The following is a 53,916-nucleotide window of genomic DNA, read 5'->3' on the forward strand; positions in this document are numbered from 1 at the left end:
GCCATGGCCTGCCGCCATGTTGGTCTTTAGCAGGATGGGCGCTTCCCCTATCGTCTTTTCGCGCAGCTTCGCTACCCATTTGGTCGGTTCCCAATAGGTCACGCGCGGATCGGTGAGACCGGAAAGCGCGAGAATTGGCGGGTAGGGCTTAGCACCCACATTGTCATAGGGGCTGTAGGCGGCGATCCAGCCATATTCCTCCGCCGATTCCAGTGGGTTGCCCCATTCCGGCCATTCCGGCGGTGTCAGCGGCAAAGTGTCATCGAGCATGGTGGTCAGCACGTCCACGAAGGGAACGGCGGCGATGATGCCGGCGAATTTTTCCGGCGCCATATTGGCGACCGCCCCCATCAGCATGCCGCCGGCCGAACCGCCTTCAGCGACGATGCCCTGATAGGAGGTGAAACCTTCCTGAACGAGATGATCGGCAGCGGCGATGAAATCCTTGAAGGTGTTCTGTTTGGCTTCCATCTTGCCGGTTTCGTACCATTCGAAACCCTTGTCCTTGCCGCCGCGAATATGGGCGATGGCATAGATGAAACCACGGTCGGCGAGCGACAGCGTCGTGGTGGAGAAGGAGGCGGGGATGGTGATGCCGTAAGCGCCATATCCGTAGAGCAGGCAGGGGGCGGAACCGTTAAGCGCCACATCCTTGCGATAGAGCAGGGACACCGGCACCAGTTCGCCGTCATGGGCAGGCGCCATGATACGGCGGGTGATGTAATCGTCCGGATTGTGGCCGGAAGGCACTTCCTGCGTCTTCAGCAGCGTGCGCTCGCGGGTCACCATGTCGTAGTCGAACAGCTGGCTCGGCGTTGTCATCGAGGAATAGGAGAAGCGGATGACATCGGTGTCATATTCCGCCGCGCCATGCAGGCCAAGCGAATAGGCTTCCTCGGCAAAGGCGATGGAATGTTCCTCGCCCGTGCGGCGATCGCGGATGACGATGCGCGGCAGGCCGTCGCGGCGTTCCAACCAGATCAGGTGGCGGGCATAGGCGTCGACGGAGAGGATGAGGCGGCCCGGCTCGTGGGGCACGACTTCTTTCCAGTTTTCCTTGCCGGGTGCGGTGACGGGCGCTTCCACGATGCGGAAATCCTTGGCGTCGCCGTCATTGGTGAGGATGAAGAACACATCGCCGCCTTCGCACATCGAATATTCGACGCCCTCTTCGCGCTCCGCCACGACAGCAGGCTCGGCGGTCAGGTCTTTCGTGGAGAGAATGCGATATTCGCTGGTCTCATGGTCGTGAATGTCGATGAAGATGAAATCGTCGAGCACGGATGCGCCGACACCCATGAAGAAGCCGGGATCCTTTTCCTCATAGACCAGCCGGTCGGCCGATTGCGGCTCGCCGATGATATGGTGGAAGACTTTCGACGGACGGTGGTTCTCGTCCTGCAGCGTATAAAAGAAGCTCTTGCCGTCGGGCGCCCATGCCCCGCCGCCGCCGGTATTTTCGACGACGTCGGCAAGGTCCTCGCCGGTCTCGAGGTTGCGGATGCGCAGGGTGAAATATTCCGAGCCCCTGTCATCGTAACCCCAGATGCCGTGGCTATGATCGGAAGACTGGTCGAGACCGGCAAGACGGAAATAATCCTTGCCCTCCGCTTCCTTGTCGCCGTTCAGCAGCACATGTTTTTCGCCGCCGCCGCGCGGGGTGCGGAAATAATGTGGCTGCTCGCCGCCGGTCACGAACAGGGTGCCATAGGCGTAAGGACCGTCATTGACCGGAACGGAGGAATCGTCCTGCTTGATACGGCCTTTCATTTCCTCGAACAGCTTTTCCTGAAGCGCCTTGGTGTCGCCCATCGCTGCTTCCATATAGGCGTTTTCCGCTTCCAGATGGGCGCGGATGGCGGGGTCGAGCAGGGCAGGGTCCTTGAACATGGCCTGCCAGTTATCGGCCCGGAACCAGGCGTAATCGTCGGTGCGGGTAATGCCGTGATGCGTATCCTGAACGGGCCTTTTTTCGGCGGTCGGGGCGGCGGGCAGGTTCTTGAAAATCGGCAAGGGAAACTCGCTTTCCTGTAAAAAATCTTGGGCGGCACCAAGATGTAGAGCGGGCCTTGCGGCCGATCAAGTTTCAAATCTCCACAGGCGGAATGCGGCTCGGGCACAATTTCGTCAGCTTTCGATCACATTTTGGCAATATCCGGCAAATCAGCGATGATGGATGCAGGCTGCCCGGCCTGCCGCCCACCACAAGAACAAACGAAAAAACTGACAGGACCCCATGCGAAAGCTTCTTCCCGCTGCCCTTTCTGCCTTTTTCCTTGGCTTGCAGACCTTCACCCCCGCTTTTGCGATCGATGCCAGCGTCATGCGGCAGTTGAACGCGCTGGCCCCCGAGGAGCGGCTGGAACAGCGCTGCGATATCGAGGCGATGGAGCGCATCGCAACGGAGCAGAAGGGCATGAAACCCGACAAGGTCATCGCCTATACTTTCGGCGATCCGGAAGTGGGCAAGAACTCCATCAAGGCGCCCGGCGCAGTCTTCAGGAGTGCGGGCGAATGGTATAAGCTGAAATATAAGTGCCAGCTCAAGAGCGACAGTCTCAGCATCCAGTCCTTCGACTACCGTGTGGGCGACAAAATTCCCGAACAGCAGTGGAAGAAGTTGTATCTTTATGACTGAGCACGGAATTTTTCGATTTCAGGTCAGCCTTTAACCGCCGCTTTTGTTGCGGCCGTGCGGCCGGCTCTGTAACCCTGACTTCCGATCGAAGTGAGGGACATAGACATGGCGAGACGATTCAAGGGGCTTTCTGCTTTTCCGATCACGCCCGCCGATGAGGCCGGGCGGGTCGATGTCGAGGCCTTCTGCGCCCTGATCGAGCGGCTGGATGCGGCGGCGGTCGATTCCGTCGGTATTCTCGGCAGCACCGGCATCTATATGTATCTCACGCGTGAGGAGAGGCGCCGTGCCATCGAAGCGGCCGCCGGCATCCTCAAGGGCAAGCGCATATTGATGGCAGGCGTCGGCGCCTTGCGCACCGATGACGCCGTGGCGCTGGCAAAGGATGCGGAAGCCGCCGGCGCCGATGCGTTGCTGCTGGCGCCCGTGTCCTACACGCCGCTGACGCAGGAAGAGGCCTATCACCATTTCGCCGCCGTGGCGGGTGCGACGGCGCTGCCGCTCGCCATCTACAACAATCCGACGACCACGCGCTTCACCTTCAGCGACGAGCTTCTGGTGCGGCTTGCCTATATCCCCAATATCCGCGCCATCAAGATGCCGCTGCCGGCCGATTCCGATTATGCTGGCGAGCTTGCGCGGCTGCGCCCGAAGCTGGGGCAAGATTTCGCCATCGGTTACAGCGGCGACTGGGGCTGCGCTGACGCCACGCTTGCCGGCGGCGACGCCTGGTACAGCGTGGTCGCCGGCCTGCTGCCGGTTCCAGCCCTGCGGCTGATGCGGGCGGCTCAGGCCGGCAATGCGGAAGAGGTCAAGCGGATCGAAGTGGCCTTCCAGCCGCTCTGGACGCTGTTTAAGGAATTCGGCAGCATTCGCGTGGTTTACGCCGCCGCCAACATGCTGACGCTGACGGTGAGCGAACCGCCCCGGCCGATCCTGCCGCTCACCAGCGCCGAACGCCAGCGGGTGGAAGAGGCGCTGGAGGCGCTGTCTGCGCTGGAAACCGCGCCTTAATTCGGGCGCTTTGCGGGCGGATTGCCAGCTCTTCACACTCCGGAACACAAAATGCTGCGTCGCCTCTTCATCGCCACCCTGTTTTTCTCCGCCTCATCCGTCGCCTTTGCGGGAACCGGCCTTGTCGAGCCGTCGCTGAAAATGTCGCCGCAGCATGACGGTAAGGTGCGGGTGGCGATGACGCTGGACGCCTGCATGGGCAAGACCGACCACCGCATCCTCGATACGCTGGTGAGGGAGCGCATTCCCGCGACGATCTTCGTCACCGCCCGCTGGCTGAAGCATAATGGCGAGGCGCTGGCCGTGCTCATGGCGCATCCGGATTTGTTCGAGATTGAAAATCACGGCGAGAATCATGTGCCGGCAGTGGACAAGCCGGTCTCCATCTACGGCATCGCCGCCGCCGGCTCCGAAGCGGCGGTCGAGCAGGAGGTGGAGGGCGGCCGTCAGGCCATCGTCGCCGCCACCGGCCTCCAGCCGCAATGGTTCCGCGGTGCGACGGCCAAATATACCAACTCCTCCATGGCCACCATCAACCGGCTGGGCATGCGGGTGGCCGGTTATTCCATCAATGGCGATGGCGGCTCGCTGCTGGGTGCGGCCATGACGGCGAAACACATCGCTTCGGCAAAAGATGGCGATGTCATCATCTCCCACATCAACCAGCCCACCCATGAGGCGGGCGAGGGCGTGGTGAAAGGGCTTCTGGCGCTGAAGGCGCGCGGCGTGATTTTTTCACGGCTGGACGACCCGTCCTTCGCGCCGCCGGTGAATTGATCCGCAAGGTCGCCGCCCGTTTCTTCTCCCCGCCGGGGAGAAGATGCCCGAAGGGCAGATGAGGGGGCAAGCTCCCCGCATTTTTCCACCGTCGCCCCCTCATCCGGCGCTGCGCGCCACCTTCTCCCCGGCGGGGAGAAGAAATATGCCGCACCGGCTCACCTCACTGAAAGCAGCCGTCGTCAGGGCTGAAGGATGAAGATACATCCTTCCACATCCATGCCCGTTTTTCGGCGGCGCGGGTCAAAAATTTGCGCTAGCATCCTCCCCATGATGCTGTTCAAACGCCCCGATACCGAAACGCTCTATTCCGCCCTTGTGAACAAGGACCCCGCCTATGAGGGCGTGGCCTATGTGTGTGTGACGTCGACGAAGATTTTCTGCCGCTTCACCTGCACGGCGCGAAAGCCGAAGATCGAAAACTGCCGGTTCCGCGAGACCATCGCCGAATGTCTGGAGGCGGGTTTCCGTCCCTGCAAGCGCTGCAAGCCGATGCTGTCCTATGGCTCCGCCGACGAGACCGTGACGTCGCTGCTGACGGCGCTGGAAAGCGACCCGGCGCGGCGCTGGCGCGAGGAGGATGTGGTGGCGCTCGGCCATGATCCTTCCACCGTGCGCCGCACCTTCAAGCGCCGTTTCGGCATGAGCTTTCTGGAAATCGCCAGATTGCGGCGGGTGGGCGGTGCGGCGGAGAGCCTCGCTTCCGGCGAAGCGGTGATAGGCGCCCAGATCGACGCCGGTTATGAATCCGGCAGCGGCTTCCGCGCCGCCATCAACCAGTTCTTCGGCTCTTCGCCCGTCGCGATGAAAGGCAAGGGGTTCTTGAAGGGCGACTGGATCGATACGCCGATCGGCCCGATGCTCGCCGTCGCTGACGATCACGCCCTGCATCTCCTCGAATTTGCCGACCGGCCGGCGCTCGCCGCCGAATTGAAGCGGCTGAAGACGCGCACCGGCGCGGATATGGTGCTTGGCCGAACGGCCGTGACCGGCCAGATCGAAGCGGAACTCAAGGCCTATTTCGCCGGTCATTCGGCGGCCTTCAAAACGCGTCTTGCCGGCCATGGCACACCCTTCGAGCGCGATGTCTGGCGCAACCTGCGGGAAATCCCGGCGGGCGAGATCGTCAGCTATTCCTCGCTCGCAACCGCCATGGACAGGTCATCCGCCGTACGTGCGGTCGCGCGTGCCAATGGCGCGAACCAGATCGCCATTGTTGTGCCGTGCCACCGTGTGCTGGGCGCCGATGGCAGCCTGACTGGCTATGGCGGCGGGCTGTGGCGCAAGAAATGGCTGATCGAGCACGAGCGCCGCATGGCGCAGACGCTCCGCGGCGTGCAAAAAGTTCCGCTCGCCTCCTGATGGCGCCGAAGAAGAGGCTAGTCGGGCAGGTTCGGCACCACCCGGCGGGTGGGGAAGAGTTCGCGTGTCACCGTCATGGCGATCAACGATAGCGGCAGGGCGAGCATCGCGCCGGCCGCCCCCCACATCCACGTCCAGAAGATGATCATCACGAAAACGAGGAAGGGATTGATTTCCATGTTACGGCCGACGACAGCCGGGAAGGCGAGGTTCTCCATCAACAGGTGAATGGTGAAGAAGGCGCCCGCCGGCAGCAGCGCGAGGACCATGTTGTCATGGGTGATGATGCCGGCGACGGTGAGCGATATGGTCATGAGGGTAATGCCGAGAAACGGCACGAAGCTCGAAAGGAAGGCAAAAAGACCCCACAATAGCGGCATGGAGAGACCTCCGAGATAAGCGATCACGATCATGGTGACGCCAAGCGCGGCGTAGATCAGGCTCGCCGTGGCAAAATAGGTGCCGAGCACTTTTTCCACCGAGCCGATGATGCGGATGGTTCTAAGTCGCTGATGGCGCGCCGGGAAGGCCATGATGAGGGCCTTGCGCAGCCGCAGGCGGCTGTAGAGAAACATCAGGAGCGCCGCAAGGAAGATCAGCCCCTGCACGATCGCGGGCGTCACGTTCGCGCCAAGCAACGAGATGATTTCGCCGCTACGCGACAGCAGCGATTCCATGGACATGGAGCCCATGCTGAAGGTGGCCGCAGAAATATTCAGCCACCTCATATTTTCGAAATAGGGCAAGAAGCGATCAATGGTCCGCTCGATCAGGGCTGGGCCCTCCGATGCCAGCTGCGAGACCGGGTCCACCAGCGAATTGACCACGAAGAAAATGACGGCGGCGACGAGTGTGGACAGGATGATGGCGACGCCTGCGCCCGGTATGCCGTAGGAGGCCAGTTTCTCGGCCGAGACGCCGAGGATCATACCGACGACAACCGCCATCACAACGGGCATCAGGATCATCGACAATTCATGGATGACCGCCATGGACACGATCAGGAAAATGCCGATGATCGACCAGGCAACGAAGACATCAAGCGCCTCTCGTCCGAGCGGTTGCTGGCTGCGCGCGTCATCGCGCTGCGAAACCGAAGCCGGTGTCGCAAGTGGATCGGCCTTGTCCAGCAGCAAGGCCGCAGTGTCGGCGAGATCCGGCTTGGCGTTCTCATTCATCGAACTATCCCCCAATAAGGTGGCTAACGTCCGACAAATCCGGCGGTTCCGGGGCGGCACAAATTTCTGCCGCCCCTGTTGTGTTTATGCGGAAAGCTTCAGCCCGATGCCCCACGGATCCTTCAGCGCAATGCCGTCGCTTTGCCGCTCTGTGGCGATTTCCAGCCGGTCGAGCGCGGCAATCGCCGTCTCAAGCGCAGCCGGCTCGTTAAAGGTCAGCGAATAGCCGGAAAGACCGGTCATATTGTCCTTGCGGGCGGCCGCACCCCGGCTGTTCCAGATATTGGCGGCGACGTGGTGGTGATAGGCGCCCGACCCGAAGAAGCTCGCGCCGGGATAACGCGCCATGATCTTCAGCCCCAGCACATCCTGATAAAATTCATCCGCCTGCGGAATATTCCCCACCTGCAGATGGATATGGCCGATGGCTGTTCCTGCCGCCGCACCGGTAAAGGCCGTCTTCGGCGCGCTGTCGTAAAGCGCCTGAAGGTTGAGGCCGAGGGTGGCCATTTCCACCGTGCCGTCCTGCTGGTAGGTCCATTCGTCCGGCGAACGGTCGCGGTAGACTTCTATGCCGTTGCCTTCCGGGTCGGCAAGATAGATCGCCTCGCTGACCAGATGGTCGGACGCGCCCTGAAACTGGACATTGTTGTGGGCGGCATGCGCCAGCCAATGGGCCAGATCGTTCCGGCTCGGCATCAGGAAGGCGGTGTGGAACAGGCCCGCGGCGTTGCGCGGCGCGCGTTGCGCCGTGCCGGAGGTGGAAAGTGTGAGAAGCGGCTGGCCGCCGACACCCAGCACTTCGCCGCTCGGGTTGTTTTCAAGAACGGAAAGACCGATGATCTTCCGGTAAAAATCCGAAACGCGCGGCAGATCGTGAACGACGAGATGCGCCTGGCCGACATAGGCCGGCCGCGTCAGGGCGAATTGTTTGATTTCACTCATCATGATCTCCATATTGAATCCGAAGCGCCCTGGGGCGGATCGGTCGCCGAAATTATCGGCCGACGCCGCTTTGCGGCGTTTGTCGAAGGCAAATATGGGCTGGTTTCGTCGTTCAGCAAAGATCGTCGTCTGACGATTGACCGTCCACTATTCGTTGACAATGCCCCGTTCCGGCCCGGCTCCGGCTTTGACTTCGATCAAGGTGAAGGCCGTGCCAACGGGGAATATAAGCCTAGTCCGACACGCCAAACGGCGGATCAAGCCAAAGGAGACAGCCATGTACAAGAAGATCATCGTACCGGTAGACCTCAGCGCCACCGACAAGGGCGAAAAGATTCTCGAAAAGGCCAAGGCGCTTCTGGATCCCGATGGCGAGATCGTTCTCATCAACGTTGTCGAGGAGCTGCCGGGCTATATGGCGATCGACCTGCCGGTCGACCTGATCGAAAACGCCATCAAGGACGCCAAGACCAGGCTTTCGGATATCAAGACCAGGGCCGGTTTCAAGGGCAGCCAGGAAATCCGAAGCGGCGCGCCCGCGCGCGAAATCATCGCCGCCGCCGAGGAACACAAGGCCGACCTCATCATCATCGCGTCGCACACGCCGGATTTCAGCAATTATTTCATCGGCGCCACCGCCGACCGCGTGGTGCGCCACGCCAAATGCTCGGTGCTGGTCGACCGATAAAAGCCTGACATTTCAGGGTTGCGGGCGGCTTTTCCGTCTGGAAATGCGACGATGCAAGAAGATCGGCTGGAGGAAAAAACATGAATGTCGAAACTTACGAGAAAATCCTGCGAGACCGCCAGCGCGAGCTTTATCGCCGCCTGCACAAAATCGAGGCCGATTTCGAAGAGCCTCGCAATCCCGACGACGAGGATCGCGCCACCGAACGCAGCAATGACGAGGTGCTGGACGAACTGGGGCAGGTGGGTCAGGACGAGCTGCGCGCCATCGACGCAGCCCTCGACCGTATCGCCAGCGGCACCTTCGGCACCTGCGTCAAATGCGGCAAGAAGATTTCGGAGGATCGGCTGAAGGCAGTGCCTTACACGCCGTTCTGCCAGGAATGCGCTGCGGCTTTGTGATTGCGGCTAAAAATAAGCGAGGTTGTCGCGACGTCTTTCTTCTCCCCGCCGGGGAGAAGGTGGCCCGAAGGGTCGGATGAGGGGGCAAGCTCTCCGGATATCTCTACCCTCGCCCCCTCATCCCGCTGCCGCGACCTTCTCCCCGGCGGGGAGAAGAAACAAGCGGCGGTCGCTCGCTACACCGGTACAGGCCGAAACAAGACCTCTCCTTTCGCAACAACCTCGAACGCAATTTGATCGCCGTTAACCGGCCGCTGTCTTGTTCCTGTCTAATATTGTCTCCATGCTTTGATGAAAGCACGCAGACGGGATTGGACGAATGAGCGAGATGTGGCGGTTCGGGCGCCAGTATGATTTTCACGAGATCGTCGCCGATGGCATCGTCCACGGTGTCGGTATCGTATTTGCGTTGGTGGGTGCCACGGCGCTGATTTTCTACGCGACCGCCTGGGGGACGCTCAGCGCGATCGCCGCCGCGTGGATTTACGGTCTCGGACTTGTCGCCTGCCTCTCCGTGTCCTTCACCTATAATATCTGGCCGCACTCAAGGGTAAAATGGTTCCTGCGCCGGCTGGATCACTCGGCAATCTTCATCCTCATAGCCGCCACCTACACGCCATTCCTGATGCGCGGCATTCACGATCCGCTGATCGCCGTGATGCTGGGGCTGATCTGGCTTGCCGCCATCTGCGGCATCCTCCTCAAATGCCTGTTTCCCGGCCGCTACGACCGGGTCGCCATTGGTCTCTATCTTGCCATGGGCTGGAGCGGCATCATGGTGGTGGAACCTTTGTCGTCGCACCTCGCCCCCGTCACGCTCTGGCTCATCGTCGCCGGCGGCGTCATCTATTCGCTCGGCGTGATTTTCCATGTCTGGGAAAAGCTGCGCTTCCAGAATGCCATCTGGCACGGTTTCGTCGTCTCGGCAGCCGCTGTCCATTATTTCGCCGTTGTCACCGCATTCAGCCTCGTCCCGATGGCGTCCTGACGCCCTTTTTTTGACGGGGTAAGCAACGCGCTGGACATTGCGCGGCGTCATCCCTTAAGGCTCGTCAGAGGAGCAGCTGTCTTTTGCAGCCGCTCATCTAGAAATATGAGGGCGAAGCAATAATGAGCGTGGAACTGCGCGACGCGACCGTGGACGATCTCTCCGGCATCATGGCGATTTATAACGATGCGGTGGTGAACACGACCGCGATCTGGAACGAGGTCGTGGTCGATCTGGAGAACCGCAAGGAATGGTTCGCAGCCCGCACATCGCGCGGTTTTCCGGTCATCGTCGCCATCCTCGACGGCAAGGTCGCAGGCTACGCTTCTTATGGCGACTGGCGCGCTTTTGACGGTTATCGCCACACCCGCGAACATTCGGTTTATGTGCATAAGGATGCCCGCGGCCACGGCATCGGCAAGCGGCTGATGCAGGCGTTGATCGATCATGCGAGCGGCAACGACGTGCATGTGCTGATCGCCGCCATCGAGGCGGAAAACATGGCCTCCATCCGCCTGCATGAAAGCCTCGGCTTCCGGGTCGTCGGCCGGTTCTCGGAAGTCGGCACCAAGTTCGGACGCTGGCTGGATTTGACGTGTATGGAACTGAAGCTGGGCTGAAAGCTGAAGGCCAGCCATGGATCGGGCGAGTGCCGCGTTTTTCTTCCCCGCGCCGGGGAGAAGTCCGCGGCAGCGGGATGAGGGGGCGAGCTCCCCGAAATACGGCAACGTTACCCCCTCATCTGACCCTTCGGGCCATCTTCTCCCCGGCGGGGAGAAGAAACTCGCGGCACGGTCTTGCCGCTCAAACCGGCTCGAACACCATCGAATGGCCGTTGATGCAATAACGCAGGCCGGTGGGCTTCGGGCCGTCCGGGAAGACGTGGCCGAGATGGCCGCCGCAATTGGCGCAACGGATTTCCGTGCGCACCATGCCGTGGCTGGCGTCGCGATGTTCCGTCACCGCGCCCGGTTTTACCGGCTCGAAATAGCTCGGCCAGCCGCAGCCGGCATCGAATTTCGTATCGGAGAGGAACAGCGGCTCGTCGCAGGCCGCGCAGCGATAGAGGCCCTTCTGGAATGTATCCCAATAGGGCCCGGTGAAGGCGCGCTCGGTGCCGTGTTCGCGCAGGATGCGATATTGTTCCGGCGTCAGCTGCTCACGCCATTCGGCATCGGTCTTTTTGATCTTGGGGGATGTCAGATCGCTCATGGAATGATCCTTTCTTTGCGTCTCAGATAGTCATCGCCGCCGCCGATTGAAAGGGGAACGACGTCATAACGCGTTCGTTATGGGACGGGAGTACCGATTTGGGTTGAGAAGGGCGTGTCTATGCCTTAACTGGAAAATCGATTTGAAAGAAGAACGCCATTTATTGGCGCGCAGGGATGGGGTATATCCCGGGAGACGTGAATGACATCCGATGTCACGCCGCTGACATTCCTATCGCTTTTTCTGCCGTTTCTGGCAGCGCTCGCTGCGCCGGCCCTGGTGAAACGGTTTGGCCACAACGCGGCATGGGTTCTGGCGATTGCGCCTGCTCTCGCCTTCGCGCATTTCGCGCTGATGCTGCCGCAGATCGCGGCAGGCGGGGTGGTGACAGGCGGTTATGCCTGGGTGCCGAGCTTCAATCTCAGTTTTTCCTGGTTCATCGACGGCCTGTCGCTGACTTTCGCGTTGCTGATCACCGGCATCGGCCTGCTGATCGTGCTCTATGCTGGTGGTTATATGAAGGGCCATCCGCAGCAGGGCCGGTTCCTGTCCTTCCTGCTGCTCTTCATGGGCGCGATGCTGGGCGTCGTCGTTTCCGACAGCCTGCTGATGCTGTTCGTCTTCTGGGAACTCACCTCCATCACCTCCTTCCTGCTGATCGGCTTCGATCATGAGCGCGCCGCCTCGCGCCGCGCCGCGTTGCAGGCGCTGGTGGTGACGGGCGGCGGCGGTCTCCTGCTGCTCGCAGGGCTGATCTTCATCTGGGACATCAGCGGCATGACGCAATTGTCGATGCTGGTGCGCGGCGGCGATGTCTTGCGCGACAGCCCGTTTTATCTGGCCGCGCTGCTTCTGGTTCTCGGCGGGGCCTTCACCAAATCGGCGCAGTTTCCCTTCCATTTCTGGCTGCCCAACGCCATGGAAGCGCCCACTCCGGTTTCGGCCTATCTGCACTCGGCGACCATGGTGAAGGCGGGCGTCTATCTCTTGATGCGGCTCAACCCGGTGCTCGGCGATACCGCCGCCTGGCAGATCCTGCTGCCTTTCTTCGGCGGGCTGACCATGCTTATCGGCGCGCTGCTGGCCGTGCGCCAGACCGATCTCAAGCTGATGCTCGCCTATACCACGGTGTCGTCGCTCGGCCTTTTGGTCATGCTGACGGGCTTTGGTTCCGCCCATGCCATCGAGGCGGCGGTGCTTTATCTGGTGGCGCATTCGCTGTTCAAGGGCGCGCTGTTCATGGTCGCCGGCATCATCGACCATGAGACCGGCACCCGCGACGTCACGAAGCTCGGCGGCCTGCGAAAAGCCATGCCGATCACCTTTACAGCGGCGCTGGCGGCTGCGATTTCCATGGCCGGCCTGCCGCCCTTTTTCGGGTTTCTCGCCAAGGAAGAGATCTATTACGCGCTGGCGCATGGCAATCCGCGGGCCGTGCTGTTCACCGGCATCGCCATCCTCGGCAACGCGCTGATGTTCGCCGTCGCCTTCGCTGTGGCGCTGAAACCCTTTCTCGGCAAGCCGGTGAAGACCCCGAAACACGCGCATGAAGGCTCGCTGTTGCTCTGGCTCGGACCGGCGCTTCTGGCGCTGAAGGGGCTGACGATCGCGCTCTTTTCCGGCGTCGCGCACTTCTATGTCTCCACGCCGATGGCGAGCGCCATCGCCGGTGAAGCGCGCCCGGTGGAAATCTCGCTCATCCCGCATATTGGCGTGCCGCTCGGCCTGTCGCTGCTGACGATCGCGCTCGGCATTGCTCTCTATGCGCAGCTTTCCACCGCCCGTGGGCTGATCGACCGCACCTTCAAGGCGTTGGGGGCGGGGCCGGACAGGGGCTTTGACGTTTTCATCGACATGCTGGTGAAAGTCTCGTTCCACATCACCCGGCTCATTCAGCCGGGTAGGCTGGAGTTTTACGTTACCGCCACTTTCGCCGTCATCGCCGCCGTGCTGCTTGTGCCGCTGTTCCTTTATGGGGAGCTGCCATCCATGCCGTCATGGCCGCACGATATGCAGGTCCATGAACTCACCTTCATCGTCATTGCCGTGGCGGGCCTCATCGCGGTGCCGACGGCGTCGAGCCGGCTCACCGCCATCATCGCGCTCGGCATTCAGGGCTTTGCGGTGGCGGTCATTTTTCTGCTGTTCGGCGCGCCTGATCTCTCCTTCACGCAATTCATGGTCGAGACGCTTTCGGTGGTCATTCTGACGCTTGTCATGACGCGGCTTCGCCTGTCGCCGTCAGACCATCGCGGCCTTGGCCAGAAGCTGATGGACGGCACCATCGCCATCGCCTGCGGAACCGGCTTCGCTTTGTTCCTGATGCGCGCGACGCAGGCGAGCTTCGACAACCGCCTGACGGACTTCTACAACACCTATTCCAAGACCATCGCCCACGGCGCCAATGTGGTCAACGTCATCATCGTCGACTTCCGCGGCACGGATACGCTCGGTGAAATCGCCGTCGTGATGATAACGGGCCTTGCCATCCTTGCGCTGATCCGCATCCGCCCGGCCGCCGCCGTCAAGGGAGCCGCCGTCAAGGGACCGGCCAGAACCGCGAAGAAGAAAGGAGCGCGGGTATGAACACGCTCATTCTGCGCACCGTCACTCCCGTTGTCACCAGCCTCATGGTGCTGTTTTCCATCTTCGTGCTGTTGCGCGGCCATAATGAGCCGGGCGGCGGTTTCATCGGCGGCCTGATTGCGGTCTCGGCGCTGGCGATCTACGGCATCGCCTATGGCGTGACCGCGGTTCGGCGCGCCATCGTGTTTCATCCGCTCGCCATCGCCGGGGCGGGGCTGCTTTTGTCCATGCTGTCCGGCCTCGTTTCCATGGCCGCCGGCGTGCCCTTCATGACCGGGCTCTGGGTCTATCCGAGCCTGTTCGGTGTCGAAATTCCGCTCTCCACCGTCATGTCCTTCGATATCGGTGTCTACCTTGTCGTGGTCGGCGCCATCACCTCCATCGCACTGGCGCTGGAAGAAAGGGAAAGCGACTGATGGAAGCGGTCTTCTCCATTCTCGTCGGCATCTTCTTTTCGGTGGCGATCTACCTCATGCTGTCGCGTCACAGCATCCGCATGCTGCTCGGCGTCGCCATTCTCGGCAATGCAGTGAACCTCCTGCTGTTCACTGCGGGCAGGCTGACGCGCGAAGTGCCGCCGATCATTCCGCCCGGCATGGACACGCTGCCCCCGGGTGCGGCCAATCCGCTGCCGCAGGCGCTCATCCTCACGGCAATCGTCATTTCCTTTTCTTTCTTCTGTTTCCTTCTGGTGCTGACCTGGCGTGCGTTTCAGGAATTGCAGACCGACGACACGGACGAAATGCGCACCGCAGAACCCGCAGGCGAGCCGATGCCGCCGCTCGGTTATTGAGCGGCGAGGCTGAGACATCATGGCATCTTCCACCTCTTCCGCAGTCACCGATCTTTCCGCAGCGCTCGTCACGACGCCCGTGCCGCTCACCGACTGGCTGATCATTCTTCCCATCGCGCTCTGCATTGGCGCAGGCGCGGTGCTGATGATGATGCGCCACGCCATCCGCCACCACGCGACCGTCGCCATAGCGGCGCTGTTCCTGCTGGTGCTGCTCGACGCCGCGCTTTTGTGGAAGGTCGCCGCTGAAGGCCCGTTCACCATGGTGATGGGCCGCTGGCTGCCGCCCTTCGGCATTGCCTTTACCGCCGACCTGACGGGCGCGCTGCTGTCGCTTGCGGCCGCCATCGTGGCGCTTGCGGGCGCCATCCATGCTGGCGCGGATATCGATGCCAGCGGCAGGCGATACGGTTTTTATCCCTTCCTGATGCTTTTGATGGCCGGTGTCACCGGCGCGTTCCTGACCGGCGACATCTTCAATCTTTATGTCTGGTTCGAGGTGCTGCTGATCTCGTCCTTCGGTCTCATCGTGCTCGGCTCGACGCGCGAGCAGATCGACGGCGCGCTGAAATACGCCATTCTGAACCTCATCGGCACGACGCTGTTCCTGATCACGGTCGGTTATCTCTACGCCATCTTCGGCACGCTCAACATGGCCGATATAGCCCGGAAGGCGACGACGCTGCGCGACGCAGCGCCGCTGATGACGCTTGCGAGCCTGTTCGCGCTCGCCTTCGCCATGAAAGCCGCGGCCTTTCCGGTGAATTTCTGGCTGCCGGCCTCCTATCACACGCCGCGCATCGTCGTGTCCGCCCTGTTCGGCGGCCTGCTCACCAAGGTCGGCATCTATTCGCTGCTGCGCGTCATGGTCATGCTGTTTCCGGTCGAGCGGGAAGAACTCAGCATCGTCATCGCCATCTCGGCGGCGTTGACCATGGTGCTCGGGGCCATGGGCGCGCTCGCTCAGAACGATATCCGCCGCATGCTCGGCTATATCGTCATCTCGGGCATCGGTTACATGATGGCCGGTATCGCCATCGGCACGCCCTCCGGTGTGTCCGGCGCAATTTTTTACGCGCTGCACTCCATGGTGCTGATGACGGCGCTCTATCTTGCCGCCGGCCACGCCGCCCGCCTTGGCGGAGGTTTCAGCCTCACCTCACTCAGGGGCCTTTACCAGCAGGCTCCGTGGTTTTCGGCGCTGGCGCTGGCGCTGTTCTTTGCCGGTTCCGGCCTGCCGCCCTTTTCCGGCTTCTGGCCGAAGGCGGTGCTGGTCAAATCGGCGATCGATATCGGCGCGTGGTGGCTCGCCGGCTCCATCCTCGCCTCCGGCTTCATCGCCACCATCGCTTTCGGGCGAATCTTCCTTTTGTGTTTCTGGCGTCCGGTGGCGGCATCCTCAGGTCAGTCGTCCCTGCCGCAGGCGCCACCCTCGGCAGCGCCGTCTTTTACGCCGCTGGTGGGTCTGACGTTGCTGGTGGTATTCTTCGGCCTGTTTCCGGAAAGCCTGCTCAATCTCAGCCAGCAGGCGGCCGCAGGCCTCGGTGACCCGCGGGCCTATATCAACTCGGTCTTTTCCGAAGGGGGCAAACCATGAGCCTCTATGTCGTACAACTGCTTTTCGTCGCCGTATGGCTCGCTGTCACGGGCAGCGTCAGTCTGGCGAACATCCTGTTCGCCCTCGTCGTTTCGACGCTCGCGCTTGGCATCATCCGCCACCAGCTCCCCGCCGGACGTAACCACTGGCTCAGGTTCGCCCGTATGCTGTCGCTGGTGCTGCTGTTCTTCAAGGAGCTGGCGCTCTCCGCATGGAAGGTCGCCATGCTGGTGACGCGGCCGAAGCTCGACGTGCAGCCCGGCATTTTCGCCTATCCGCTGACGGTGACGACGGATTTCCAGATCACGCTGCTCGCCAACCTCATCACGCTCACGCCGGGCACGCTTTCGGTCGATGTTTCGGCGGACAGAAAAACGCTTTACGTGCACGCGATCGACTGCAGCGATGTCGAGGCCACGAAAAACGACATCCGCAACGGCTTTGAAAAAAAAATCATGGAGGCGTTTCAAATATGACGCCAGAACAGACAGTTTCATTTGCAACTATACTTGCATCGGTTGTTCTGTCGGCGGCCTTTTTGCTGACAGTATATCGGGTCGTCGTCGGCCCCACCTTGCCGGACCGTATCGTTGCGCTCGACATGCTGGTGGGCATCGCCATCGGCTTCATCGCGGTCATCGCCATCCGCACCGGCTTCAATCTTTATGTCGACATCGCCATCGCGCTCGGGCTGGTCGGTTTTCTGGCAACGGTGGCCTTCGCCCGCTTCGTATTGTCCCGGGGCCTGGACGAGCGGCGCGGGCCGACGACGGTTCTCGACGGTGAAAGGGCATCTGAAATCGTTGAAAAAACGATGAAAAAAGGTGTTGTAGGCGGAAAGGGAAAGGGCCGGCGATGATGAATTGGGTTGTGACTATTTTCGTTTCAGTGCTGCTGCTCTCGGGCGCCATTTTCTCGCTGATCGCGGCAATCGGGCTCAATCGGCTGCCGGATGTCTATACCCGCATGCATGCGGCTTCCAAGGCGGGAACGGTGGGTTCCGGCCTGCTGCTTCTGGCGGTCGGCATTCATTCCATGGAAATATCGACGCTGGCGCGGGCGCTTGCCGGTTTCTTCTTCTTTGTCCTTACAGCGCCGGTCTCGGCGCATCTTCTTGCCATGGCCGCTCATAAGGCAGGTTATCCGCTTGCCGCTAAATCGGTAGTTGATGACATGAAGAAAATTTCAAGTTGAAAATACCCCCAATAATTGGGGGTATTCATTTTCAATTGCTACTTGGTCTAGTATTTTATTACCCGTAATTTTTTGTATTCCAATTAGACTGTTTTGAACTGAAAAATCCGCAATAGGAATTTGACTTTTGCTGTTTTGCTGTTATCCAAATTAAGTGTAAAATTGCTAGTCGCAATTTGCATCTAGCCTCTTCATAGTCGGCATAGGCATTTTATTAATGTCTAATCTATGGCCCGCCGGGCCATTGCTGCCCATGTCGCGGGCCATACGTTGAATCTCGGACCAATTCGTTTCCGGTTTTCGCTCGAAATCTAGGGGTAGGTTTCATGTTGGTTTCAACAAGGCGAAGGTGGGGCACCGGGTAACTTCACATCGCTCGATGCGGCGTTTGCCCGCGTCAGGGGATCAATAAACAGGAGATACTTAAATGACGGAAACTGCATACGGTAACGCCCAGGATCTGCTGGTCGAACTGACGGCGGATATTGTGGCTGCCTATGTTAGCAACCACGTCGTTCCGGTAACTGACCTTCCCGGTCTTATTTCGGATGTTCACACGGCGCTCAGCGGAACATCGGCGCCGGCGTCGGTGGCGGTCAATGTCGAAAAGCAGAAGCCTGCCGTCTCCGTCCGCAAGTCGGTTCAGGATGACCACATCGTCTGTTTGGAATGCGGCGGCTCGTTCAAGTCGCTCAAGCGGCATCTGACGACGCATCACAGCATGACGCCGGAAGAATATCGCGAAAAGTGGGACCTGCCGGTCGACTATCCGATGGTTGCGCCCGCCTATGCCGAAGCCCGCTCGCGGCTCGCCAAGGAAATGGGTCTCGGTCAGCGCCGCAAGGCCAGCCGTTGATTTTAACGCGGGTCTGCGGGGGGTGTTTCTTCTCCCCGTCAGGGAGAAGGTGGCCCAAAGGGTCGGATGAGGGGGCAAGTTCTCCGCATATCTGTACCCTTACCCCCTCAACCTGCTGCCGTGACCTTCTCCCCGGCGGGGAGAAGGCGGCAGTGGGCATTCGCCCGCTCCCCATGTTTCCTTAGAAACTGTCTTTACATCACATGAATATCCAGCCGGTCCGTAGACCGGCTTTTTTATTGCCGCTTCGAATCTTGGTGAGGAAAAAAATCCTTTATAGAAGGCCTCATTTCTAAAAAATATAGAACTATATCAGAGGCATGTTCTTCCTCTGCAAATTCACGCTTCCCCACGTACTTCCTCAGGTGTATGAATTAATTCCTATTCGTAGAGGAGTTGCATATGCCGTCGGATACTGTGTTTCTGCCTGCCGCCGCGCGGCCTTGCGTGCGGGTCGGTGATCGTCCTTTTCGTCATTGGCCGTCTGCGGTGGGGCGGGAGGAGATTTCCCGTCTCTGCCGTCTGGTACGGCAGCTCACCGGCGAGATGGTGCAATTGACCGGCGACCGAACGCTGGTGCGCCGCGACAGCCGGCGCACGGAATGCCACATCCGCCAGATTGCCATGTATGTGTGCCATGTGCAGCTGGGCATTCCCATGTCGGATATCGGACCCTGTTTCGGCCGGGACAGGACGACGGTGGGCCATGCCTGCCAGGTGGTGGAGGACCGGCGTGACGAACCGGCATTCGATGAGTTCGTCGCCGCGCTGGAGCGGCTTACCAGCAATATCTTCAATGCGATGAAAGGCGCCCGGGATGAGTGAGGAAAAAAGCGCCCCGATCTCCCCCCAGAACCCACATCTCCTGCGGCTGCTGCGTTGCATCGCCGCGGGCGCGGTGGAGATGTCGCAGGAGGGTGGCGACATCGTCCTGCGCCGGGCGCAGGCAGGCCATCCTGTGCTGCGGTTTTCGGCCGCGACGGTGCGGTTTGCCATTTCTTCCGGGCTGGTCGAGCAGCGGGAAAACACCCTTTCCGCCGCGCCGCCGCTCGCTTCCTGGCTGAAACGTGCAATGGCGAAAGACCGGGATGAGGTTTTTCAGGACCAGCACCGGCATATGCAGACGGTTATTGTGGATGTCGGCGAAGGAAAGCAGCCGGCCCGGCGCAATCTCAACAGCTCTCCCCTGACCAGCCTTGCAAGGCTGAAGGAACGGGACGGTGCGGCGTTTTTCCCGGCGGATGCTCTGGGGGCGGGTGAACGCCTTGCCGCCGATTTTCATCGCGGCCATCTCAATCCGAAGGTAACAGCGACATGGGAGCCGAGAATAGCGAACCGCACCAAAGGTGAGGCGGGAGGGGCGCTCGATCTCACCGAGGCGGCAATGGCCGCAAGAACGCGGTTTTCCCGCGCGGCCGATGCGATGGGGCCTGAACTGGCGGGCGTCGCCATCGATATCTGCTGCTTCGAAAAGGGGCTGGAGACGGTGGAGCGCGAAAGGCAATGGCCGGCGCGGTCGGCAAAACTGCTGCTGCGCGCAGCACTGCTGGCGCTTGCCCGCCATTATGCGCCGCCTGCGGCCCGCGCGGGCAGGAAGGAACACCATTGGGGCGATGCGGATTATCGCCCGTCGATGACGAGGTGAAAGTCAGGCCACCAGCAGCCGGGCTTCCTCGCGGATGCGCTTGATCATGGAGCGCAGGCCGTTGGCGCGCTGCGACGACAGATGTTCCACCAGCCCGATCCTGTCGAACACCTCAATCGCGTCGAGATCGGCGATTTCGGAGGCTCTCTTGCCGGAATAGACGGCGAGCACGATGGCGACGAGGCCGCGCACGATATGCGCATCCGAATCGCCTTCGAAGGTCAGGAGAGGGTCTTCGGCGCCATCGCTATGGCTGACGAGCCAGACCTGGCTTGCGCAGCCATGCACCTTGTTCTCGGGCGCGCGCTTGTCTTCCGGCAGATCGGGAAGCGCCTTGCCGAGTTCGATGACATAGCGATAGCGATCCTCCCAGTCGTCGAGGAAGGCGAAGTCGTCAAGGATCGTTTCGAGAGAGGCCATTTGCGCGCCGTATCATCCATCATTGCAAGGTGTTTGCTAGGATATAGGGGAAGTGCGGCCGGTTTTGAACCATGGACCATGAAAAAGCCCACGGAAAACAGGTTTCCGTGGGCAAGTCAGGCAGGCAATCGGCAGCCGGATATTTTCGGCTGCAAAAAAGGGGTTGTGGCGCGCTGGCCGGCAGGGATCAGGGCGACAGCATCAGGGCGCAGGGCGCTTCTGCGGCAGAGGAATGACGGTGCCGGTCTTCAGCATGTCGGTATCCTTCGGAAATTCGACGCTGACGACCGGGGCTTCGGCCAGTTTTTCGGTCTCGGCCGCGAGTTCAGCGGCGGGAGCGGGCTTGTCACCGGAAGCAAGCTGCTTGTCCAGCAATTCATAGGCCACCTTTGCGCCTTCCTTTGCCCGCTCACCGAGCGCGTGGAAGGTTTCGGCGCCCTTGACGCAGACATCGGGCTTTTCGATGCAGATGGCGCTGACATAACGATAGGCTTCACCGGCGGCTGAAACGGCGCTGGGAATATCGAAGGCCGAAGGTTCCTTGGCCGGATCGTTGCTGCTGCCGAAATAGGACAGCGCCACTAGCACCAGCGAAAACCAGAATGTTCCCTTGATCAGAAACCACATTGTCAGACACCCTGCCAGATGATCTTTGTTTTCTAAAGCCCCGCCCGGTTTCGGGTCATCGGCCTTTGTCCCGTTTTTCGGGCTTGTGAAGAAGCTACAGGCGACCGGCGAACAGCCGATTGCAAAAAGCGACGCAATTTAATTCAAATTGTACCTATTCTCCTCGTATCGGGACGCCTGCCGAGAATTCATTCGAATTTTAACAGTCGATGTTAAGCATAATTGCGACAGAGGCCGCGCGTTCCGGGCGAAAGCGGCGCACGGCTTTGCCACAAAAGTTAACATGATGGCAAAAATGAAGCGAAATCCGTCGCTTACCCGTCATTAACCATGATTGGGAAAGCTTCGAAGAAATGCCCCGTAATGGGACTGCGCAGCATTTGACGGGCCTTTGAGGCCATTCTTTTTATCCATTCCTTAAGCCGCCGCCTTCTATTGTCGGAGCCGTTAGAACCGCCTCAGGGATTCGGTGTTGGTATTGCGTAATATGAGAGAAAAAGCGGTCGCATTGGTCGACCATGCTGCAGGCAGATGGCTTGCGCGCATGGAAGAGGACACCGAAAGGCGCGCCGGAACCGTTGCGCGCCTGCGCTGGCTGATCGCCTTCAGCGCCGTCGGTCTTGTGGTGACGCCGGCCCTTTTCAGCCTTGTCGTCAGCCCCGCCATCGCACTGCCCATTGGCGCTGCTCTGGTGCTGGCGCTGTTTCTGGCTGCCGCCGCACTTCTGATCGCCTTTTCCCACTCCGCACGCGGCGCATCTTCTCATTCGGTCTCGCCGGTGCACGACGACCTTATCATGGCATCGCAGGTGCCGGGCCTTGTGTTGATGATCGGTGAGACCGGTTTCGTCGAGCACGTCTCCGGTCGAGATCTCGCGGCGTTCCCGAACGACCTCCAGGCCAGCAAGGGCCATGTCCTCGTTGAGTACGTCCATGTTTCCGACCGCATCGAACTGATGCAGGCTTTCGACATGTTGCGGCAGGGGGAGGACAGGGCGACGGTGGAACTTCGCTTCGAGACCGGCGCGAAGTCGCGTCAGGCGCAATTCATGCACGGCCGCATCGAAATGACGGCCATTCGCGGTTCAACGGGCCGCCTGCGCCGTATCGTCGCCCAATTGACCGATGTTACCGACATGGTACGCCTGCGCCGCGATGTCGCCCGCAAGGCGGCCGAGGCGGAGTCGGCCAATGATGCGAAATCGCGCTTTCTCGCCGCCGTCAGCCACGAGCTGCGCACGCCGCTCAACGCCGTCCTCGGTTTTTCCGATATTCTGGCCGGCGAATATTTCGGCCGGCTGGAGAACGACCGCCAGCGGGAATATGTCGGTCTCATCCGCCAGTCGGGTGCGCATCTTCTCTCTGTCGTCAACACCATGCTCGATATGAGCAAGCTGGAAGCCGGCCGTTACGAACTGATGATGGAAAGCTTCCCGATTGCCGAGACCATCTCGTCCTGCGAGGCGATGCTCAGCCTGCAGGCGAAGGAAAAGGGTCTGACTTTGACCAGCCGCATCCAGCGCGGTGTCGGCGAAATCTCGGCCGATCAGCGCGCCATCCGGCAGGTTCTGATCAATCTTGCCGGCAACGCCATAAAATTCACCGATGCGGGTGGTGTGGTGTCGATCGACGCCGCGCGTGAGGGCGCGATGTTGAAGCTGACGGTGAGCGACACCGGCATCGGCATCGCTTCCGACAAGATCGAATTGCTGGGCCAGCCCTTCATGCAGGTTCAGAATGAATATACCCGTCGCTATGAGGGCACGGGTCTGGGATTGTCCCTGGTCAAGGGGCTTGTGGCACTGCATGGCGGCACTTTCGCCATCGCCAGCAAGCCCGGCGAGGGAACGGTCGTAACGATCACCCTGCCTGCCGACGGTTCGGGCATGGCGGGTGGCGGCGAAAGCGCCGAAGCCGAAAGCATGGTGGAATTTCCGCCCCGCATCCGGCAGCTCGGCGATATGGCCGCAATGATGAAAAAGGATGGTGACAATGGCCCCGCGAAAGCGAAAACCGCCTAAGAAAACAACGGCCCAGATTGGCGCCGGGCTTGTTTCCTTGGTGGTTTCTGCCATCGGGCGAGAAATCCTGCGCCGTCCGAAACTGGTGGGCGGCTCAGGCGCCTTTGCGGTCGTCTTCGGTTTTGTCGCCGCCAATGCGCTCTGGTATCAGCCGGGCGTGCACCCATCGCCTTTCCTGCGCACGCGCGACGCGGAAAACCCAAATGGCATTGCCGGTTATCGCCCGGCCGAGCATCTCGGCGTGCAGGGCAATGTCACCACCTTCCGCATAGAACGACCGGCGGAGACGCTAAACGCGCAGCAAGCGAGGGCCGAAACGCCGGCGCAATCCGTCGCAGAAAGCCAGAAGCCGCAGCAGATCGTTGCCGATATTCAGACAGAACTGAAGAAACGCGGGCTTTACGAAGGCGAGGCGGATGGCCGCATGGGCCCACGCACCGCCGCCGCCATCATGTTCTTCGAGGAAACGCTCGGCATGGAACAGACCGGCGAGCCGACGACCCGGGTGCTCGCGGCGCTGCGGATAGACGGCGCAACGGTTGCCGCGATACCCAGGGACCGGCCTGCCGATACCAGCGGCGGTGGAGTGGAAATCGACCCGGTCGCGGCCGCCATCCGCAAGGCGGAGAAGCCGCAGGTAAAGGCCGAACCCGTTTCCCTTAATAGCACGTCCAAGCCTGCCAGCCGGGATCTCATAGCCAGGATACAGCAGGGGCTGATCAACATCGCTTATGCCGATGTGAAAGTGGACGGTGTGGCCGGCCAGCAGACCCGTAATGCTATCAGGGCGTTTGAAAAACATTATCGCCTGCCGGAAACCGGCGAGCCGAGTGAGGTCGTGCTGAAGAAGCTGAAGTCGATCGGGGCGCTTTAGATTTGAGCTTCCGGAGGGTTGACGACGGACCGAAGGTGCTTGGGGCTTTACCCCCCTCTGCCCTGCCGGGCATCTCCCCCTCAAGGGGGGAGATCGATATGCGGCAAGGTCTCGCCCATCCCGACGCTTGAGAATGGAGCAGTGAAAGAGCCTCCTGCCGATCTCCCCCCTTGAGGGGGAGATGCCCGGCAGGGCAGAGGGGGGTGAAGCCCCGCGCACCATCGCCCCTTAAATTCAACAGTGAGAGCACGCCCACCGTTTCCATCGAAAGCAACCCCATGCGCCTCAAATCCGAAATGTTCGTCTCAGCCCTCATCCGCCGCGTCTTCGCCGCCGGCGGATTTGCAGCTGTCGAAAAGAAGGGGGCGGAGGAGGCGGGGGCGATCTTTATCCGCCAGCGCCTGCGTGATGGCCGCGAGAACCTCTATGGGCCCGCGCCGCAAAGTTTCGCCGATGATGAGGATATCCCCGAACGCCGTTTCGAAACGCGTCTTGCGGGTGCGGATGGCGAGGAAAGTGCCGCTCTTCTTGAGAGGGAACGACGCTTCGACAGCGACCTGTGGGTGGTGGAGATCGAAACCGATGAGATCGGGAGCCTGCTGACGCTGGTTGATGGGCCGAAGGCCTAGAATTGGCCGGCGATGGCCCGCCTCTTCAATCCGTGAAGGCGCAAGGCCAGACCTGATTATCCTTGCGTCCCGGTTCTTTGCGCAGACGGTGTGTTGTGGCCCGGTCGTTCGCGGCCATGCGTATAGCTGTCGGCCCGCCGCCAGCTTTCCAGCCGCTCTTCGCATTCCACGATGTCGAGACGGTCGAGCAGGGCTTCGGCACGGTTCATATCGCCTGCGGCGGCGGAAAGATGCGGATAGAAACATTGCAGCACGAAAGCCGCCTCGGAGAATTCCATGCCAAGGCCGGTCAGCGTCGTTGCCAGCTGCGCGCCTGATATATCGAGCATGATGCGCTCCGACAGCCAGTAGCTGGAGGAGAGAGAATCCGCCAGCGTCACCGCGAATTGCCGGGCGTTGCGCTCGCGGGCGAAACGCACCAGCAGCGCTTCCTGCACCTCGCTCAGCCGGCGAAGGCCGAGAACGTCGCTTTCCGGGCGGTTGAGGTGATGCGCCATCTGCTTGATCCGCTGGCGCATTTCCTCTTCGAGCGCGGAGGCGGCGGCGATGTTGTCCGTCTTTTCTTCCGCTTTCGGCTCTTCAGGGCTTTCCGCCGCCTGCGGTTCGGCAGCCGTCGTCTGTTCATCCGGCCGCTTCAGATCTTCGGCGTGACGCAGCCCGACAAGTGCGTCGATGACGGTGGGGGAAAGGTCCTCGCGGCGCACGATGGCGCGCGCATGCGCCGCCCCTTGCGTGCGGGCAATGGTGATCAGCGTGTCGTCATCGAGGCATTTGGAGGAAATGAGGAATGGCGCTGCAAGCGAAATCGGCTGGCAGGCGATGAAGAAGGCGACAGCCGAAGGCACGCTCGGATGCTGCGAGAGCGCGGCGATCGCCTCCCGCTTGGCTTCATCGGTGGAGGCGTTGAAAAGCGGCATGAAAAGTTCGGCGAACTGCCGAAGGTCCGTTTTTGACGGATGCGAAACATTCTCGAAATTCGTCACGGTGGCCATCAGCACCACATCTTTCTTCCTCACGGCTCTTGGCCTCTCAAGTTCTCGAAACCGGTCGGTCAACGCACTACCCAACAAACGCAAACACAATATCGGCTCAAATTAGAGCAAATGCGTTGACGCCCTGTTAACTATGGGGGGTGGCAAGAGAGAATCCGCATCTTTCAACAAGGAAATTTTAAAACCTTGATGACGGACGCAGGACCGTGGAACTTTACCGCATCGCCTTTGTTTTCAAGGCGGGCAGCTCCGGCCGGAATAAGTTGGGGTCCGGCAATTAAGGTTAACGGATCATTAACCTCTGTCTGTTTGTAATTTCATGGGCAGTATTAGGATTCCATGTTATTCTTATCGACGGAATAAATGAGAAAATGGCATGTGAAGCCTGAATCTGCGCACGGTCCGCTTATAAGAATCGCCTTGGATTTTTGGATCGTGCGAAAACCAGTCTGTGGACTGGCCTATGCGCAATGTGATGGTGATGAAATTCCCGACGCAAGACGAGGCTTGCGCGGTTCCCATGGGCAACATTGACAATCATGTCCCGAAGAGGAGATGAGCATGGCAGAGATTATTCCAATCGGCGACGCCCGACGAAACCTGCGCCCCGCCGGCGCGGTGGCAACCGTGATCGGCCCGGCGAAAGTCGTGCTGTTTACCGGCGTGCGCTATGAAAAACGCGATACCGAGCCGACCGGAAAAGTCGCGCGCAAGGGCAAATCCGCAGCGGAAACTGCCCTCAAATCCTGACGGCGCACGACAACCGACGTTATTTCCACGCCGTCGGCTGGCATTTCGCCTCGTTCAGGAACCGTTCCGCCTCTTCCCCGAAACTCGGCTGCGGGACCATGGTCCGCAACACCACATATCCTTTCGTCTGATCCGATTCCGCCAGAATGGCCTGCGAAAGCGCGGGTGGTTGCGCCTTGCGGATGGCGGCGATCTGCACCGCATCCGCCACCAGAATATCCATCACCCCGCCGGCGGACGTGCGGTCATTCATGCTGAAAACCTCATTCGAGGCCTTGTCGTAAACCGCGACCGACCAGAAGGGCACGGCCCCGATGGCAGTCAGCCTGACCGGCTTGTCCTCGATATCGAAGGTGCAGACCGCGACCCGCATGAAGGGATCGCCGCTGCCAAGCGTCTTTTTCTCCGCCGTCTCTTCGAGCAGATGAAACTGATGCGGTTTTCCTTCCGCCACCGCGCGCGTATAGGCGTCGCGATTGCTGAAATGCGGTATCGCCAGAAGAATGATGACATGCAGCACGGCTGCGCCGACGAGACCGGTGAGGATGGCGAGCAGAACCCTAAGCATTGCCACACCCCAGCTTGCGGATTTGCGGCATGGAGATGTCGATCAGGCCGGAACTGCCCGCGACGGGCGTGTCGAGCAGGGTCATGACCAGCCTGAAGGTCTGGCCCTGCGGCACCGACAGCCAGTTATAGGTCTGGGCGTCAGCGGCGATGGTGATGTCGACGCCGCCATCGGCGCTGCGCAAAAGCGTGCGGGAATTCAGCGCGAAGGGCCGCCCCGCATCTTCCGCCAGCACATTGCCCTGCTGATCGGCGGTGTAAATCGTCCAGAACCGTGCGGGCGGCACGGCGCCCGCCAGCCGGTAGCGGCACTCGCCGCTCAAGCGTTGCCCATCGCTGTCGACGGAGGCGGTGAAGGCCAGCCCTTCCGCGGTTCCGTAAAGCAGCTTGCCGGCGTCGGCGCGGTGCGATTTGGCGTAAGGATCGGCCTCGATCGTCTGCGCCACGGGAAAGGCGTCCCAGGAGCCGACGCGGATCGATCCAAAGCCGGATGTCGCCTCAAGGGCTGCCAGCGTTGCGGCAATACCGCCGCCAAAGGCGATCAGAAGGGCGATGCCGACAAGGAATGGAACTCGGAACACGCTGTTTTCCCGTTTTTGAACAGGTCGAGGACTATCACTGATTCCCTGTTTGGAAAATGGCGCGGCTTGTTTAGTCTTCGTGAAAATGATCACAACCGGGGATATTCCATCATGTCGCGACAATCCGCAATCGACCGTGCCGCCGCCTGTTTTGACGATGGCGGCTTCGAGCGGGATTTGTCGCGACGCGTTTTGCGACGGACCGAAAGCCAGAATGAGGAGCAGGGCGAGGAACTGACGCTTTATCTGGAACAGGAAATGCTGCCCGCATTCGCCGCCATGGGTTTTTCCTGCACCATCCTGCGCGACCCGGCGGCGGATTTGCCGTTTCTGATCGCCGAGCGTTTCGAGGGCGACACGCTACCGACCGTGCTGGGATACGGCCACGGGGATGTGGTGCGCGGTCAGGACGAGGGCTGGGCCGAGGGCCTTTCGCCCTTTGTGATGTCTGAACGCGATGGCAGGTGGTATGGGCGCGGCACGGCCGACAACAAGGGGCAGCATTCCGTCAATATGGCGGCGTTGAAGGCCGTGCTCGAGACACGCGGCAGGCTTGGTTTCAACGCCAAATATCTGATCGAGATGGGCGAGGAGAGGGGATCCCCCGGCCTGAGGGAGATTTGCCGGAACCATGGCGAGCGGCTGAAAGCCGATCTTCTGATCGCCTCCGACGGCCCGCGCCTGAATGCGGAACGGCCGACGGTTTTTCTCGGCGCGCGCGGCGGCATCACCTTCGATCTGGTGATCGAGGCGCGTGAGGGCGGCCATCATTCCGGCAATTGGGGCGGGGCGCTCTCCAATCCCGGCGTGCAGCTGGCCCATGCCGTCGCAAGTCTCGTCGGCCCGACCGGCCAGATCCGCGTGCCGGAACTGGTGCCGGAGGAATTGCCGAAAGCGGTGCGTGAGGCTCTTGCCGATTGTGAAATCGATGGCGGGCCGGACGGCCCGAAGATCGATCCGGACTGGGGCGAGCCCGGCCTTTCCACCGCCGAGCGGGTGTTCGGCTGGTGCGCGCTGGAAGTGCTGGCTTTCGAGACCGGCAATCCGCGTGCGCCGGTCAACGCCATTCCGCCTCGGGCGTGGGCGCGGCTGCAATTGCGCTTCGTTGTCGGTATCGATCCGGAGGCGGTTCTGGCCGCCGTGCGGCGTCATCTCGACCGGCAGGGTTTTGCCATGGTGGAAATCGCGCCTGCCGGCGACGAGATTTTCCGCGCGACCCGGCTCGATCCGCAGGATCCATGGGTGGATTTCACGCTGCGCTCCATTGCCCGTACCACGGGCAGAAAACCGGCGCTTCTGCCCAATCTCGGCGGTTCGCTGCCCAACGATATCTTCGCCGATATCCTCAAACTGCGCACCATCTGGGTGCCACATTCCTATCCCGGCTGCTCGCAGCATGCGCCGAACGAACATTTGCCGAAGGAGATCGTACGCGAGGCGCTTACCCTTATGGCCGGGCTCTATTGGGATATCGGAGCAGGCGACACGCCGCCGCTTTAGGCCCCCATGACAAGCTTGAAGGCGATGGCCCACATGGTGACGGCGATGACGCCTTCAAGAATGCGCCAGGCAGAGGGTTTTTCAAAGATTGGCCGCAGCCAGCGCGCGCCGTAACCAAGTGAAAAGAAGAACGCCAGCGAACCGGTGGCCGCGCCCGCCGCGAAGGTTTTTTCGAAGCCGGGAAACTGCGTTGAAATGGTGCCGAGCAGCACGACGGTATCAAGATAGACATGCGGATTGAGAAAGGTCAGCGCGAGACAAATGGCCAAAGTCTGCCAGAGGCTCGCCTCCTGCCGCTCCGACACCGAAAGCGCCGCGGAAGAGCGCAGCGCCGAATGCAGGCTTTTGGCGCCATACCAGACGAGGAAAGCGGCCCCCGCATAACGCATGATGGGATCGAGCGCCGGCATGATGGCGCTGATCCGCTGAAAGCCGAACACGCCCACCGTAATCAACAGCGCATCGGCAAGGGCGCAGGTGGTGCAGACGGCAAACACATGCGAACGCGCCAGCCCTTGTTTCAGCACAAACGCATTCTGCGCGCCGATGGCGACGATGAGGCTGAGGCCCATCGTCAGGCCGGTGAAGAAAATCTGGATGTCCATGCGCGTCGCGGCCCCTGCCTCTGTCCATTGTGGAATGGCCGGGGGCGTTGCTCCCGACCGAGTGCTTGGATATTTCCGCCAGATGGTTTAATCCAGTTAAATAAACTCAATCCAGATAAGCTGAGCTAATGGCGCACTTCTCTTTTCAACGTCTCGATTTTCCGCCACGTTGCCATCTCTCCACCGTCATTCCTGTTCCCCGGAACAAGAATGAGGGAAGGAGAGGCCGTCGCCTATGGCTTCCAAGGCCATCACGCCACCTCCAAACCCCGCATGAGGTGCCGTAATGCTCGACTATCCCTCCATGCGGGCCGTGTCGCTCGTGGCCCAGACCGGCAGCTTCGAAAAGGCGGCGCAGGTGCTGTGCGTCACGCCATCGGCCGTCTCCCAGCGCATCAAGCAACTGGAGGAGCGGCTGGGTGTGGTGCTGATCGTGCGCGGCAACCCCTGCGTGGCGACGGAAAAGGGCGAATGGCTCTGCCGTCACATCGATCATGTCGGCATGCTGGAAAGCGAATTGTTCCGACAGCTTCCGGTGCTGGCGGAAGCCGGCGCAGCGCAGGAGCGCGTGACGCTCAACATCGCCACAAACGCTGACAGCCTCGGCACATGGTTTCTGGATGCGGTTTCGAAATTCACCGGCGGCAGCGATTATCTCGTCAATATCGCGGTGGACGATCAGGACCACACGGTGGAATGGCTGCGCGGCGGCAGGGTGCTCGCCGCTGTCACGGCCCATGCCAAGCCTGTGCAGGGTTGCCGGGTAACGCCGCTCGGCGTGTTGCGCTATCATGCCACCGCCAGCCCGGATTTCATGGCCCGCCATTTCGCCGGAGGTGTCACGCCCGCCGCCCTTGCCCGGGCGCCCGGGCTCACCTTCAACCAGAAGGACAGGCTGCAGGCGAGTTGGGTCAGGAAGGTGCTGGGCGAGGATATCGCTTATCCCACCCACTGGCTGCCTTCGACGGACGGTTTCGTGAAGGCGAGCCTTTCCGGCATGGGCTGGGGGCTCAATCCGGTGCAGCTTGTGGGGGATCACCTCAAGACGGGCAGGCTGGTGGAGGTCGTTCCCGGCACGCCGCTCGATATTCCGCTTTACTGGCAGGTCAACCGGCTCGCGGCGGAGCGGCTGGGGGTGTTGACGTCGCATGTGGTGGAGACGGCGAGGGGAGTGTTGTTGCGATAAGTTTCGGTTTGGAGAAGCGGTGGCGATGGAGTGCATGGCTTTACCCCCCTCTGCCCTGCCGGGCATCTCCCCCTCAAGGGGGGAGATCGACGCGCGGATAGGACTCGACCATCTCAACGTTTACGAATGAAGTGGCGGTAGCGCCTCCTGCCGATCTCCCCCCTTGAGGGGGAGATGCCCGGCAGGGCAGAGGGGGGTGAACCTCACCGCCGTGCCGCATCCTCCTTGCCCTCGCGCAAAGACGCATCCGCCACCTTCTGCGTCGTCACACTCAGGGCCGAAGCGTCCTTCATCTTCCTGGCGATGGAACGAATCACACGCGTTGCCTCGGCCGAGAGCGAGCGTGGGCGGGTGAGGGCGGGCAAAGCGGGGGTGCTGGCGGCTGCGGCCGCCACTTGCGCCGAAGGTTGCGGGCGCGCACCTGTCGGCAACGGGTTCTGGATGCCGGGAATGGGGCGCAGCTCCATGCCCTGATGGGCATAGTCCATCAGCCGCTTGAAAGTCATGGCCGGAAGCGCGCCTCCCGTCATATTGTTCATCGGCGTGAAATCGTCGTTCCCGAACCAGACGGCCGTGGTGTAATTGCCGGTGAAACCCACATACCAGGCATCGCGATAGGCCTGCGAGGTGCCGGTCTTGCCGCCGGAAACGATGCCGTTATCCAGCGCGCCGCGCCGGGCCGTGCCCATGACCGGAATGGTCACCAGCATCTGGTTCATCTTCGAATTGGCGTCTTCGGAAAGCACCCGTTTGGCGGGCGCTTCGTTGTGGCTGAAATCGTAGAGGACATTGCCCTCGTAATCCAGCACCTGCTCGATGCCGTGGCGGCGCGACTGCATGCCGTCGGCAGGGAAAACGGCATAGGCGGTGGCCTGATCGAGCACCGTGACTTCCGATGTCCCGAGCGGAATCGTCTTGTCGCTGCGCAGCGGCGTGGCGACACCCATGGCTTTGGCGGTATCGACGATGACCTGCGTGCCGAGCACGTCCTTGGCAAGACGCACGGGCACGGTGTTGTAGGATTTGGCGAGCGCCATCTGCAGCGTCACCTTGCCGGCATAGGAGCGGCCGTAATTCTGCGGCGACCAGCCGCGCCAGGTCACCGGCGCGTCGGAGATCAGCGTCTCCGGCTTCATGCCCTTTTCCATGGCGGCCGAGTAGGTGTAGACCTTGAAGGAGGAGCCCGGCTGGCGCAGCGCCGCCGTGGCGCGGTTGAACTGGCTTTCGCCATAGTCGCGCCCGCCGACCATGGCGCGCACGCCGCCGCCGTTCTCGATCATCACCATCGCGCCCTGCTTGACGCGGTAACCTTCGCCGAATTCGCGCAGGCCCATTTCCATCGCCTGCTCGGCCGCCTGCTGCAGGCCGGTATCGATTGTGGTGCGCACGACCACGGTGTGGTCCCTGAACTTGCCTTCGGCGGCCAGCCGCTGCACCTCGTCAAAGGCCCAGTCGAGGAAATAATCAGGCGCCTTCACATCGGCGCGGTCGATGACGGTGGCCGGGTTGCGCCGCGCGCCGATCACCTGCCCCTCGGTCATCAACCCGCTCTGCACCAGGTTGGACAGCACGGTGTTGGCGCGGGCACGCGCGGCGGGCAGGTTGACATGCGGCGCATATTTGGCCGGGGCCTTGAACAGGCCGGCCAGAATAGCGGATTCGGCGAGCGTCACGTCGGTGAGATTCTTGCCGAAATAAAACTGCGCCGCTGCCGCAGCACCAAAGGTGCCGCCGCCCATATAGGCGCGGTCGAGATAAAGGCTGAGGATTTCCTTCTTCGACATGTTGGTCTCGAGCCACAGCGCGAGGAAGGCTTCCTTGATCTTGCGCTCCAGCGAGCGCTCATTGGTGAGAAACAGGTTCTTGGCAAGCTGCTGCGTCAGCGTCGAGCCGCCCTGCACCACGCCGCCGGCGCGGGCGTTTTCGCTCATGGCGCGGGCAAGGCCGATGAAATCGATGCCGAAATGGTCGAAGAAACGCCGGTCCTCGGTCGCCAGAACCGCCTTGATGAAATGATCCGGCATCTGGTCGATCGGAACGGAATCCTCGTGGATGATGCCGCGGTGGCCGATGGTGTTGCCGTAACGGTCGAGGAAGGTGACGGCGAAGTCGCCGCGATACCGCCAGTCCTTCTTGGTTTCCTCGAAGGCCGGCATGGCGAGCGCCAGAAGCACGACGGACCCCGCCGTTCCGAACGTCAGTGCGTCGCAGGTCAGGTTGACGAGAAGCTTCTTCCAGCCCCGCACATGCAGCTTGCGCGAGGCGATGGTGACGTCTTCCCAGAAATCCACCAGCCTTGCCGCAGCCGTCCACAGGCCGGAGTCGATGAAGCTATCGATCCGGAGCAGGATGTGCCGTTTTTTACGGCCTTTTTTTTCGTTTTTTTCTTCCTGCACCTGGCGATGTTTTCCTGTTCAACGCAACGCGATCATCGATATTCTGCGCTTCAACCCATTCCCGACGCAAAACCGTGGCATGGTTGTGTCGGAAGTGCTTGACGCGGCGGCCTTTCGCGGGCCAATGACCCCCAGCCGCCTGCCAATATGCTAAAATATCGTACAAACCAGCCCTTGGCGATACGATATAAAGGATTAGGGACCGGTTAAACACTCCCGTCCAAGAGATCAAAATGAAACGGAAATGTTAACGATGAATGACGCGCCGTTCTGGAAAACCAAATCACTCACGGAGATGACCGGCGAGGAATGGGAAAGCCTGTGCGACGGCTGCGGCCTGTGCTGTCTGAACAAGCTGGAAGACTGGGACACCGGCGAAGTCGTGTTCACCTCGGTCCGCTGCGTGCTGCTCGACGGCGAGAGCTGTCGATGCTCCGATTACGAAAACCGCCGCGCCACGGTGCCGGACTGTATTCAGCTTGACCTGAAGAAGGTGCATGAGATCGGCTGGTTGCCGCCAACCTGTGCCTATGCGCTGGTGCGCGACGGCAAGGATCTCTACTGGTGGCATTATCTCGTCTCCGGCGATACGCAAACGGTGCATCAGGCCGGCATTTCCGCCCGCGGCCGCACCGTCAGCGAGGCCGATGTGGATGTTGACGACTTCGAGGATTATGTGGTCGACTGGCCCCTGACAGTGGGTGAGACGGTCGGCGAGAGGGCGGGCGAAAAGGAACGGACCTGACGGAAAACGTCAATTTTTGTTTGGTCCTATTCCTGCCCCATCCGTCTCCTAAAGGCATGTCATCCGAAAGCGTGTCACGGTTTCGGGGTACGACTTGTCTGAAAACAAAGACAGCTTCCAGCCATTCCGGCAAATGATCCGCAGAAGCGGACGAGGGACATCAAAACGCATGCGCTACCGGCTGCCCGCCATCGTTCTTTCATGCCTTGCCCTTCCGGGGCTCCTGCCGTTTTCCGCTGACGCCCAGCAACAGCCACAGGCCTTCGAATGCACGCTGGTCACGTCCATCGAGACCGGTGCCATCATCAACCAGCAGGGCGCCTGCGACCAGCGCGTGGCGCCGGCCTCCACCTTCAAGGTGCCGCTGGCGCTGATCGGTTACGACGCCGGCATCCTTCAGGATGAAAAGACGCCCGCCTGGGACTGGAAACCCGGCACGGAGGCGCGCGCCTCCGACCGCAAGACGGTCGATCCCTCCATATGGGAACAGGATTCGGTCCTGTGGTATTCACGTGAGATCACCCGCCGCCTCGGTCCGGAAAAATTCGCCGCCTATGTGAAGCGTCTCGGTTACGGCAATGCCGATGTTTCCGGTGAGCCGGGCAAGAATAACGGCCTGACCCATTCCTGGCTCGGATCGTCGCTGACGGTCTCGCCGGTGGAACAGGTCGGCTTCCTGCGCCGCCTTCTGGCCGGCAATCTGCCGGTTTCGCGCGATGCGCAGGCGAAGACCAGGGCAATCGTGCCGGTCTTCGATGGGCCGGAAAGCTGGGCCGTGCACGGCAAGACCGGAACCGGCTACATGCGCGACGAAAAGGGCAATCCCGACCGCAACCGTCCCTTCGGCTGGTTCGTCGGCTGGGCGGAGCGCGAAGGCCAGCACATCGTCTTTGCGAGACTGCGCGTTTCCGACAAACCGTCAAACGAGCCACTCGGCCCCGCCGTGCGCGATGCCTTCCTGCGCGATATTCCCCGGCTGGCCGTGCACCGATAGCGAGATCGACCTCAATATCTTTCGGATTGCGCGTTTACCTGAAAAGCTCGGCGTGCGTTCCTGCGCGGGTGAAGATGAGAAGGTTCTGCTTCTCATCAAGTTTATAGATCAACAGAAAGTCCCCGCCGACATGGCATTCGCGATGATCGTGCCATTCTCCGTTCAGTTCATGGTCACGAAACTGCGCCGGTAATGGCGCTTCGCCGGCGATGAGAAGGAGCATGATCTCCTTCAGTTTCACCATGTCATAGCGCCCGGAATTGTTCAGCCGTTGCCAGTCCTTGATAAATTGCCTGGTGAAATCCGAACTACGCGGCAACACCGTTCGTTTCGATGCCGCGTCTTTTCCGTGACCTTTTTTATCCGTCACCGTTTGTTACCATCAAGGGCGTCAAACAGGGCTTCCGCCGTGCCGAAACGATTGCGCCTGGCAGCCGCGATGGCGCGCGCTTCTTCAATCGCGGCGAGCGTTTCAGCGTTCGGTTGCGTCAGTTCTATCGGCAGTGCTTTTTCTCGGGCAATGCGCGTCAGCATCATTCGCATGACATCGGAAACAGTCAGCCCCAGACTGTCGAGCACGGCAGTCGCGTCATCCTTGAGCGCCTGATCGATGCGCGCTCTCACATAAGCATTTGCGGTCATGATCGACCTCCTTTGGATAATGCTGTATGTAGCTCAAATGAGCATCAAATTCAACGAGTGTATTGCTGCCCCCTTCGTATTCTCCTTTGCCGCGCGGGCGACGACAACAAGCCCGGCCGCACTCACGATTGTGTGTTCGACAAAAAGTTTCCGCTTCCCTTGACCTTCCCATCATGGGAATCTCTACATAGGGTCTCGAAAGGGGATTTCCCATGAACGAGACAGTCAAACACGCCCATCGACATGAACCGGTTTCCATTCCTGTGGAGGGCATGACCTGCGCTTCCTGCGTGCGTCGGGTGGAAACGGCCGCGGCCAAGGTGCCGGGTGTCATGTCGAGTTCCGTGAACTTCGCCACGAAGAAGCTCACCGTCGAGCCGGCCGAAGGTTTTTCGGCCAGAACGCTTGATGCCGCCATCAAGAAGGTCGGTTACGACATCGCGCCGGAGCGTCACGAATTCGCGGTGGAAGGCTTGCGGGGCGAGGCTGAGGCCGGGCGGCTGAAGGCCGTTCTGGAAGCGGTCGCCACCACAATCGTCGTCAAGGTCGATGCGGCCTCCGGCAAGGCCTCCGTGGAAACGATTGGCGGCCGACGTGAACGGGATACGCTGGTGGAAACGGCAAAGCTCGCCGGTTTTGCGCTGAAGACGCCGGGACCGCGCGACAATTCCGCCCATCAAGGTCACGGCCAGCACCACGGACATCATCAGGGCCACGGCCAGATGGCGGCGGGCGAGACTGGCGGCCACGACCATATGCAGCATGCGGGCGAAGAGGGCGCGCTGAAACGCGACCTGACGATTGCCGCGATCCTGACCGCGCCGCTTTTCGTGCTGGAAATGGGCGGCCATCTCTATGAGCCGCTGCATCACTGGCTGATGGGCATCATCGAGACGCAGAACCTCTATTACATCTATTTCGTGTTGGCGACGGCGGTGATTTTCGGGCCGGGCCGGCGCTTTCTCAAGACCGGTTTTCCGGCCCTGCTGCGCGGTGCGCCGGAAATGAATTCGCTTGTGGCGCTGGGCGTCACGGCGGCTTACGCCTATTCCGTCGTGGCGACTTTCGCGCCCGATCTGCTGCCGGCGGAGGCGCAGTTCGTCTATTATGAAGCGGCAACCGTCATCGTGACGCTGATCCTGACCGGACGGCTTCTCGAAGCCCGCGCCAGCGGCCGCACGGGAGACGCCATCCGCAAGCTGATGAGCCTGCAGGCGAAGACTGCCCGCGTAGAGCGCGACGGCGCCACCATCGATATTTCCCCTGACGATCTGGTGATGGGCGATATCGTCGTCATCCGTCCCGGCGAGAGGCTGGCGGTGGATGGCGAAGTCGTCGAAGGTTCGTCCTATGTCGATGAGTCCATGATATCGGGCGAACCCGTGCCGGTGGAAAAGAAGATCGGCGCAACGGTCGTCGGCGGCACTATCAACAAGACAGGCGCCTTCAAGTTCAAGGCGACCAAGGTGGGCGCGGATACCATGCTGTCGCAGATCATCCGCATGGTGGAGGAGGCGCAAGGATCCAAGCTGCCGATCCAGCTGTTGGTGGACCGCGTCACCGCGCTTTTCGTGCCCGTTGTCATAGCAATCGCTGTTCTGACCTTCATCGTCTGGGCGATCTTCGGCCCCGAACCCGCCTATACATTCGCGCTGGTCAATGCGGTCGCGGTGCTCATCATCGCCTGCCCCTGCGCCATGGGTCTCGCCACGCCGACATCCATCATGGTCGGCACCGGTCGGGCGGCGGAGCTGGGCGTGCTGTTTCGCAAGGGGCAGGCGTTGCAGGAGCTACGTTCGGCTGAAATCGTCGTGGTCGACAAGACCGGCACTGTCACTAAGGGCCGCCCGGAACTGACCGATCTGGTGGTTGCGGAAGGGTTTGCCGACAACGAGGTGCTGGCGCTGGTCGCCGCCGTCGAGGGCCGCTCGGAACATCCGATTGCCGAAGCCATCGTCCGGGCTGCGGAAGAAAAGAATGTGACGACCCCGGCAGGACTCGAACCCACAACCGTCGAAAACTTCGAGAGCGTGACGGGTTACGGCATCGCCGCCACCGTCAATGGCCGCAGGCTGGAAGTCGGTGCGGATCGTTACATGGCCAAACTCGGCCATTCCGTCGATATTTTCGCTGAGGTCGCCGCAAGGCTGGGAGATGAAGGCAAGACGCCGCTTTATGCCGCCATTGACAACAGGCTGGCGGCTGCGATTGCGGTTGCCGATCCGCTGAAACCCTCGAGTATCGCTGCGATCAAAGCATTGCAGGCGATGGGCATAGAAGTGGCGATGGTGACGGGCGACAATGAACGCACGGCAAACGCCATAGCCCGGCAGGTCGGCATTTCCCGTGTGGTGGCGGAAGTACTGCCCGAGGGCAAGGTGAAGGCGATCCATGAGATGCGGGCAGGCGGCAAGGTGCTGGCCTTCGTGGGGGACGGCATTAACGATGCGCCGGCGCTCGCCGAAGCCGATATCGGCATTGCCGTCGGCACGGGCACGGATGTCGCCATCGAAAGCGCCGATGTGGTGCTGGTTGGCGGCGATCTTCTGGGCGCAGTCAACGCCATCGAAATGAGCCGGGCGACCATGCGCAACATCAAGGAAAACCTGTTCTGGGCCTTTGGTTATAACGTGGCGCTGATACCGGTTGCGGCGGGCGTGCTCTATCCGGCCTTCGGCATCACCCTGTCGCCGATGATCGGCGCGGGTGCGATGGCGCTCTCCAGCGTCTTCGTTCTCGCCAATGCGCTGAGATTGAAACGGGCGAAGGTGGTCCATCGGGAGGTGACGTCATGAATATCGGGCAGGCATCGGAAGCATCGGGCGTTTCCGCCAAGATGATCCGTTATTACGAGCAGATCGGCCTCATCACGCCGGCCGCCCGCACCGGCAATAATTACCGGGTCTATGGCGAGCAGGACGTGCACAATCTGCGCTTCATCAAGAGGGCGCGCACGCTCGGTTTCTCGCTGGAAGAAACCGAGACGCTGCTGAAACTCTGGCAGGACAAAAGCCGTGAGAGTTCGGCGGTGAAGGAGATTGCGCTCGTCCACATCGCCGATCTCGAGCAGAAGATCGCCGAGATGAAGAGCATGGTGAAAACGCTCTCTCATCTCGCCCATTGCTGCGGCGGCGACCACCGGCCCGATTGCCCCATCCTCGATGATCTCGCGGGTGCCGACAAGACAGACGGCAAGCCAGCCAGAACTCACTGAACTTTAATGACAACCGGCGCGACAATATCGCTACCGGCCAGAAGGAGAAAACCATGAGTGCAACCACCTTCCTCATTCCGGACATGACCTGCGGCCATTGCGAAAAGACGCTGCGCGGCGCTCTGACGGAAGTGCTTCCCGGCGCATCCGTCAGCATCGACCTCGATGCCCACAGACTGACGGTTATGGGCGATGCCGCAACCGCGGAAGCGGCGATCCGCGAAGCCGGTTATTCGCCGGAACGGGCGGGTTGAGGCACGACCTCCGTTTGCGCAGGCTTGAAAATGTGCTACATATATTGCACAAAATGGAGCGCAGACTGATGACCGTAACGACGAGAATAAGACGTCAGGGCGGTGCGGCGGTGATGACCATCCCGCCCGCTCTTTTGAAGATGCTGGGGCTGGAAATCGGTGAGCAATTGACGCTGGAGGTCGATAACGGCGCGCTGGTCGCAAGCCCGGTTCGGCAGGAAAAGAAGCGCTTCACGCTTGCCGAACTGCTGGAGGGTGCGGATGAAGTCGCCGCCCTCAATGCCGGCGCGCGGGAATGGGACGAAGCGCCGCCAGTCGGCAAAGAAGCTCTTTGATGGTCCGCAGTCAGGTTCCAAAACGTGGCGACGTTTATCTGGTCGACCTCAATCCTGTGATCGGCAGCGAAATCAGGGACGAACATCGTTGTATCGTCATCACGCCCAGAGAAATCAACGCGGTTGGACTGTGCCTTGTCGTTCCCGTGACCACGGGCGGAGTATTCACGCGCAGGGCGGGGCTTGCCGTGAACATATCGGGCCATAAGACAACCGGTGTCGCACTATGCAACCAGGTGAGAAGCATGGACATTGTTGCCCGTGCCGCCCAGAAGAAAGCGAAATATATCGAAACCCTTGACGATGCGACGATCGACGAAATCGCCGGTCGTGTCATCAGCATGATCGACCCCGCCTGAGAACACCCATTGGAACAATGGGCGAAATATGCTACTGAGTAGTAGCTCTTTTGAACCGGGAGTGCCACAGTGTCCGTCAAGGCGTCAGTTTCCATCTCCGATCAACAGGATAGCTTCGCCCGCAGGCTGGTGGAGGAAGGGCGTTATGCCAGCCTCAGTGCCGTCGTGCAGCGTGGGCTGGAACTGCTTCGGCAGGAAACGGAGCTGCGGGACGCCGAACTTGCCGCGCTTCGTGATTTGCTGGTTGAGCGAGGGCAGGGTGACTTCGTCTCCGTGGAGGACGGCAAGCAAAGAACGGCAGCGATGATAGCAGCCCGGAAGGCCAGCCATGGCCTTTAAGGTCCTGCGTTCGACGCAGACGGATCAGGACCTCGACCTCATTCTCGATCATCTTATCCAGTCCTATCTCGACCTCGGCGATGCCTTGCCAGCGGCTTTCACGCGCGCCGCGCGACGCGTGGGGTCGATTGAAGCGGACATGGAAGCGCTTCACAAAGCGCCTTTTCAGGGGACATTGTTGCCCGAAATATTACCCGGCCTTCGCCGGGTAACGAAAAATCAGGCTGTCTTTTATTTCGATGTCGATGAGGGCGAAAAGATCGTGCGTATTCTTGCAGTCTTTTTCGGCGGGCAGGATCATCTACGCCATATGCTCACGCGCCTTTCGTCCCGTCGCGCCCTGAATCTTCCCTAAACCTCGTCGAAAGCTCCGCCTTCCCGCGAAGGGTTGCGGTTGATCACCCGTTCCTCGGCATCGTCGGGCAGGGCCTCGTCGCTTTCCTGATAGGGGTCGTCCTCGGTCTCCGCCTCTTCTTCCTCGATTTCCTGTTCGATGGATTGCGGAATCTCTCCCTTGGCGGGCAGGGAGTCGATGTCGAGATCGAGCAAATCCTCGTCCATGGCGTCTTCGTTAAGGGGCAGGATTTTCTTGCGGTCCATGACGGTGTCCTTTCTGTCGGTTCTTCGGCAAACGAGCGGGCGCGCGGAGGGTTCCTGCCGTGCGGGATACCTTCAAAACAAATGACGTGAAAAAGTCGTCTTGACCTCAATGGTGCTTGAGGTTCTAGTTTGCCCGCCGTGCCCGAAAAAATGGAAAGGATACGGCTTTGTCGAGTATGGAAATGGTGGAGAAAAACGGCTGGGGCGAATTGCTGAGCGGGGCTAACCTCTCGCTTCTGACCGTCATCTCCTCAGGTATCGGCCTGCACGCTTTCAACCAGTTCGCGGTGGTGACCGCCTTGCCCGTGGCCGTCAACGAAATCGGCGGCGCTGCTTTCTATAGCTGGGCCTATAGTCTTTATTTCGTCGGTTCCGTCGCAGGCGGTGTCACCGCCGTGCTGTTCCGCGAACGTTTCGGCGCGCGCGCCGTCCTGCTTCTCTGCTGCCTGATATTTTCCTTCGGTTCGGTCCTTTCGGCAATCGCCGGCGACTTTTTGTGGGTCGTTATTGGCAGAGCCTTGCAGGGACTGGCCGACGGGCTGATCGTGGCCGTGTGTTACAGCCTCATTCCCGCCGGTTTCCGCTCCGGCCTGTTGCCGAAGGTCTTCGCGATCGAAGCGGCGATCTGGGCGGTCGCCTCCTTCATCGGTCCGCTGACCGGCGGTTTTGCCACCGAGCATACTTCCTGGCGCGCCACCTTCCTGCTGTCGGCGCCGCTGATCCTGCTGCTTCTGGCCTATACCGCGATTGCCGTTTCCGCTGAGCGGCCGGTTGCGGCGACGCGCAGACCGCTTGTGCCGCTGGTTCTCTGCCTTGTCGGCGCATTGGCCTTTTCCGCCCCTTCCGCCTTCGAGGATGCGAGCCTGCGGGCGCTCTCCCTGCTGGCAGGGGCAGCGCTGCTGTGGGCCTCTCTGCGGGCGGGCATCCGGCCCTCGATCGGGCTTTTCCCGAAGAATTCGTTCCGGCTGAAGACGGTGCTCGGCAGCGGTTTCTGGGTGCTGTTCCTGATGTCCTATGCCCATGCGCTGGGCAGCGTCTATCTCGCTTATGTCGCCATCAATCTGTGGCGGCATGAGCCGACCTTTGCCGGTTTCATCGTGGTGACGATGCCGCTTGCCTGGAGCTTTGTGGCAATGCTGATCGGCAGCCTGCGTTCTGCCCGTCTGCGGGAGATTTGCCTGCATTACGGTCCCTACCAGATGGTGCCGGGCTGTGCGCTGCTGGGGCTCGGGCTGGCGACCGGCAACTGGGGAGAAATGCTCGTCGGGCAAATCCTGATCGGATCGGCTTTCGGCATGTCCTGGGCCGGCATCAGTCAGGCCGCCATGGAGGCAGCTCCTGAGGAGGAGCGCAAGATGACGGGTGCGCTCTTGCCAACTGTCGCGACGCTGGGCGCCGCCGCCGGTGCGGGCGCCAGCGGCACCGTCGCCGCCGCCACCGATCTGGTGGGGCAGATCGAGCGGGCGGATGTGACGATGCCGATGGTTTATCTCTATGGGCTGGGTGTTATCGTATCGGTGCTGGCGATCATGACCGCCAGCGGATTGCGGGGCGAAAGGCGCTGAAGCATTTCCAGAAAAAGTGGGATCCGGTTTTCCGTCCGAAATGCGGCAAAGCGAAAGGCGGCTCTTCCGCCGCCGTCAGGACTGGGTGGCGGCGATGGTGATCGCCGCCAGGTAAACGACGAAGGCCATGATCGCGATTGCGCCGATGATGACGACGATGCCCTTGCCGGCGCGTTTTTTCTCGGCCTTGTTTTCATTGGCTTCTGTCGGAAACAGGATCGGATCGCTGGTGTCGCGGATTTTGGTCATGCCGTTTCTCCTTATCCGTGGAATGGGCGCTGTCGGTCTATCAACCGCCCAATCCGCCAAAAGGTTCCTCAGGGTTTCAGCGCCCAGCTGGTGGCATGCACCACCGCGCCGGGGGCGGCCTTCAATAGCGCCGAACGCACCGGTTCGAACCCTTCGATGCGTTTGGTGCCCACATATCGGCCGCGATTGGCGAAGACTTCGATGGAGCCGTAATCGAGGAAGATGCGGATGCGGGATGGCTTGGCTCCCTTGGCGATATAGTGTGGTGAGGCGCCGTCACGGCCGTCCTCATGGCGGATCCACAGCCCTGTTTCATCCGACACGATGCCCAGAGTGACCGTCGGATGATCGAGCATCAGTTCGAAGGGCGCGCCGGGCGAGGCAAGCTCGAACAATATTTCCACCGCCCCGTTGATAAAGGTGACGCGTTCGCCCGCGGCAAGCCGCGTGCGGTCAAGGATATGGCTGCGCAGGCTTTCCGCCGCACCGATGGGCGGGGTCAGAAGCTCGCCGTTCACATAATGAATCCGACGCGGCAGGGTCATGGAGGTGGGGAAGTCGATTTCCGGATTGGCATCCGCCCAGTTGGCCAGCCAGCCGATGCCGATGATGCTGTCGCCATCCAGAAAGGCCTGGAAGGCGTAATTGTCGGTGCCGAAATCCAGCTCCTGCCCGGTTTCCTTTGTGAAGACCTTGCCGTCGAACCAGCCGACATCGGCCATGGTGAGGTTCTTGCGGCCGGTCTCCGGGTCCTCCGAATGCATCAGCCCATAGACCAGCACCCAGCGGGTGGAGCGGGCATTGGCGGGTCCATCGAGCGGCAGCAGGCAGGGGCATTCGATGGCCGTGGTTTTATATCGCGTTTCCACCCACAGCTTGCCCACATAGGTCCAGCCCGATGCAGCGGTGGGGTCCTGCGTCTCGTAAAGCAGAATGACGCCGCCGCCATCGCTCTGGCTGCCGAGCACCATTTTCCATAAGCCATCGGGACCGCGGAAAACATAGGGGTCACGGAAATCCGGCGTCAGCCCCTGTCCGTCCGGGCGGTGGCCCAGAATGACCTCGGCCTGCCCGGCCATGATGAGATCGGAGGAGGTGGCGGTGAGCTGAATCTGCTGTTCGGGAATGCGGTCCTGCACCTGCTCGGTGAAGAAGACGCGGATGCCCGTTCCTTCAACCAGCGGAATGGTGGAGCCGGAATAGGCGCCGCCCCGCTTGTCAGGTCTTGTCGTCAGATCTTCCGAAGGGAAAAGGAAAATAGGCAGGTGCCGCCAGCGCAGATAATCCGACGAGACGGCGTGGCCCCAATGCATGGTGTTCCAGCGCAGCCCATGCGAATAATGCTGATAGAAGAGATGCGGCCGCCCCTCGAAACGACCGAAACCGTTCGGGTCGTTCATCCATCCGAAGGGTGGGCGGAAATGATAGCTGCCGGGAAGTTCGGGTGCGGCATTGTCCGGCTTGGTATGGACGACCGTGATTCCGGTTTCGAGCACATCTGACGCGGTGAACCAGTAGATGACGGAAACGGCGGTCGTGACCGTATCGTAACTGATCTCTACATGGCCGCCGCCGAAAACCTGATAGATTCGAAAACCGAACTCTTCCGTGTTGACGCTTGAAACCTCAGCGAATTTTCCATTCTGATTGGAAAAGGAGACGGCACCCGGCTCGGCGTCTTTTTTCGCTTTTAACCAGACATGGAAGGTGGCGTTGACGGGCAAGTCGGTATGAATGGTGCGGATGGCGCTTTCCGGTTCGGCTGCGGCTTCAACGACGGTCATTGCTTTTCCTTTCCTTCGGCATTCTGCGGATCAAGCATAGGAACGATGATGGCGCAGTAAAGTTCATTGCGCAAAATTGAATGAAGCAATCCGGAAGCTGTCGCATTTATCGCTCGCATCCGCCGTCTTCCGGCCCCATATAGGGGCAAAGCAGGGAGTTTACCCGTGATGAAATTCGACAATTCCTATGCCCGCCTGCCGGAGCGCTTCAGCGCCGCCGTGTTGCCGACGCCGGTGAAGGCGCCGCGTCTCATCGCCTTCAATCGCGAGCTGGCCGATGAACTCCTTCTCGATGTGGCCGGCCTTGACGATGAAAGGCTGGCGGCGATCTTTTCCGGCAATGTCGTGCCGCAGGGGGCCGAGCCGCTGGCCATGGCCTATGCCGGCCACCAGTTCGGCGGTTTCGTGCCGCAGCTGGGCGATGGCCGCGCCATTCTGCTGGGTGAAGTGATCGACAGGAACGGAAAACGCCGCGATATCCAGCTGAAAGGCTCCGGCCCGACGCCGTTTTCGCGCCGGGGCGACGGTCGCGCGGCGCTCGGCCCCGTCCTGCGGGAATATATCGTGTCGGAGGCGATGTTTGCGCTCGGCATTCCCGCCACGCGGGCGCTGGCGGCTGTCCTCTCCGGCGAGAGGGTGCAGCGTGAGGTCGGCCTGCCGGGCGGCGTCTTCACCCGCGTTGCGGCAAGCCATATCCGCGTTGGTACCTTCCAGTTTTTCGCCGCGCGCGAGGACAACGAAGCGGTCAGAAACCTCGCGGATTACGTCATCGATCGGCATTATCCCGAGGCGAAACAGGCGGATAATCCCTATCTCGCCTTGCTGCAGGGCATTGCGCAACGGCAATGCGACCTCATCGCCCGCTGGATGATGGTGGGCTTTATCCATGGTGTCATGAACACCGACAATATGGCGCTTTCCGGCGAAACCATTGATTTCGGCCCCTGCGCTTTCCTCGATGAATATCACCCCAACAAGGTCTTTTCCTCCATTGATGCGCAGGGCCGTTATGCCTTCAACAATCAGCCCGGCATCGCCCAATGGAACATTGCCAGGCTGGCGGAATGCCTGTTGCCGCTGCTCGATCCGCAGGTGGAAAAAGCCGCCGAACGCGCCAATGCCGTTCTCGCCGATTTCGCCGCGGCCTTTCCCCAACGCTGGCTTGCCGGCATGCGCGGAAAGCTTGGCCTGACGGTGGAGGAAGAGGGCGACATGGATCTGGTGCAGGCGCTGCTGGCGCTGATGCAGGCATCGGAAGCGGATTATACGCTGACCTTCCGGCGTCTTTCCCATGCGGCCAATGGTGACGCCGAGCCGTTTCGCGGCATGTTCGTCGATATTGCGGGGGCGGACGAATTTCTGGAGCGCTGGCGGGAAAGAGCAGGTCGCGAGGGGATTTCCGATTCCGAAAGGTCAGCGGCGATGCTGGCCGCCAATCCGGCCGTCATCCCGCGCAACCATCGGATCGAGGAACTGATCGAGGCGGCGGTGGAAGAGGATGATTTCGAGCCCTTCCACGCCATGCTGAGAGCGATCGCCACGCCTTTCGAAGAGCGGCCGGATAACTTCGTCTATATGCAGCCGCCGATGAGTCATGAACGGGTGTTCAGGACTTTTTGCGGGACGTAAGCGTAGCGCTGATCCGCAACGCCGGAGCGAGCGAGTGCCTGTTTCGCCTTCTCCCCGAGGGGGAGAAGGTCGCGGCAGCGGGATGAGGGGGCAAGGGTGCGATCCATCGCTGGCGTCGCCCCCTCATCCGACCCTTCGGGCCACCTTCTCCCCGGCGGGGAGAAGAAACCGGCGGCAATGCTGTGCCCTCAAGTCACCCAACCCGCGCCAGTGGCTCATGCGCGCCGTAATAGTGGCCGAACCGGTTTTCGAGGAATTTCGGTAGCGCCACTTCCTCCTGTCGCACGAAGCCCTTCTGCGGCAGCGCGCCTTCGGCGAGCAGATCGAGAACCGTGCAGATACCGGCGGCTGTGGTGATCTGGATGGCGCTCATCATCCGGCCGGAAACCGGGCCGGCATAGACCTTGTTGGCATAGGTTTCCTGCAGGAAGCGGCCGTTGCGGGTGCCGCAGACGGTGACGAAGACGATGACCACATCCTGCATGGTGCCGGGCAGGGCGTTTTCGAACAGGTCCTTCAGCACATCGCGGCGATTGCGCAGGTTGAGGTCGTTCAGAAGCGCCTTCATGATCGCCACATGGCCGGGATAACGGATGGTGCGGTAATTCATCGTCCGCACCTTGCCTTCCAGCGTGGCGCAGAGCGTGCCAAGCCCACCTGAGGTGTTGAAGGCCTCGTAGGTAACGCCGTCCAGCGAAAATTCCTCACGTTCTTCCAGAGCCGGAACGGCTGTAAGGCGGCCTTCAACGATCGCTTCGCAGGGCTCGATATATTCGTTGATCAGCCCGTCCGTGCTCCAGGTGAGGTTGTAATTGAGCGCATTGGACGGATATTGCGGCAGAGCGCCGACGCGCATGCGCACGCTGTCCAGCTTGTCGAACTTGGCGGCGAGATCGGCAGCGACGATGGAGATGAAGCCGGGGGCGAGTCCGCATTGCGGAATGAGCGCCGTTTCGGCGGTTTCCGCCAGCGCCTTGACCCTGCGGGTGGATTCCACGTCTTCGGTAAGATCGAGATAATGCGTGCCGACGGCAACGGCCGCTTCGGCAATACCCGCCGTCAAGTGGAAGGGGGCGGCGGATAGAACGGCGAATTTGCCTTTCAGCAGTGCTTCCAGAGCGGGACGGTCGGTGATGTCGACGATCTCGGTGTCGACCCGTTCATGCGCCGGCACATTGGCCAGCTGATCGGCTGAACGATCGGCGACGGTGATGCGATAATCGCCTGATGCGGCCAGCATCCAGGCGATTGCCGAACCGATATTGCCCGCGCCGATGACGACAATGTTTTTCATGTTTTTGTTCCCCGCAGTGAATGCAAATGTGTCAGCGCAGATACGCTTCCAAGACAGAATGCCAGTTTTTATTGACGATTCGCAGCTTCACTATGTGCGGATAGCAGGTTAATGTTAGGCAATAAGACGACAGGATTGGTCATTATGACAATTACCGACAAGGATCGGGCGCTGCTCGCCCTGCTTTCCGAAAATGCCCGCATGCCGGTGGCGGAGCTGGCGCGCAAACTCGGCCTTTCGCGCACCACGGTACAGGCCCGTATCGAGCGACTGGAAGCGGACGGGGTGATTGCGGGTTATGGCCTCAGGCTTTCGGAAAGCTATCTTTCCGGGCTGGTGCGCGCCCATGTGCTGATCACCATCGCCCCCAAGGCCTTGCCCGGCGTCACGGCGGCCCTTGCCGCCATCAAGGAGGTGACGACGCTGCATTCGGTGAGCGGCACTTTTGACCTCATCGCCATTCTGGCCGCACCTTCGATCCTCGATCTAGACCAATTGATCGACCGCATCGGCGCGCTTGACGGCGTGGAGCGCACGCTGTCGTCGATCATTCTGTCGACGCGGATTTCGCGGTAGGGATTTTGGGGAGTGCAGTGGGTGCAGCGCTGACTGTTATTGCGGACGCTCTCTTCCTCCTCATCCCATTGCTTGTCACAGGAATGAGGGGCGCATGGGTATGCCGCGCCTCGATTTAAACCACCGCCCGTTCATCGTATGCCCTCTGCGCCGCCATCACAGCGTCGATATTCCCCTCCGCCCAGTGGGCAAGCGCCGCCACCGTGTCGGTCAGCGTCCGCCCCAGCGGCGTCAGCGAATATTCGACCGTCACCGGCACGGTCGGAAACACCTGCCTCGAAATCAGCCCGTCGCGCTCGAGCTTCTTGAGCGTCTGCGACAGGACCTTTTGCGAAATGCCCTTTATCTCCCGCCGCAGCAGGTTGAAGCGCACCGCTTCCACCCGCAGCCGGTCAAGGATCAGCAGCGCCCATTTGTCGGCAATCCTGTCCAGCACCATGCGGGTGGGGCAGCGGTCTTCATAGACGTCATAGATACGTTCCATGGGTTTATTCCATCGTTTCAGGGCCATTCCGGTTTCCGCGAGGATACCAGATAACCCAAAAGTGCTCTCTTTTCATGATTTCGCAAACGCAGTACCTGTGTTTTCGAAACATGGTTTCCATTAGATACTACGGAGATTTGAGATGACAGGCAAGATACTCGTAATCGGTTCCACCGGCACCATCGGCACGCCGCTGGTGAAAGCGCTGCTTTCCAGGGGCGAAAGCGTGAAGGCCGCCTCGCGCAGCGGCAAGGCGGCGGACGGCGCGGAAGGGGTGCGCTTCGATTATACCGACGCCTCGACTTATGCGGACGCCTTCGACGGCGTTGACAGACTGTTCCTGCTTCTTTCCGGTGGGCGTCTGGACGCTATCGACGCGCTGACGCCCGTGGTCGAGGAGGCGGCGCGCCGCAAGGTAAAGATCGTGTTCTTGAGCGTCCTCGGCGTCGATGCCGACGATTCCATTCCCTATCGCCAGATCGAGTTGAAGATCATCGCTTCGGGCACGCCTTACGTCATCCTGCGCCCCAACTGGTTTGCCGATAATTTCCACAGCTACTGGAAAGCCGGCATCGACCACGGCCAGATCGCCGTGCCGGCCGGTGAGGGCAAGTCGAGTTTCATCGATGTGCGCGATATCGCCGACAGCGCTGCCGCCGCCCTGACTTCTGACGCCGTTAACGGCAAGGCTTTCAACCTGACGGGTCCGAAAGCCCTGGGTTACGGCGAAGCGGCCGCGCTGATATCGCAGGCGATCGGCAAGCCGGTGTCCTACGCCGCCGTTTCGGATGAGGTTTTCATCGGCATTCTCACCGGTGCGGGCGTGCCGCAGGACTACGCCTCGTTCCTCGCTTCGATCTTTTATCCCGTGCGCGAAGGCTGGACAGCACTGGTGACCGGCGATGTCGAAACGCTGACAGGCCATGCGCCGCGTTCACTCGAGACCTATATCACCGACAATCTGGACCGGCTGAAGGGTTGAGGCTCCAGGCAAGCCCGCCGCGCTCACGCCGGATCGGTGGAGCCGCGGCGGGCCTTGAAGAACATCTTCAGCCGCTGGATATCGTCCGCATTCCATTCCTGCGGCTGGGTCACTTCCATCCACGCGTCGATATAATGTTCCGGCGCATAGACATGGCCATAACCCATCGGCGCCGTGGTCGCGGCGGCAACATCGAGACCGAGCTGCAGCAGGGTGACGACCGGGAACCAGCGGAAGGACGTGGAAACGTCAGGCCCGTGATGCACCATCCATTGCGGCCGCCGGTAAAGCGAGGCGGCCTCGAAGAAGGTGATGGGGTCGCTGGCATATTGCAGATAGACGATCCGCATCGGCCCCCATTTCGCGTCGGGCATATGGGCTGTCGTATATTGGTTGGCGAAGCGGATGACCGAGGAATCGCGGAAGCGCGGCAGCCATTCCGGCGTGCCTTTCACCCGGCCATTGGTGGCCATGCGCCAGGTGGGGCTGGAAAAGGGCGGGCCACTCCACAATGCGCCCTGGAAGGGATCGGAGAGCACATCGTAGAGATCGGAGGATTTCTGTGAATTGAGAGAACCGAGGCTCAGGCCATGCAGGTAGAGCTTCGGTCGCGTTTCCTTCGGCAACGTCGTCCAGTAGCCGTAGACGGCCTCGAACAAAGCGCGCGCCGTCTCGACACCGTAATCCGGCTCCGTCAGCAGCGCGATCCAGCTCGAGAGATAGGAATATTGCACGGCGACGCTGGCGATATCGCCATCATGCAGATATTCGACCGTATCGAGCGCTTCCGGGTCGATCCAGCCGGTGCCGGTGGGAATGACCACCAGAAGCACCTTGCGCTCGAAACCGCCGACCCGTTTCAGCTCCTCCAGCGCCAAGGCTGCTCTTTCTTCCGGCGTCGACGCCGAGTTGAGGCCCGCATAGACCCGGAGCGGCTCTTTTGCCGGACGATGAGTGAAGGCGGATATCTCGGTAGCCGCCGGGCCTTCGGCGACGAATTCACGCCCGCGACGGCCAAGCGATTCCCATGTCATCAGCGAGGCGCTGCTGCCTGTCTTGAGCGCGTCTGACGGGCGCGGCACATCCGGTTCGATCAGCGCATCCACCTGTTTCAGCGAGGAATCGGCAAATCTGAGGCCGATATCGAAGATCAGCCCATTGAGCAGCATCCATGAGAGGATGATCGCCGCTGCGATGCCGAGAACATTGGCAAGGCGGCGCGGCAGGAAATGGCGGCTGCGCGCCGCAAAGAACCGGCGGATAAGCTGGAACAGCCGACCGGCGCCGATGAGAATGGCGGCGACCAGCACCGCAAGGCCGCCCGTCTTCGTCGGGTGGGCGCTCGGCAGCGGATCGAGCTCCATCAAAACGCGGATGGAATTCTGCCAGTCCTTCGCCTGCCATAAAAACGTGATGGCCGTGATGGCGGCGGCAAGCGCGATGAGAAAACGAATGCCGCGCGCATTGTGGCGCGAGGGTTCGGGCAGTTCCAGATAGGTCCAGACGGCATGCAGGGCGACACCGATCAGATAACCGATGGCAAAGGAGAAACCGCACAGCACGCCCTGCATCAGCCAGGTGCGCGGCAGGAGCGAGGGAGTAAGCGAAGCGCAGAACAGAATAGTGCCAAAGACGATGCCGGTTGCCGAAAGACCTGCGAACAACCGCTCAACCCATTGTTTTACCAACTTCTCTCGCCCCTTGTACTCACCGCGTGGTGCTGAGTGTAATATGTGACGGACGACGGTGCAAATCCTGCGGGAAGGATAAAAATCACAAGAATAGGAAAATAATCCTTTACAGCGTGACGGTGATTTGGTAGTGTTTGGCTACAGTCGGAGATTTGCGGCTGGGTCGCGGTTGGTTCAGAAATATCAGAGCGCTGGATTTTCGAGTACAAGGCTCTGTTCTCTTCCCTCAGTCCTGTGCTTGTCACAGAAATGAGGGCTGTGCGGAGGTACCACCCGCAAATGAACCGCTTCGCCGCCCATGTTCATCTCCATTTCCCTCTCAGGCCAATCCGATGACAAACGCTCATAATTGCGACCCCGCGCTCTACGGAGCCTGGCCGGACAGGCCTGCTTATGCCGATGAGGCTGCGCCTGAGACCAAATCGCGGGCGGACAGGCTGGTCGCCGAAGATGCGGCGCGCAACGGCAGTCTGCGGCAGTTGCTGAACGAGCTGACGGAGGAGATGCGGGATCAGGTCTGCCTGTATCGCAATCTTCGGCAATCGGGCGAGGCGGGCCTTTTGCCTGACGCCGACGACACGGAGGGAAAGCAGGCCCGAGCCGATGTGAAAGTTGCAACGGATCAGCTGTCGCTCATCGTCCGCACACTGGAGCGGATCGACGCTCTGCAACGGGTGCTGGCGGAAGAACGGCAGGCGCTTATGGGCGAGGATGAAAACGATACGCAGGATTATGAGGCGGCGGTAGCGCATTTCCTCAACCGCATCGACGAACTGGCTGAACAGAAATGCCGCGCGAAGATGGAAGCAGATCCCGCCCGCAGCCCCTCCGCTGAAGCTGACAGATGATAGATATGTCGACCGGAACCCATCTGCCAGCGCAGGTCTTCAACCTTCTGCGCGACTGGCGTTTCATCGGCAACCTGCCACAGCAGCCGCCTGAAGGCGACTGGCGAACATGGCTGCTGATCGGCGGGCGCGGTTCCGGCAAGACGCGGGCCGGGGCGGAATGGGTGCATCGTGTCGCCTCTGCCGGCAAGCAGTCGGATTTGCGCATCGCGCTTGTTGCCGAGACGCTGGGCGACGCCCGCGAGGTGATGATCGACGGCATTTCCGGCATCTGCCGCATTGCCCGCCGCCATCGCCCCGCCTTCGAGGTATCGCGCCGGCGGCTGCTGTGGCCGAATGGCGCGATGGCACAGGTGTTTTCCTCGGAAGACCCGGAAAGCCTGCGTGGTCCGCAATTCCACATGGCCTGGGCGGATGAGTTGGGCAAATGGAAATATCCGCAGGAAACCTGGGACATGCTGCAATTCGGTCTGCGTCTGGGTGAGGCCCCCCGGCAACTGGTGACCACCACGCCCCGGCCCATTCCGCTGCTCAAGACGCTTCTCGCCGATCCCACGACACGGGTGGCGCGGATGCCCACGGCCATGAATGCCCGCAATCTCTCACCCGGTTTTCTCAAAGCCATGGAGGAGCGTTACGGCGGCACGCGGCTCGGCCGCCAGGAAATCGGCGGCGAGTTGATCGACGAGCGCGAGGGCGCGCTGTGGAAACACGCCGATCTGGAAGCGATCATCGAGGCAGCGCATGAGCCGCTCACGCGCATCGTGGTGGCGGTAGACCCGCCCGCCGGCGTCGGTGAACATTCCTGCTGCGGCATCGTCGTGGCGGGGCTTGGCATGTCCGGGCGTCTTAACGTGCTTGCGGATTGTTCGGTGGAAGGCGAAACGCCGGCCGGCTGGGCCCGCGCCGTGGTTGCCGCTTTTCGTCGCCACGAGGCGGACCGGGTGGTGGCGGAGGTCAATCAGGGCGGCGAGATGGTGCGGGCGATGCTGCAGAGCATCGATGCCAACCTGCCGCTGACGTTGGTGCGGGCAAGTCGCGGCAAATTCACCCGCGCCGAGCCGGTTGCGGCGCTTTACGAGCAGGGCAGGGTGAGCCACGCCGCACGGTTCGAAAAGCTGGAAGACCAGATGACGGATTTCGGGCCGGATGGTCTGTCGTCAGGGCGCTCGCCGGACAGGCTGGATGCGCTCGTCTGGGCGATCACGGCGCTGACGACGATGGTGGTGAGTGAACCGAAGGTGCGGGGGATGTGAGTTGGCTGATTATCGGCTCCCGCGAAGGAAAGCCAATTACCGGTCGAGCGGATGCCCCGGTTTCTTCTCCCCGCCGGGGAGAAGGTGGCGCGCAGCGCCGGATGAGGGGGCCACGGTCAATATATGCGGAGACAGTAGAGATATCTGGAGATGTTGCCCCCTCATCTGACCCTTCGGGCCATCTTCTCCCCGGCGGGGAGAAGAAAATTGAGGCACCGTCAACGCCCGAAATCGGGCGTCTGGCAGGTCTTATTTCTTCGGAGATTGCGCCGGCTTCGGCTGGGAGCCGGTTTCGCGCATCTGGCGCCACTCGTTTTCGAGGCGGTCATAAACGGTCTGGGGGATTGTCGCTGTCATGGTGGCATTCCTCCTTGATTGGTTAACGCAGCTGAACTGCGCGGTGAATGGAGTTAGCGCGCTAAGGTTCCGGAATTCAAGGAATTTTTTACCCCAAAACCCCGGGCCTCGGATTAAAATCGATTAAGGTTTTTTCAAATCGATTTAGTCCTGACGGCCGTCACGTGGAAAAAACCGGGCGTCCTGTCGCCCGTCACTTTCAGGAGCCTTCCATGGCCTATGACGAGGCGCGATTCTTCGCGTCGGTGCGAATTTCCATTTTTGGAGGCCGCCTGCGCGCCGCCCAGCTTGCCGGCACGAAAACGGTGCTTGCCGGTTTCGAAAAGGCGCTGCCGCGCGGTGACCCGCGCTGGCTCGCCTATATGCTGGCGACCGCCTTTCACGAGACGGCGGCGACCATGCAGCCGGTGCGCGAAACATTGGCGGTAAGCGACGCCGAAGCAATCGTCAGGCTCGACCGCGCCTTTGCGGCGGGCAGGCTGCCCATGGTGCGCAAGCCCTATTGGCGGCCGGACGAGGAGGGTAAAAGCTGGCTGGGGCGCGGCTTCGTGCAGCTGACGCATCGGCGCAATTACAAGGCCATGTCGGTGCTGACCGGCGTCGATCTCCTGGAGCGGCCGGAACGGGCCATGGAGGCGGAGGTGGCCACCGCGATCCTGATCCACGGCATGGCGGGCGGCGGTTTTACCGGCCGCAGG

The 53,916-nt window shown here is 61.0% G+C and carries 59 protein-coding genes (2 of these 59 cut by a window edge); 40 read left to right on the top strand and 19 right to left on the bottom strand.

Features of this window, described 5'->3' with window-relative positions; translation table 11 throughout:
* Window positions 1-2,013, bottom strand: the 5' portion of a protein-coding gene (locus ACQZ48_RS06210) for a S9 family peptidase (RefSeq protein ID WP_448728674.1). It extends 87 nt beyond the left edge of the window; the window shows 2,013 of its 2,100 coding nt (coding positions 1-2,013); it begins with the start codon at window positions 2,011-2,013; the stop codon falls past the left edge of the window.
* Window positions 2,014-2,236: 223 nt separating this feature from the next.
* On the opposite strand from ACQZ48_RS06210, the gene ACQZ48_RS06215 reads away from it, so the two are divergent.
* The 4 genes from ACQZ48_RS06215 to ACQZ48_RS06230 all read left to right on the top strand — a co-directional run bounded on the left by ACQZ48_RS06215 (window position 2,237) and on the right by ACQZ48_RS06230 (window position 5,791).
* A complete protein-coding gene (locus tag ACQZ48_RS06215) occupies window positions 2,237-2,638 on the top strand; it encodes a DUF930 domain-containing protein (protein WP_077982716.1) in 402 nt (133 codons plus the stop codon).
* Between the two features lie 105 nt (window positions 2,639-2,743).
* Window positions 2,744-3,652, top strand: coding sequence for a dihydrodipicolinate synthase family protein (locus tag ACQZ48_RS06220; RefSeq protein WP_077983011.1), 909 nt, complete (start codon window positions 2,744-2,746; stop codon window positions 3,650-3,652).
* A 51-nt stretch (window positions 3,653-3,703) separates the two neighbouring features.
* Window positions 3,704-4,429 (top strand): polysaccharide deacetylase family protein, encoded by a 726-nt coding sequence (locus ACQZ48_RS06225; protein ID WP_191216942.1) that lies wholly within the window; start codon window positions 3,704-3,706, stop codon window positions 4,427-4,429.
* Window positions 4,430-4,699: 270 nt separating this feature from the next.
* Window positions 4,700-5,791, top strand: a complete 1,092-nt coding sequence (locus ACQZ48_RS06230; protein WP_165691181.1) for a bifunctional transcriptional activator/DNA repair enzyme AdaA — start codon at window positions 4,700-4,702, stop codon at window positions 5,789-5,791.
* Between the two features lie 17 nt (window positions 5,792-5,808).
* Here the strand turns inward: ACQZ48_RS06230 and ACQZ48_RS06235 are convergent, their stop codons facing one another.
* Complete coding sequence (locus tag ACQZ48_RS06235) at window positions 5,809-6,969, bottom strand: AI-2E family transporter (RefSeq protein WP_077982713.1); 1,161 nt, start codon at window positions 6,967-6,969, stop codon at window positions 5,809-5,811.
* Window positions 6,970-7,053: 84 nt separating this feature from the next.
* Window positions 7,054-7,914, bottom strand: a complete 861-nt coding sequence (locus ACQZ48_RS06240) for a VOC family protein (RefSeq protein ID WP_077983010.1) — start codon at window positions 7,912-7,914, stop codon at window positions 7,054-7,056.
* A 277-nt stretch (window positions 7,915-8,191) separates the two neighbouring features.
* Between ACQZ48_RS06240 and ACQZ48_RS06245 the strand changes: the two genes are divergently transcribed.
* From ACQZ48_RS06245 to ACQZ48_RS06260, 4 genes are all read left to right on the top strand, one after another.
* On the top strand, window positions 8,192-8,602 hold the full coding sequence (locus ACQZ48_RS06245) for a universal stress protein (protein WP_077982712.1): 411 nt from the start codon (window positions 8,192-8,194) through the stop codon (window positions 8,600-8,602).
* Window positions 8,603-8,682: 80 nt separating this feature from the next.
* Window positions 8,683-9,003, top strand: coding sequence for a TraR/DksA family transcriptional regulator (locus ACQZ48_RS06250; RefSeq protein WP_077982711.1), 321 nt, complete (start codon window positions 8,683-8,685; stop codon window positions 9,001-9,003).
* 319 nt (window positions 9,004-9,322) lie between these two features.
* Window positions 9,323-9,991 (top strand): PAQR family membrane homeostasis protein TrhA, encoded by a 669-nt coding sequence (gene trhA, locus ACQZ48_RS06255; protein WP_077982710.1) that lies wholly within the window; start codon window positions 9,323-9,325, stop codon window positions 9,989-9,991.
* A 122-nt stretch (window positions 9,992-10,113) separates the two neighbouring features.
* Window positions 10,114-10,611, top strand: a complete 498-nt coding sequence (locus tag ACQZ48_RS06260) for a GNAT family N-acetyltransferase (RefSeq protein WP_191216941.1) — start codon at window positions 10,114-10,116, stop codon at window positions 10,609-10,611.
* Between the two features lie 184 nt (window positions 10,612-10,795).
* Here the strand turns inward: ACQZ48_RS06260 and msrB are convergent, their stop codons facing one another.
* Window positions 10,796-11,203 (bottom strand): peptide-methionine (R)-S-oxide reductase MsrB, encoded by a 408-nt coding sequence (gene msrB, locus ACQZ48_RS06265; protein WP_077982708.1) that lies wholly within the window; start codon window positions 11,201-11,203, stop codon window positions 10,796-10,798.
* 201 nt (window positions 11,204-11,404) lie between these two features.
* Here msrB and ACQZ48_RS06270 point away from each other — a divergent pair, with 201 nt between their 5' ends.
* The 10 genes from ACQZ48_RS06270 to ACQZ48_RS06315 all read left to right on the top strand — a co-directional run bounded on the left by ACQZ48_RS06270 (window position 11,405) and on the right by ACQZ48_RS06315 (window position 19,874).
* Entirely contained in the window at window positions 11,405-13,789 is a 2,385-nt protein-coding gene (locus ACQZ48_RS06270) for a putative monovalent cation/H+ antiporter subunit A (protein WP_191216940.1), read from the top strand.
* Window positions 13,786-14,205 (top strand): Na(+)/H(+) antiporter subunit B, encoded by a 420-nt coding sequence (locus ACQZ48_RS06275; RefSeq protein ID WP_077982706.1) that lies wholly within the window; start codon window positions 13,786-13,788, stop codon window positions 14,203-14,205. The genes ACQZ48_RS06270 and ACQZ48_RS06275 overlap by 4 nt, the downstream gene beginning before the upstream one ends.
* Window positions 14,205-14,582, top strand: a complete 378-nt coding sequence (locus tag ACQZ48_RS06280) for a Na+/H+ antiporter subunit C (RefSeq protein ID WP_077982705.1) — start codon at window positions 14,205-14,207, stop codon at window positions 14,580-14,582. Before ACQZ48_RS06275 ends, ACQZ48_RS06280 begins: the two co-directional genes overlap by 1 nt.
* Before the next feature lie 19 nt (window positions 14,583-14,601).
* Complete coding sequence (locus tag ACQZ48_RS06285; RefSeq protein WP_142912421.1) at window positions 14,602-16,179, top strand: Na+/H+ antiporter subunit D; 1,578 nt, start codon at window positions 14,602-14,604, stop codon at window positions 16,177-16,179.
* Complete coding sequence (locus ACQZ48_RS06290; protein ID WP_077982703.1) at window positions 16,176-16,655, top strand: Na+/H+ antiporter subunit E; 480 nt, start codon at window positions 16,176-16,178, stop codon at window positions 16,653-16,655. The genes ACQZ48_RS06285 and ACQZ48_RS06290 overlap by 4 nt, the downstream gene beginning before the upstream one ends.
* Window positions 16,652-17,038, top strand: a complete 387-nt coding sequence (locus tag ACQZ48_RS06295) for a cation:proton antiporter (protein WP_448728675.1) — start codon at window positions 16,652-16,654, stop codon at window positions 17,036-17,038. The genes ACQZ48_RS06290 and ACQZ48_RS06295 overlap by 4 nt, the downstream gene beginning before the upstream one ends.
* A complete protein-coding gene (gene mnhG / locus ACQZ48_RS06300) occupies window positions 17,035-17,373 on the top strand; it encodes a monovalent cation/H(+) antiporter subunit G (protein ID WP_448728676.1) in 339 nt (112 codons plus the stop codon). The genes ACQZ48_RS06295 and mnhG overlap by 4 nt, the downstream gene beginning before the upstream one ends.
* 427 nt (window positions 17,374-17,800) lie before the next feature.
* Complete coding sequence (ros, locus tag ACQZ48_RS06305; RefSeq protein ID WP_003497181.1) at window positions 17,801-18,229, top strand: MucR family transcriptional regulator Ros; 429 nt, start codon at window positions 17,801-17,803, stop codon at window positions 18,227-18,229.
* Between the two features lie 402 nt (window positions 18,230-18,631).
* Complete coding sequence (locus ACQZ48_RS06310; RefSeq protein ID WP_448728677.1) at window positions 18,632-19,054, top strand: helix-turn-helix domain-containing protein; 423 nt, start codon at window positions 18,632-18,634, stop codon at window positions 19,052-19,054.
* Window positions 19,047-19,874: a DUF6456 domain-containing protein gene (locus tag ACQZ48_RS06315; RefSeq protein ID WP_448728678.1), complete on the top strand. Its 828-nt coding sequence runs from the start codon at window positions 19,047-19,049 to the stop codon at window positions 19,872-19,874. The genes ACQZ48_RS06310 and ACQZ48_RS06315 overlap by 8 nt, the downstream gene beginning before the upstream one ends.
* A gap of 3 nt (window positions 19,875-19,877) precedes the next feature.
* On the opposite strand, the gene ACQZ48_RS06320 is transcribed toward ACQZ48_RS06315, so the two are convergent.
* Both ACQZ48_RS06320 and ACQZ48_RS06325 read right to left on the bottom strand, forming a co-directional pair.
* Entirely contained in the window at window positions 19,878-20,294 is a 417-nt protein-coding gene (locus ACQZ48_RS06320; protein ID WP_191216937.1) for a SufE family protein, read from the bottom strand.
* 201 nt (window positions 20,295-20,495) lie between these two features.
* Window positions 20,496-20,921: a DUF5330 domain-containing protein gene (locus ACQZ48_RS06325; RefSeq protein ID WP_173988422.1), complete on the bottom strand. Its 426-nt coding sequence runs from the start codon at window positions 20,919-20,921 to the stop codon at window positions 20,496-20,498.
* 487 nt (window positions 20,922-21,408) lie between these two features.
* Here ACQZ48_RS06325 and ACQZ48_RS06330 point away from each other — a divergent pair, with 487 nt between their 5' ends.
* The 3 genes from ACQZ48_RS06330 to ACQZ48_RS06340 all read left to right on the top strand — a co-directional run bounded on the left by ACQZ48_RS06330 (window position 21,409) and on the right by ACQZ48_RS06340 (window position 24,444).
* A complete protein-coding gene (locus ACQZ48_RS06330; RefSeq protein ID WP_269824458.1) occupies window positions 21,409-22,941 on the top strand; it encodes a sensor histidine kinase in 1,533 nt (510 codons plus the stop codon).
* Window positions 22,913-23,815, top strand: coding sequence for a peptidoglycan-binding domain-containing protein (locus ACQZ48_RS06335; RefSeq protein ID WP_448728679.1), 903 nt, complete (start codon window positions 22,913-22,915; stop codon window positions 23,813-23,815). The genes ACQZ48_RS06330 and ACQZ48_RS06335 overlap by 29 nt, the downstream gene beginning before the upstream one ends.
* 278 nt (window positions 23,816-24,093) lie before the next feature.
* Window positions 24,094-24,444 (top strand): DUF1491 family protein, encoded by a 351-nt coding sequence (locus ACQZ48_RS06340; protein ID WP_448728680.1) that lies wholly within the window; start codon window positions 24,094-24,096, stop codon window positions 24,442-24,444.
* A gap of 56 nt (window positions 24,445-24,500) precedes the next feature.
* Here the strand turns inward: ACQZ48_RS06340 and ACQZ48_RS06345 are convergent, their stop codons facing one another.
* Entirely contained in the window at window positions 24,501-25,436 is a 936-nt protein-coding gene (locus ACQZ48_RS06345) for a DUF2336 domain-containing protein (RefSeq protein WP_448728712.1), read from the bottom strand.
* Window positions 25,437-25,997: 561 nt separating this feature from the next.
* Here ACQZ48_RS06345 and ACQZ48_RS06350 point away from each other — a divergent pair.
* The gene (locus ACQZ48_RS06350; protein WP_162854287.1) at window positions 25,998-26,186 is read left to right on the top strand and encodes a hypothetical protein; all 189 of its coding nucleotides are present in this window, start codon (window positions 25,998-26,000) and stop codon (window positions 26,184-26,186) included.
* A 19-nt stretch (window positions 26,187-26,205) separates the two neighbouring features.
* Here the strand turns inward: ACQZ48_RS06350 and ACQZ48_RS06355 are convergent, their stop codons facing one another.
* Together ACQZ48_RS06355 and ACQZ48_RS06360 are read right to left on the bottom strand one after the other, a co-directional pair.
* The gene (locus ACQZ48_RS06355) at window positions 26,206-26,754 is read right to left on the bottom strand and encodes a DUF1254 domain-containing protein (protein ID WP_077982692.1); all 549 of its coding nucleotides are present in this window, start codon (window positions 26,752-26,754) and stop codon (window positions 26,206-26,208) included.
* Window positions 26,747-27,334 carry a DUF1214 domain-containing protein gene (locus ACQZ48_RS06360; protein ID WP_077982691.1) on the bottom strand — a complete coding sequence of 196 codons (588 nt, stop codon included), beginning with the start codon at window positions 27,332-27,334 and terminating at the stop codon, window positions 26,747-26,749. Before ACQZ48_RS06360 ends, ACQZ48_RS06355 begins: the two co-directional genes overlap by 8 nt.
* A 111-nt stretch (window positions 27,335-27,445) precedes the next feature.
* Here ACQZ48_RS06360 and ACQZ48_RS06365 point away from each other — a divergent pair, with 111 nt between their 5' ends.
* Entirely contained in the window at window positions 27,446-28,834 is a 1,389-nt protein-coding gene (locus tag ACQZ48_RS06365; RefSeq protein WP_191216934.1) for a M20 family metallopeptidase, read from the top strand.
* On the opposite strand, the gene ACQZ48_RS06370 is transcribed toward ACQZ48_RS06365, so the two are convergent.
* Window positions 28,831-29,439, bottom strand: a complete 609-nt coding sequence (locus tag ACQZ48_RS06370; RefSeq protein WP_191216933.1) for a LysE/ArgO family amino acid transporter — start codon at window positions 29,437-29,439, stop codon at window positions 28,831-28,833. The two genes, ACQZ48_RS06365 and ACQZ48_RS06370, sit on opposite strands and share 4 nt — an antisense overlap.
* Window positions 29,440-29,725: 286 nt before the next feature.
* Between ACQZ48_RS06370 and ACQZ48_RS06375 the strand changes: the two genes are divergently transcribed.
* Window positions 29,726-30,625: a LysR family transcriptional regulator ArgP gene (locus ACQZ48_RS06375; protein WP_191216932.1), complete on the top strand. Its 900-nt coding sequence runs from the start codon at window positions 29,726-29,728 to the stop codon at window positions 30,623-30,625.
* 203 nt (window positions 30,626-30,828) lie between these two features.
* Here ACQZ48_RS06375 and ACQZ48_RS06380 read toward each other — a convergent pair whose 3' ends face one another.
* Window positions 30,829-33,021 (bottom strand): transglycosylase domain-containing protein, encoded by a 2,193-nt coding sequence (locus ACQZ48_RS06380; RefSeq protein ID WP_136903022.1) that lies wholly within the window; start codon window positions 33,019-33,021, stop codon window positions 30,829-30,831.
* 253 nt (window positions 33,022-33,274) lie between these two features.
* Between ACQZ48_RS06380 and ACQZ48_RS06385 the strand changes: the two genes are divergently transcribed.
* Entirely contained in the window at window positions 33,275-33,766 is a 492-nt protein-coding gene (locus tag ACQZ48_RS06385; RefSeq protein ID WP_077982686.1) for a YcgN family cysteine cluster protein, read from the top strand.
* A 169-nt stretch (window positions 33,767-33,935) separates the two neighbouring features.
* Window positions 33,936-34,760 carry a class D beta-lactamase gene (blaOXA, locus tag ACQZ48_RS06390; RefSeq protein ID WP_077982685.1) on the top strand — a complete coding sequence of 275 codons (825 nt, stop codon included), beginning with the start codon at window positions 33,936-33,938 and terminating at the stop codon, window positions 34,758-34,760.
* 34 nt (window positions 34,761-34,794) lie between these two features.
* Here blaOXA and ACQZ48_RS06395 read toward each other — a convergent pair whose 3' ends face one another.
* Window positions 34,795-35,130, bottom strand: a complete 336-nt coding sequence (locus tag ACQZ48_RS06395) for a type II toxin-antitoxin system YafQ family toxin (RefSeq protein WP_217004406.1) — start codon at window positions 35,128-35,130, stop codon at window positions 34,795-34,797.
* Entirely contained in the window at window positions 35,127-35,402 is a 276-nt protein-coding gene (locus tag ACQZ48_RS06400) for a type II toxin-antitoxin system RelB/DinJ family antitoxin (RefSeq protein ID WP_077982683.1), read from the bottom strand. The genes ACQZ48_RS06395 and ACQZ48_RS06400 overlap by 4 nt, the downstream gene beginning before the upstream one ends.
* Before the next feature lie 212 nt (window positions 35,403-35,614).
* On the opposite strand from ACQZ48_RS06400, the gene ACQZ48_RS06405 reads away from it, so the two are divergent.
* The 7 genes from ACQZ48_RS06405 to ACQZ48_RS06435 all read left to right on the top strand — a co-directional run bounded on the left by ACQZ48_RS06405 (window position 35,615) and on the right by ACQZ48_RS06435 (window position 40,258).
* Window positions 35,615-38,197, top strand: a complete 2,583-nt coding sequence (locus tag ACQZ48_RS06405) for a heavy metal translocating P-type ATPase (protein ID WP_448728681.1) — start codon at window positions 35,615-35,617, stop codon at window positions 38,195-38,197.
* Window positions 38,194-38,616 (top strand): Cu(I)-responsive transcriptional regulator, encoded by a 423-nt coding sequence (gene cueR / locus ACQZ48_RS06410; RefSeq protein WP_006311241.1) that lies wholly within the window; start codon window positions 38,194-38,196, stop codon window positions 38,614-38,616. Before ACQZ48_RS06405 ends, cueR begins: the two co-directional genes overlap by 4 nt.
* Before the next feature lie 53 nt (window positions 38,617-38,669).
* The gene (locus ACQZ48_RS06415) at window positions 38,670-38,870 is read left to right on the top strand and encodes a heavy-metal-associated domain-containing protein (RefSeq protein ID WP_077982682.1); all 201 of its coding nucleotides are present in this window, start codon (window positions 38,670-38,672) and stop codon (window positions 38,868-38,870) included.
* A gap of 68 nt (window positions 38,871-38,938) precedes the next feature.
* Window positions 38,939-39,205 (top strand): type II toxin-antitoxin system antitoxin MazE, encoded by a 267-nt coding sequence (mazE, locus tag ACQZ48_RS06420; RefSeq protein WP_127758200.1) that lies wholly within the window; start codon window positions 38,939-38,941, stop codon window positions 39,203-39,205.
* The gene (mazF, locus tag ACQZ48_RS06425) at window positions 39,205-39,564 is read left to right on the top strand and encodes a type II toxin-antitoxin system toxin MazF (RefSeq protein WP_077982681.1); all 360 of its coding nucleotides are present in this window, start codon (window positions 39,205-39,207) and stop codon (window positions 39,562-39,564) included. The genes mazE and mazF overlap by 1 nt, the downstream gene beginning before the upstream one ends.
* 69 nt (window positions 39,565-39,633) lie before the next feature.
* Entirely contained in the window at window positions 39,634-39,903 is a 270-nt protein-coding gene (locus tag ACQZ48_RS06430) for a ribbon-helix-helix domain-containing protein (RefSeq protein WP_077982680.1), read from the top strand.
* The gene (locus ACQZ48_RS06435; RefSeq protein ID WP_077982679.1) at window positions 39,893-40,258 is read left to right on the top strand and encodes a KluB; all 366 of its coding nucleotides are present in this window, start codon (window positions 39,893-39,895) and stop codon (window positions 40,256-40,258) included. Before ACQZ48_RS06430 ends, ACQZ48_RS06435 begins: the two co-directional genes overlap by 11 nt.
* Here ACQZ48_RS06435 and ACQZ48_RS06440 read toward each other — a convergent pair.
* The gene (locus tag ACQZ48_RS06440) at window positions 40,255-40,503 is read right to left on the bottom strand and encodes a hypothetical protein (protein WP_077982678.1); all 249 of its coding nucleotides are present in this window, start codon (window positions 40,501-40,503) and stop codon (window positions 40,255-40,257) included. The genes ACQZ48_RS06435 and ACQZ48_RS06440 overlap by 4 nt on opposite strands.
* A gap of 176 nt (window positions 40,504-40,679) precedes the next feature.
* Between ACQZ48_RS06440 and ACQZ48_RS06445 the strand changes: the two genes are divergently transcribed.
* Window positions 40,680-42,068 (top strand): MFS transporter, encoded by a 1,389-nt coding sequence (locus ACQZ48_RS06445; protein ID WP_448728713.1) that lies wholly within the window; start codon window positions 40,680-40,682, stop codon window positions 42,066-42,068.
* 75 nt (window positions 42,069-42,143) lie between these two features.
* Here the strand turns inward: ACQZ48_RS06445 and ACQZ48_RS06450 are convergent, their stop codons facing one another.
* On the bottom strand, window positions 42,144-42,317 hold the full coding sequence (locus ACQZ48_RS06450; protein WP_077982677.1) for a hypothetical protein: 174 nt from the start codon (window positions 42,315-42,317) through the stop codon (window positions 42,144-42,146).
* 68 nt (window positions 42,318-42,385) lie between these two features.
* A complete protein-coding gene (locus tag ACQZ48_RS06455; RefSeq protein ID WP_448728682.1) occupies window positions 42,386-44,101 on the bottom strand; it encodes a GH32 C-terminal domain-containing protein in 1,716 nt (571 codons plus the stop codon).
* A 168-nt stretch (window positions 44,102-44,269) separates the two neighbouring features.
* Here ACQZ48_RS06455 and ACQZ48_RS06460 point away from each other — a divergent pair, with 168 nt between their 5' ends.
* Complete coding sequence (locus tag ACQZ48_RS06460; protein WP_191217130.1) at window positions 44,270-45,730, top strand: protein adenylyltransferase SelO; 1,461 nt, start codon at window positions 44,270-44,272, stop codon at window positions 45,728-45,730.
* A 193-nt stretch (window positions 45,731-45,923) separates the two neighbouring features.
* Here the strand turns inward: ACQZ48_RS06460 and ACQZ48_RS06465 are convergent, their stop codons facing one another.
* Complete coding sequence (locus ACQZ48_RS06465; protein ID WP_173988442.1) at window positions 45,924-47,024, bottom strand: saccharopine dehydrogenase family protein; 1,101 nt, start codon at window positions 47,022-47,024, stop codon at window positions 45,924-45,926.
* A gap of 144 nt (window positions 47,025-47,168) precedes the next feature.
* On the opposite strand from ACQZ48_RS06465, the gene ACQZ48_RS06470 reads away from it, so the two are divergent.
* The gene (locus ACQZ48_RS06470; protein WP_077982674.1) at window positions 47,169-47,600 is read left to right on the top strand and encodes an Lrp/AsnC family transcriptional regulator; all 432 of its coding nucleotides are present in this window, start codon (window positions 47,169-47,171) and stop codon (window positions 47,598-47,600) included.
* A gap of 115 nt (window positions 47,601-47,715) precedes the next feature.
* Here ACQZ48_RS06470 and ACQZ48_RS06475 read toward each other — a convergent pair whose 3' ends face one another.
* Window positions 47,716-48,084 (bottom strand): winged helix-turn-helix transcriptional regulator, encoded by a 369-nt coding sequence (locus tag ACQZ48_RS06475; protein ID WP_003509204.1) that lies wholly within the window; start codon window positions 48,082-48,084, stop codon window positions 47,716-47,718.
* A gap of 142 nt (window positions 48,085-48,226) precedes the next feature.
* Here ACQZ48_RS06475 and ACQZ48_RS06480 point away from each other — a divergent pair, with 142 nt between their 5' ends.
* Window positions 48,227-49,066 (top strand): SDR family oxidoreductase, encoded by an 840-nt coding sequence (locus tag ACQZ48_RS06480; RefSeq protein WP_142912437.1) that lies wholly within the window; start codon window positions 48,227-48,229, stop codon window positions 49,064-49,066.
* Window positions 49,067-49,089: 23 nt separating this feature from the next.
* Here ACQZ48_RS06480 and ACQZ48_RS06485 read toward each other — a convergent pair whose 3' ends face one another.
* A complete protein-coding gene (locus ACQZ48_RS06485) occupies window positions 49,090-50,730 on the bottom strand; it encodes an alpha/beta-hydrolase family protein (protein ID WP_191217129.1) in 1,641 nt (546 codons plus the stop codon).
* 359 nt (window positions 50,731-51,089) lie between these two features.
* Here ACQZ48_RS06485 and ACQZ48_RS06490 point away from each other — a divergent pair, with 359 nt between their 5' ends.
* The 3 genes from ACQZ48_RS06490 to ACQZ48_RS06500 form a co-directional block, all read left to right on the top strand.
* Window positions 51,090-51,605, top strand: coding sequence for a hypothetical protein (locus ACQZ48_RS06490; RefSeq protein ID WP_191216925.1), 516 nt, complete (start codon window positions 51,090-51,092; stop codon window positions 51,603-51,605).
* Entirely contained in the window at window positions 51,602-52,861 is a 1,260-nt protein-coding gene (locus ACQZ48_RS06495) for a DNA-packaging protein (protein ID WP_191216924.1), read from the top strand. Before ACQZ48_RS06490 ends, ACQZ48_RS06495 begins: the two co-directional genes overlap by 4 nt.
* 569 nt (window positions 52,862-53,430) lie before the next feature.
* Window positions 53,431-53,916, top strand: the 5' portion of a protein-coding gene (locus ACQZ48_RS06500; protein WP_448728683.1) for a hypothetical protein. 153 nt of this gene lie beyond the right edge of the window; the window shows 486 of its 639 coding nt (coding positions 1-486); its start codon is at window positions 53,431-53,433; the stop codon falls past the right edge of the window.

The sequence above is a fragment of the Agrobacterium sp. 22-209-1 genome (assembly GCF_053522485.1).

Coding starts and splice junctions, on each gene's coding strand:
- ACQZ48_RS06385 (WP_077982686.1), top strand. CDS start 33,275: ATGAATGACGCGCCGTTCTGGAAAACCAAATCACTCACGGAGATGACC.
- cueR (WP_006311241.1), top strand. CDS start 38,194: ATGAATATCGGGCAGGCATCGGAAGCATCGGGCGTTTCCGCCAAGATG.
- mazF (WP_077982681.1), top strand. CDS start 39,205: ATGGTCCGCAGTCAGGTTCCAAAACGTGGCGACGTTTATCTGGTCGAC.
- msrB (WP_077982708.1), bottom strand. CDS start 11,203: ATGAGCGATCTGACATCCCCCAAGATCAAAAAGACCGATGCCGAATGG.
- ACQZ48_RS06330 (WP_269824458.1), top strand. CDS start 21,409: ATGAGAGAAAAAGCGGTCGCATTGGTCGACCATGCTGCAGGCAGATGG.
- ACQZ48_RS06440 (WP_077982678.1), bottom strand. CDS start 40,503: ATGGACCGCAAGAAAATCCTGCCCCTTAACGAAGACGCCATGGACGAG.
- ACQZ48_RS06465 (WP_173988442.1), bottom strand. CDS start 47,024: ATGAAAAACATTGTCGTCATCGGCGCGGGCAATATCGGTTCGGCAATC.
- ACQZ48_RS06415 (WP_077982682.1), top strand. CDS start 38,670: ATGAGTGCAACCACCTTCCTCATTCCGGACATGACCTGCGGCCATTGC.
- ACQZ48_RS06350 (WP_162854287.1), top strand. CDS start 25,998: ATGGCAGAGATTATTCCAATCGGCGACGCCCGACGAAACCTGCGCCCC.
- ACQZ48_RS06400 (WP_077982683.1), bottom strand. CDS start 35,402: ATGACCGCAAATGCTTATGTGAGAGCGCGCATCGATCAGGCGCTCAAG.
- ACQZ48_RS06250 (WP_077982711.1), top strand. CDS start 8,683: ATGAATGTCGAAACTTACGAGAAAATCCTGCGAGACCGCCAGCGCGAG.
- ACQZ48_RS06295 (WP_448728675.1), top strand. CDS start 16,652: ATGACGCCAGAACAGACAGTTTCATTTGCAACTATACTTGCATCGGTT.
- ACQZ48_RS06405 (WP_448728681.1), top strand. CDS start 35,615: ATGAACGAGACAGTCAAACACGCCCATCGACATGAACCGGTTTCCATT.
- mazE (WP_127758200.1), top strand. CDS start 38,939: ATGACCGTAACGACGAGAATAAGACGTCAGGGCGGTGCGGCGGTGATG.
- ACQZ48_RS06435 (WP_077982679.1), top strand. CDS start 39,893: ATGGCCTTTAAGGTCCTGCGTTCGACGCAGACGGATCAGGACCTCGAC.
- ACQZ48_RS06220 (WP_077983011.1), top strand. CDS start 2,744: ATGGCGAGACGATTCAAGGGGCTTTCTGCTTTTCCGATCACGCCCGCC.
- ACQZ48_RS06445 (WP_448728713.1), top strand. CDS start 40,680: ATGGAAATGGTGGAGAAAAACGGCTGGGGCGAATTGCTGAGCGGGGCT.
- ACQZ48_RS06480 (WP_142912437.1), top strand. CDS start 48,227: ATGACAGGCAAGATACTCGTAATCGGTTCCACCGGCACCATCGGCACG.
- ACQZ48_RS06345 (WP_448728712.1), bottom strand. CDS start 25,436: ATGGCCACCGTGACGAATTTCGAGAATGTTTCGCATCCGTCAAAAACG.
- ACQZ48_RS06365 (WP_191216934.1), top strand. CDS start 27,446: ATGTCGCGACAATCCGCAATCGACCGTGCCGCCGCCTGTTTTGACGAT.
- ACQZ48_RS06225 (WP_191216942.1), top strand. CDS start 3,704: ATGCTGCGTCGCCTCTTCATCGCCACCCTGTTTTTCTCCGCCTCATCC.
- ACQZ48_RS06285 (WP_142912421.1), top strand. CDS start 14,602: ATGGCATCTTCCACCTCTTCCGCAGTCACCGATCTTTCCGCAGCGCTC.
- ACQZ48_RS06450 (WP_077982677.1), bottom strand. CDS start 42,317: ATGACCAAAATCCGCGACACCAGCGATCCGATCCTGTTTCCGACAGAA.
- ACQZ48_RS06310 (WP_448728677.1), top strand. CDS start 18,632: ATGCCGTCGGATACTGTGTTTCTGCCTGCCGCCGCGCGGCCTTGCGTG.
- ACQZ48_RS06455 (WP_448728682.1), bottom strand. CDS start 44,101: ATGACCGTCGTTGAAGCCGCAGCCGAACCGGAAAGCGCCATCCGCACC.
- ros (WP_003497181.1), top strand. CDS start 17,801: ATGACGGAAACTGCATACGGTAACGCCCAGGATCTGCTGGTCGAACTG.
- ACQZ48_RS06240 (WP_077983010.1), bottom strand. CDS start 7,914: ATGAGTGAAATCAAACAATTCGCCCTGACGCGGCCGGCCTATGTCGGC.
- ACQZ48_RS06270 (WP_191216940.1), top strand. CDS start 11,405: ATGACATCCGATGTCACGCCGCTGACATTCCTATCGCTTTTTCTGCCG.
- ACQZ48_RS06325 (WP_173988422.1), bottom strand. CDS start 20,921: ATGTGGTTTCTGATCAAGGGAACATTCTGGTTTTCGCTGGTGCTAGTG.
- ACQZ48_RS06275 (WP_077982706.1), top strand. CDS start 13,786: ATGAACACGCTCATTCTGCGCACCGTCACTCCCGTTGTCACCAGCCTC.
- ACQZ48_RS06340 (WP_448728680.1), top strand. CDS start 24,094: ATGCGCCTCAAATCCGAAATGTTCGTCTCAGCCCTCATCCGCCGCGTC.
- ACQZ48_RS06260 (WP_191216941.1), top strand. CDS start 10,114: ATGAGCGTGGAACTGCGCGACGCGACCGTGGACGATCTCTCCGGCATC.
- ACQZ48_RS06230 (WP_165691181.1), top strand. CDS start 4,700: ATGATGCTGTTCAAACGCCCCGATACCGAAACGCTCTATTCCGCCCTT.
- ACQZ48_RS06470 (WP_077982674.1), top strand. CDS start 47,169: ATGACAATTACCGACAAGGATCGGGCGCTGCTCGCCCTGCTTTCCGAA.
- ACQZ48_RS06355 (WP_077982692.1), bottom strand. CDS start 26,754: ATGCTTAGGGTTCTGCTCGCCATCCTCACCGGTCTCGTCGGCGCAGCC.
- ACQZ48_RS06335 (WP_448728679.1), top strand. CDS start 22,913: ATGGCCCCGCGAAAGCGAAAACCGCCTAAGAAAACAACGGCCCAGATT.
- ACQZ48_RS06320 (WP_191216937.1), bottom strand. CDS start 20,294: ATGGCCTCTCTCGAAACGATCCTTGACGACTTCGCCTTCCTCGACGAC.
- ACQZ48_RS06290 (WP_077982703.1), top strand. CDS start 16,176: ATGAGCCTCTATGTCGTACAACTGCTTTTCGTCGCCGTATGGCTCGCT.
- ACQZ48_RS06490 (WP_191216925.1), top strand. CDS start 51,090: ATGACAAACGCTCATAATTGCGACCCCGCGCTCTACGGAGCCTGGCCG.
- trhA (WP_077982710.1), top strand. CDS start 9,323: ATGAGCGAGATGTGGCGGTTCGGGCGCCAGTATGATTTTCACGAGATC.
- mnhG (WP_448728676.1), top strand. CDS start 17,035: ATGATGAATTGGGTTGTGACTATTTTCGTTTCAGTGCTGCTGCTCTCG.
- ACQZ48_RS06460 (WP_191217130.1), top strand. CDS start 44,270: ATGAAATTCGACAATTCCTATGCCCGCCTGCCGGAGCGCTTCAGCGCC.
- ACQZ48_RS06375 (WP_191216932.1), top strand. CDS start 29,726: ATGCTCGACTATCCCTCCATGCGGGCCGTGTCGCTCGTGGCCCAGACC.
- ACQZ48_RS06315 (WP_448728678.1), top strand. CDS start 19,047: ATGAGTGAGGAAAAAAGCGCCCCGATCTCCCCCCAGAACCCACATCTC.
- ACQZ48_RS06495 (WP_191216924.1), top strand. CDS start 51,602: ATGATAGATATGTCGACCGGAACCCATCTGCCAGCGCAGGTCTTCAAC.
- ACQZ48_RS06245 (WP_077982712.1), top strand. CDS start 8,192: ATGTACAAGAAGATCATCGTACCGGTAGACCTCAGCGCCACCGACAAG.
- ACQZ48_RS06475 (WP_003509204.1), bottom strand. CDS start 48,084: ATGGAACGTATCTATGACGTCTATGAAGACCGCTGCCCCACCCGCATG.
- blaOXA (WP_077982685.1), top strand. CDS start 33,936: ATGCGCTACCGGCTGCCCGCCATCGTTCTTTCATGCCTTGCCCTTCCG.
- ACQZ48_RS06215 (WP_077982716.1), top strand. CDS start 2,237: ATGCGAAAGCTTCTTCCCGCTGCCCTTTCTGCCTTTTTCCTTGGCTTG.
- ACQZ48_RS06235 (WP_077982713.1), bottom strand. CDS start 6,969: ATGAATGAGAACGCCAAGCCGGATCTCGCCGACACTGCGGCCTTGCTG.
- ACQZ48_RS06280 (WP_077982705.1), top strand. CDS start 14,205: ATGGAAGCGGTCTTCTCCATTCTCGTCGGCATCTTCTTTTCGGTGGCG.
- ACQZ48_RS06370 (WP_191216933.1), bottom strand. CDS start 29,439: ATGGACATCCAGATTTTCTTCACCGGCCTGACGATGGGCCTCAGCCTC.